This is a genomic window from Halomonas maura (genome assembly GCF_030409305.1).
Lineage (GTDB): Bacteria > Pseudomonadota > Gammaproteobacteria > Pseudomonadales > Halomonadaceae > Halomonas > Halomonas maura.
In genome coordinates this window covers 57672-114747 of record NZ_JAUFPQ010000009.1, presented here as the reverse complement: position 1 = coordinate 114747, position 57076 = coordinate 57672, and the positions used below count along the sequence as shown (strand labels likewise).

Below are 57076 nucleotides of genomic sequence, written 5' to 3'. Positions count from 1 at the left end.
CCCAGTGCAACACTATGAAAAGTGTCCGGATTTATGACCAATGTCATAAGTACCTCGACGTAGACTTCCCTCGCATCAGTACTAGAAAAACCATTAGCTACCAAGCTCACAGCAAGTAACATTTTTCATCACATCTGTTACCATTAGTTATGATGTTCGTCATGAAGAATTGAAGGCTTCAATTCGGCGCGGAGTCATCTCACATGCTGTGAGGGAGTTATATATGGAACCTCTGGTCAAGCAAATATCTCCCTATCCGTTGCTACCCAGTATAAAACGACTTTACCGGCTGCTGACAGCCGAACAACGCAAGCGACTTTTCCGCTTGCAACTATTGGTCGGCGCGATGTCCATCGCAGAACTCTCCAGCATCGCCGCCATCGGCGGATTCATGGCGGTAGTGGGGAATATGAGCATCCTTGAAGGGCAGGGAATCCTAGCTGACTTCTATCGCCTGCACGGCAATGGAGAACCCACCACTTTCCTATTCTGGCTAGGACTGGGTGTGCTGGGCGTATTGACCGTTGCCGCCATTTTTTCCATCCTCACCACCTGGAAACTATCACTCTATTCTCAGCAAGTGGGGGCCGAGCTGAGTACGCGCCTATACAAGCATTACATGCAGCAGGACTGGCTGTTCCATTCCGCTGGCAGCAGCAGCGACCTTACCAACAAGCTCGCCCAGGAGTGCAGGCGAATCAGCGACAATGTCCTGTCGCCACTAATGCAAATAAACGCCAAAATCGCCTTGGCCTTGTTTATTTCGACAGCCATCTTCCTGTTCAATCCCTGGGTAGCATTAAGCGGGCTAGCATTATTCAGCTTTATCTACTGGGTGCTTTATCGCACTGTCCGTCGCAAGTTGATCAACAATGGCATCGCGGTGAGCAAGACCAACCGCCTGCGCTTTAAATTAATGAACGAAGGATTCGGCGGCATCAAGGACACATTACTGCTGGGCCGCCAATCCGAATTCAATCGTCGATTCGAAAAGTCGAGCCGACAACTGGGGTATGCCAAGGGCACCACCATGGCGTTGAGCCATTCACCCCGTTATCTTATGGAGCTGGTTGCCTTTGGTGCAGTCATATCGCTGGTTCTTTATTTGCTGATCGCTCATCAGGGCAACCTGAGCACCATCCTGCCCATTCTCTCCGTGTATGCCATGGCAGGGTTCAAGCTGATGCCGGCCTTCCAGCAAATCTACCGCGGGCTGGCGACGGTGCGTGGCAACATCGCGTCTTTCACCAACCTGCAGGATGACCTGGAGGCCAGTCAGGCCGAGAGCGACCAGGACGCGTCAACGCTCAGGGACGAGAAATGGGTGCCCGTCCATTCCATCGACCTGGAAAACATCACGTTCCGCTATCCCGGCAAGAGGGAGGCCACGCTGGAAGACATCAATCTGACCATTCCCGTCAATGGCGTCATCGGTCTGGTCGGTGCATCAGGGTGTGGCAAGAGTACGATCATCGACCTGCTTCTCGGATTGATTGTGCCTGACCAAGGGCAGATTCTGCTGGATGGCCAACCCCTGACCCCTGACCGGCGCCGTGCTTGGCAGAACAGCCTTGGCTTCGTTCCCCAAAGCATCTTCCTGGCCGATTCCAGCATTCGGGAAAACATTGCCTTTGGCCTGCCCAGGGCACGAATTGACGATGCCAAGGTCCGGCATGCCGCCAAGATGGCTCACCTCGAAGAACTTGTGGAGCGTCTGCCCGACGGCCTGGACACTCGGGTCGGTGAACGCGGCATTCAACTCTCGGGGGGGCAACGCCAACGGATCGGCATCGCGCGGGCCCTGTATGATGACGCAGAGGTCCTGGTCATGGACGAAGCTACCAGCGCTCTGGATGGCATTACCGAACGTCTGGTCATCGATGCCATTCATGACTTTTCGGGAAGGAAGACCATTGTCATGGTTGCCCATCGCCTGGCGACAGTCAGGTCGTGCGGCTGTATCTACCTCCTGGAGGCCGGGCGCGTCATTGACAGCGGCACTTTTGACGAGCTGGTCGAGCGTAATGCAACTTTCCAGCGGATGGCCGAGAATGCATGAACTATAAATATATCGATCGCTTTCGAAAAGCACTCATCGGCCCTTTTCTCTTTTCCACCGAGAGATGAGATGATGTTGACACGGTCCGCGAAAGATATCATAAAGTCTTCCCTGCATTCAGCCGGCATCGAAATCAGAAAAAACAAGGAAAACACAGTCTTCGACCTTACCACGACAGGCTGCCTGCATCCCATCGAGGCCGCCTATGCAGCTCGCGGCAAACCCTTGCTGATCACAGCTCCACTGAGCAGGATGGTAACATTCAACTACAGCGCCTTCTCACTTGATCCGGATGACGGGCACCCTTTTCTCGCGACATTACTTCAGTACGAAAATGACAGAAGCATTCCTTTAGAGCTCTCTCCCTTGTGTCGTTACTATGCGCTCTATCAGCCAAAAAGCGCAAGCGAACTCATGGATATCGACAATCCCAGCCATGCAGACTTCAACAGACTTCCGGCTCTCGCCGCCATACCTCTCTGGGCATCCAGACCCCCAGCAGATCAAGCTGCCTTCTTGAAAGACATTTATCGAAAAGAAGATGAAGCACAAGGCATTCACACCGGAGAATTCATCGGAGGGAGTGAATACGGCCCGATTGAGAGAAGAAAACTTGCCATGGAATACGGCAGGCTAACCGCATTGTACGATTCGATAAAAGAACATGGGTACTCACCTGAAAAGTGCGACCGTATAACAGGCACAGTCTGGGCGAATGATGATGACTGGACAATTTCCATTTCGACAGGCCAACACCGCATCGCGTGCCTGGCAGCATTAGGCTACGAATCCGCAACAGTATATCTACAGGAAACAAAAGCGCCTGGCGGGATACTCTTGAGATCCTGTGCCCGTCATTTCCCCAGCGTCGCCAGAGGGTTTCACACAGAAGAAGAAGCGATTCGCATATTCGATCGAATATCAAGAAAGAGACCGCCCAGGGTGGCCAGCGAATGGCTCTCTTACTGCCAGCGCAATCGGTGACGTCAATGACGCAGCCCCGCCTGGCATGGCGTTGCCATGACTCCTTGCTGCCGCTGGATCAAGTATGGCACTCAGATTCTGCGGCCAGGCATCTCCGAGGCAGCGACGACCTTCCATGATCAGCCCAGGTGTCCTGTCAGCTAGCCTCGTGGAGCTGGTAAGAGTAGCCGATGCGCTGCGCAGGAACGGGCTACTCGGCTCTACTCAGGATCTCTCCGAGCAGGTCATGCTTGATTCCCAATAACTCTGAGCCTTCCACGGAGAGGTGCCCCAGGTCCCGATACACCGCCTTGCCTTCCACCACGGTGCGGCAGATGCTGTCACCGCAGATATAGGGCTCCAGGTAGACGACCGGGAAGCGGATGCCGCTGGAGTTGAGCAGTTCTCGGGCCTGAATGTAGTAGGACGAGAACTGCTCGGTCCGAAAGCTGCACGCATGGGAATTACCCGCATCATAGATCAACGAGGCCATGACGCACTTGGCGAGATCTTCGTCGGCATGCGGAGGCGGTGAAACGAAGACGGGAATCTTGCCGGCCTGGCGAATCTGATCGGCGGTGCGGTTGAGGTGCTCGATCACCAGGTCGTTGCCGTGGGGATACACATGCAACTCGCCATTCGCCAGATAGGCATCGTGGTAGATCACCCCCAGCGGCGAGGACATGATGACGTACTTCACGCTCGCCGCCTGCTGCATCCACGCCTTGACCGCCTCGTTGAAGGCGATGCACTCCCGGGACCAGGCGACCGGATACCTATGGCTGGTCAGCGCAAGCCCGTAGATCGGCGCGCATACGGGCTTGGTGAACTGCACCACCTCCCTGCCTCTCAGACTCGGACTGGCGGTGATGGCCGAGGCCAGGTGCATGGCATAGCTATCGCCCCACAGTATGATCTCGGGGCTGTCGCCGGTGCGACACGCCTCGGGATGGAACCCATTCTCACAGGCCTCGCTCAGCCCGGGATTAAAGCGAAATCGGTGATCGACGTCGATGGCCAGGAAGGTGCTGCCCGACGGGGCTATCCGGCTCGGCAGGCCCTCCGCGACATGGCCGTACAACCCGAGTGAAAGCAGCATGGCGCCGGCCATGGCGGAAGCGCTGAACACGGCCCTTCTGGAGACCAGCAGCGGTACGGGCTTGCGCCGGCAGGGCTGCTCCACATAGCGCCAGGTCAGGTAGGCAAGCCCGAGGGCAACCAGAGAAAGCAGCCCCATGAGCTCCCAGGACGGCGTGGCGGCGCTTCTGAGGCGGGCAAACGCGAACAACGGCTGATGCCAGAGATAGGCGCTGAAGCTGATCAGGCCGATGCCAACCAGCCACTTCATCGACAGCAGCCGACCGGTCGGCGTCGAGGGGGCGGCGAAGAGCGTGACCAGCACGGTGCCCACGACCGGAACGAGGGCATGGAGCGACGGAAAAGGAACGCTCTCATCGAAGCACAGGACGGCATACAGGATCAGGCCGAGCCCCAGGGCCGACAATGATGCATTACCGGTAGCGGGCCGTCTGTAGAGGAGAAAGGCGCAGCTGGCACCGGCGCCAAGCTCCCAGGCGCGGGTCGGCAGCAGGAAGAAGTTGGCCGACGGTGCTTGCCGCCATCCCCACTCGGCGGCCATGAGGCTAGTGATGGATATCACGATAATGACGGCGAACATGTGCCGATTGGCATGACGCCACAGGAACAGCAGCAGCAGCGGAAAGACGATATAGAACTGTTCCTCGACCGCCAGGCTCCAGGTGTGGAGCAAGGGGTTCTCTTCAGAAGACGGTGAGAAATAGCTGGTCTTGATCCAGAACAGGATGTTGGAGGCAAACAGGCTGATGGCGACCAGGCCCTGGGAGAAATCCTGCAGCTGGGCGGGCGTCATCCATTTCCAGGCCAACGGCAGGCAGGCCAGCAGCACGACCACCAGTGCGGGCAGGATGCGCCGCGCGCGCCGCTCGTAGAACCGTGCGATGGAGAATGAGCCGTTCTCGAGGTCGTGCAGGAGCAGAGACGTGATCAGATAGCCGCTGATGACGAAGAAGACGTCGACGCCGACGAACCCGCCGGAAAACAACGAGAATCCGGCATGGAAGAGAATGACGGGAATCACCGCTATCGCCCGCAGGCCATCCATCTCCCTCCGATATCGCATGGCCTGCTCCCTGCCGCCCGGGCTGACTGTTTCATCAGGTCAAGAACAGTGACATTAGGTATAGCAGCTCGGATGCGACCCCAAGACTGAAATGTCGTCATACGCCCCGAGGGTTGATTGGTACTCGGAACGCACCTGCCCCACCAGATGGGGACATTCACCGGGTTGCTCACGGAAAGTCCCAGTCAGCTGACCGGTGGGCTAGTCCAGACTGGCATGAGCTCGAGGCCAGCTGTATCGATAGAGCCAGGCCGATGCGCACCGCCGCACCGCACTGCTCTGATCTGTCATGGGACCAGTCATGGGTCCACTCGGAAAGGTCTGGCGTCGTCGGCGACGATCGATGAACCGCTCGCGGACCCACTCGTCTAGCGTCCCCGCACTGATGCCTTGGGCCTCGGCGACCGCCCTGGCCTGGGCCCTTCGCAGAGAATGACGGCGCGTCCGGCGCCTTCGCGTTCACAGGGGGTCTGGGGCAGGTTACCAGCGAGTCGCCACTCGGTCCCGGCCTTCGTGCTTGGCTTGATAGCTGGCGGCATCGGCCCGCCTGGTGAGTGCGTCGAGGCTCGCGTCGGAGGCCTTGAATGAAGTCAAACCGATACTCACCGGGAAATGAAAGGGCACTTGCTCGGCGGCGATCGCTCTCTCGGCGATCTCCACCCGTAGCCGCTGGGCCACGGCCTCAGTCGCCAGGGGTGACATGCTCGGCATGATGACCATGAAGTCCTCTCCGCCCGTGCGACAGGGCAGGTCGCTGTCGCGGAGCTGGCGTCTCGAAGTGTCGGCCAGCAGGCACAGTGCCTTGTCGCCTTCGGCATGCCCGAAGGTGTCGTCGATGGCCTTGAAGCGGTCGATATCGATCATCAGCACGGCGGCAGGATACTGACCTGCCTTCACCGAGGCTTCGACTTTCCGAGCGTTTTCATCGAAGTCAAGATTTGCCCACACACAGCGAGCTCTGGGGAGACGAACACCTATCCCTGTCAGGCATTTTCAAAGGAGCTACTGACCTCGACGATGGGCTCCTGCAAGTCGCTAGAGCAACGATAGGCGAAGATGCCTCGGGGAAGCGTGCTGGAGACATCAACATTCTTTTCCAACGCAGACAGGTCTTCGCAGCTGACGAGCTCAGGCAGTGAGCTGATCGGGTTAGCCTGGGTAATGAGCCTGCCCTCCCATGCCCAGCAACGCTGGGGCACCTTGGATATATTCCACGATCGACCCTGCCAGTTAGCGCGAAAACACCGATCGAGATGCAGGTCCTCTTCCGGCACCAAGGCCGCAAAGAGATTGCTGTTGAGCACTATGCCTGTATCCACGATGCGCACTCCACCATGGTACTCCCCAGATCGGAGCTGATCCTTGGCTTGTCGATGCTTTAACTCCGTATGAAGGACTCCATTTCCACACAGGTGAAGCAGACCCTCGTCGACTTGCTTGATCACCCAGCAATAGAGTGGCTTTCTACCAAAGAGGCGCCTTAACATCCTGTTATCCTTTTCTCCTGATGCTACTTCTTAGGGGCACAGACATCCGTGCACGGATGAAAGACCACCTACGCCATGCCTCAGCGGCATGGCCAAAACGGATGGACAACAAATTAGCAAATACCGAAATTGATAGACATGGTCTCCAGGTTGTAAGAGATTGCCGCCAATCGTCACGAGTGGCTGTCGAGTCACGGGCGCCGGACTAGAACGTCGAAAGCCCGGTGGCCTCCATGAGCCGATAGCGCCACCGGGTCACCGCGCTGACGGCGTCCTGCTGCTCGTAGGAACGGCTGGTCAGGTGCTCCGGCGTGGACTGCCAGCGACGACGGAAGAAGGCCGCCGCCTCGGCCAGCGATGGGTGCTGTGGCGGGCCGGTGAGCCGCACACTGGTCTCGAGGTTCAGGTCATCCAGGTTGCGTCGGGTGAAGTTGGCCGAGCCGAGGATCAGTTCCGCCTCTCCGCCATCCGCCGGGTGGCGAAACAGCAGCTTGCTGTGACACTGCTCCCCGCGGGTGGCGCACCAGCGTACCGTGATGCCGGCCGTCGCCAGTTCATCGGCCACCGGCCGATTGGGGATGCCCCCCTTGTCGATGCCGAAGGCCTCCTGGTTGGGATCGAGGAGCACGCGGACCTCGACCCCACGCCGTCGAGCGGCGATCAACGCCTCGATGAGGTCGCGATGCGCCAGGTAGAAGACCGCGACATCCAGCCGGTCTCCTTCCTGGGTGCGCTCCACGGCGGTCAGCAGGGCATCGAGGATGGCCCCCTCGGTGAGCAGTTGCAGGCGCAGGCCCGGGACGACATCGTCGCCCGCCGGGGACATCGGCCCCGGCACCTCGACGCCCGACCAGCTCGCCACCGCACGCTCCGAGGCCAGCAGGTCCAGCGCCGCGGCGCCCTCGAAGCGCAACGCCACGTTGCCGTGCAGGCTGCTGGCATCATGGGGGTTCGCCGAGGTCACGAGTCCTGCCCAGTCCTCGCCGTGATCCACCACCAGGGTCTTGCGATGGTTGGCATTGAAGTTGGCCATGGCCAGGTAGCTGCGCAGGGTCACGCGTCCCGGACCCAGCACATTGGGCAACCAGCCGGCCTGGGCGCTGTTGCCGAGCCAGCGCGGCCCGAGATGCCAGAGCCCTGACCACAGCGGGTTGGAGGCGCGCAGCCGCGTCAGGTCGGTCATGACCACCGAGACGCCTGCCTGGCGCAGGCGTTGCAGGTGATCGAGTTCGAGGCCGCCATAGAGGGTATTGAGCGGATCGGTGATGAGCACCGCCTGGAGGTCGGGATGCCGCTGACGCTGACGCACCAGCGCCCGGGTGAGTTGTGCCGATAGGGGACGGAACTCGTGACCACGGGCCTCGCCGGCGAAGTCGTTGAACAGGAACATGTCGACCACCACCAGGCGTTGCGCCTGGCCGATCAGGTCAAGCACCTCGTCGAAGATGACCCGCCGACGATGCCGGTCTCCCCCGGCGTCATACCAGGTCTCGTCGGCGAGGAAGCGCACCGCGTCGACGCCGCGCACCGGATAGGCCTCGCCGATGCCCTCCGGCAGTGGCTTGTAGCGCTGCCACAGGCCCATTCCCGCCCACGCGAGTAGCCCGATGGCCAGTATCCACGCTCCCATGGGCATCCTCCCCCCGCGTGATCCGCGTCGCCTACGCATCCCTGACTCTCCTTGCCGGCCCGGCCGGCCGTCCTGGACGCCGGCCGACGACGATCAACAGCAGCATAACGCGCCCGCCGCCGGTATGCAGGCGGCGGGACACGGGGGGGGGCGCATGCCGCCGCCGTCTCAGTGCGGGGCGCGCGCCCGGCGACGCCTCGACAGGGCCCGCCCCAGCAGGCTGATGGCAACGCTCGCGAGGGCGGCAACGCCGAGCAGGACCAGGGGCGAGGGTTCGGCAGCATGCTGGTGCAGCGATGGGGCGCCGTGTCCGGGATGGCCGAGGGCGGGGGCGCTCGCCAGCAGGCCGGCGAGCACGGCGGGGGGGAGAAGACGAAGCATCGGAGAGTCTCCTTGGTGGGGAATGAGGGTCAGGCGGATACGTCGTCCGAAGCGGTCCGGCCCAGGGTCGGCCGGCGCTCGGGCAGCATGCCGCGATCGAGGATGAAGGCGATGATCTCCTCCACACCGATGCCGTCATGCAGGTTGGCGAAGACGAACGGGCGCTCGCCGCGCATGCGTCGCGAGTCGCGCTCCATTACCGCCAGGGAGGCGTGCACCTGCTCGGCGATATCGATCTTGTTGATGATCAGCAGGTCCGACTTGGTGATCCCGGGGCCGCCCTTGCGGGGAATCTTGTCGCCGGCGGAGACATCGATGACGTAGAGCGTCAGGTCGGAGAGCTCCGGGCTGAAGGTCGCCGAGAGGTTGTCGCCGCCGGACTCCACCAGCACCAGCTCGAGCCCCGGATGGCGCGCCTGCAGGTCGTCGATGGCGGCGAGGTTCATGGAGGCATCCTCGCGGATGGCGGTATGCGGGCAACCGCCGGTCTCCACGCCGAGGATGCGATCCTCGGGCAGCGCCTCGTGACGGGTCAGGAAGTCGGCATCTTCCCGGGTGTAGATATCATTGGTGACCACCGCGATGTCGTAGTGGTCGCGCAGTGCCAGGCACAGCTGCTTGAGCAGCGCGGTCTTGCCGGAGCCGACCGGGCCGCCGACGCCGATACGCAGACAATGGGTCATCAAGGGATCTCCTAGCTTCTGAACAGTCGTGAATACTGGGTTTCGTGCTTGGCGCTGGCCAGCGCCAGCCCCGGCAGCACTGGGCCGAGTGCCTCATCGTCCCGCGACAGGGCCGCGTCCACGGCCGCCACCAGGGACGGCCGCAGGCGCTCGACCAGGCGCTGGGCCGCGGTGTGACCGAGCGGCAGGGCCTTGCAGGCCACCGCGAGCTGGTTCTCCAGCCAGGCCCAGGCGAACCCCAGCAGCGCCTGACGGGGGGCGATGCCGCGGGCATGGGCCAGCCAGGCGAAGACGGTGACGTAGCCGGCCGGCTGGGGCAGCGGCGTCTCGCCCGGCAGCAGCTCGAGACTCGCCAGCAGGCGAACCAGGGCGGCGCCGAGGCGGGCGTCCTCGGCGGCCAGCTCGGCGGTCTCGCGATTGGCGGCGAGCCAGTCGTTCCAGCGAACGACCGCCGCGCCGTCCCGTTCCGCCCAGGCCGACATGAGTCGGGCCAGCACCGGCAGCTCGCAGCGCGCCAGGCCGTCGTCGAGCACGCCCTCCAGCCAGCGGCCGAGACTCGTCTCGTCCTCGACCCAGCCCAGCTCGAAGGCGCTCTCGAGCCCCTGGGACCAGGCGAAGGCGCCGATCGGCAGCGCCGGGCTGACCAGCTGCAGCAGGCCCAGCAGCGCCAGGTCATCGTCCCCGGCCGCTGTCTCCGGCTGCTCAGTGGGCATGGCCATGCGCCTGGCCGTGGTGATGATGATGGTGCCCCTCCCCGGCCTGGGCATAGGCTCCCGGCTCGGGATCGAAGGGCGCCTCATGGCGCTCGAGCCGGGCCCCCAGGCGCTCGGCCAGGGCCTCCAGCACATGGTCCGGCGGGAAGCGTACCCAGCCGGTCCCGGCATCGCCGCCGCCCAGGGCCAGCTGCACATGACGATTGCCCAGGTGGTAGCACAGCCGCGCCAAGGCGAGGCCGGCCTCGATGCGGGCCGTGATCACCGGCTCCACGGCGGCTCGGACGCGCAGTACCTCGCCGCCCTCGGCCCGCAGCCCCTCGCCGTCGCGCAGTACCGGGCCACGATCGAGGAAGACGCCGACCTCGCGCCCCGCGTCGGTGGTCGCCTTGAAACGCCCGCGAGTGCGCATCTCGAAGGACAGGGTCAGGCTGTCGGCGGACTGGTCGGCGCCGATCGGCCCCAGGCGTTCGGTCAGTTTCAGCATTGGCATCGTCTCGTTGAAATTATCCGCGGCTGATCCGGGAATAGGCCTGCGCGAGGGCGCGGTAAATACATCCCTGTACGCTACTTTTGCCCTGCGGCGCTAAAGCATCCTGCGCCGCTTGCAGGACCGGTGCTGGCCATCCTTGGCCAACCCGCTCGGCGGGAAGAACATTCACTGGATGTTCTCCATGTTCCGCCTCGCCCATGGCAAAAGACCCTCGCTACGGCCTACCCCCGGCACCGCTTGCCTTGGTGGTCATAGCCCATAGCTCAGAATAAGTGATAGCGCTGTGCCAGGGGCAGCTCGGCCAGCGGCTCGCAGGTCAGCAGCTCGCCGTCGCACCGCACCTCGTAGGTCTGGGGATCCACGCTGAGGTCGGGACAGGCATCGTTAAGCTTCATATCGCCCTTCCTCACCTGCCTGACGTCGCGGCAGGCGGCAAGGTCACTGTCCAGGCCGAGCCGCTCCTTGATGCCGGCCTCCAGGGAGGCCTGGCTGACGAAGGTCAACCGCGAGCGGCTCGCCGCCCGGCCGAAGGCGCCGAACATGGGCCGGTAGTGCACCGGCTGGGGCGTGGGAATCGAGGCATTGGGGTCGCCCATGGGAGCGGCGGCGATCATGCCGCCCTTGAGGATCAGCGCCGGCTTGACGCCGAAGAAGGCCGGGTCCCACAGCACCAGGTCGGCGAGCTTGCCCACCTCCACCGAGCCCACCTCATGACTGAGCCCATGGGTGAGCGCCGGGTTGATGGTGTACTTGGCGATATAGCGTCGGGCACGGAAGTTATCGGCGCCCATCGCTTCGTCCTCGGGCAGCAGCCCACGCTGCAGTTTCATCTTGTGGGCGGTCTGCCAGGTCCGGCAGATCACTTCTCCCACACGCCCCATGGCCTGGGAGTCCGAGGCGATCATCGAGATCACGCCCAGGTCGTGGAGGATGTCCTCGGCGGCGATGGTCTCGCGGCGGATGCGCGAGTCGGCGAAGGCCACGTCCTCGGGTATCGCCGGATCCAGGTGGTGGCAGACCATCAGCATATCGAGATGCTCGTCGATGGTGTTCACCGTGTAGGGCCGGGTGGGGTTGGTCGACGACGGCAGCACATAGGGCTTGGCACAGGCGGTGAGGATATCGGGGGCATGGCCGCCCCCCGCGCCCTCGGTATGGTAGGTGTGGATGCCGCGTTCCTTGAAGGCGGCCAGGGTGTCCTCGACGAAGCCCGACTCGTTGAGCGTGTCGGTATGAATGGCCACCTGGATGTCGTAGCGCTCGGCCACGCTCAGGCAGTTGTCGATGGAGGCCGGCGTGGTGCCCCAGTCCTCGTGCAGCTTGAGGCCCATGGCCCCCGCCTCGATCTGGGCTTCCAGGGCTTCCGGCAGGCTGGCGTTGCCCTTGCCGAGCAAGCCGATGTTCATCGGCAGGCCGTCCACGGCCTGGAGCATCCGGCCGATATGCCAGGCCCCCGGGGTGCAGGTGGTGGCATTCGAGCCGGTGGCCGGGCCGGTCCCGCCCCCCAGCATGGTGGTGACGCCACTCATCAGCGCCTCATCCACCTGCTGGGGGCAGATGAAGTGGATATGGGCGTCGATGGCACCGGCAGTGAGAATCTTGCCCTCTCCGGCGATGACTTCGGTGCCCGGGCCGATGACCAGCTGGACGTCGGGCTGAGTGTCGGGATTGCCGGCCTTGCCGATGGCCTTGACGCGCCCCGCCTTGAGGCCCACGTCGGCCTTGACGATGCCCCACCAGTCGAGGATCAGGGCGTTGGTGATGACGGTGTCCATGACCGCGTCGTCGAGGCGCTGGCCCTGGCCCATGCCATCGCGGATCACCTTGCCGCCGCCGAACTTGACCTCGTCGCCGTAGTGGGTGGCATCGCTCTCGACCTCGATCCACAGCTCGGTGTCACCGAGGCGCACCCGGTCGCCGGTGGTCGGTCCGTACATGTCGGCATAGGCCCGGCGGCTGATCCTGTTCCCGGTCATGAGCGGCCTCCCTGCTGGTCGTCGAGCGCGCCCATCACCTCGCCGCGAAAGCCGAAGATGTGCCGGCTCCCCGCGTAGGGAATCAGCGTCACCTCCCGGGCCTGGCCGGGCTCGAAGCGGATCGCCGTGCCGGCGGCGACATCCAGCCGGCAGCCCCGGGCTCGGCCCCGATCGAAGACCAGGGCCGGGTTGGCCTCGGCGAAGTGGTAGTGGGAGCCGATCTGTACCGGCCGGTCGCCGGTGTTGGCGACCTCGAGGGTGATCCGTTCGCGCCCCTCGCAGAGCGCGATCTCGCCGTCCTGGAGTTGGTATTCACCGGGAATCATGTCGTCGCTCCTTGCAGTCGCCGTGAGGGGTGAGGGGTGAGGGGTGAGGGGTGAGGGGTGAGGGGTGAGGGGTGAGGAGCGAGGAGACCTGGCCCCTTACCCCTCACGCCTCACACTTCACACTTCACACTTCACACAATGGGGTTATGAATGGTGACCAGCTTGGTACCATCCGGGAAGGTCGCCTCGACCTGCACCTCGTCGACCATCTCGGCCACGCCTTCCATCACGTCGTCGCGGCCGAGGATCTCGCGGCCCGCGCTCATCAGCTCGGCGACGCTCTTGCCGTCGCGCGCGCCCTCCATGACCTCGCAGCTGATCAGCGCGACCGCCTCGGGGTAGTTCAGCTTGAGGCCACGAGTCCGGCGCCGCTCGGCCAGCAGGCCGGCGGTGAAGAGCAGCAGCTTGTCCTTGTCTCTCGGGGTCAGTTCCATCGCAGTAGCTCCCAAACCATGTCGATTGCATTCGCTGTCCAGGCCGTCGCCTGCAAGCTGGAAGAGCGGCGCTCCGCGCCTGGAAGCCTGACGCAGGAAGACACTGCATTGCCTGGAGAGCGGAGACTTCCCGCTTCTGGCTTCACGCTTCCAGCGACCATCATGTTCGCCAGATCCGCGGTGCACAGGCCTCGCGGCCGATCAACCTCGGTCTCAAGACCTTCCAGGCCGCCTCGCACAGCCGCCAGGCCTCGTTTCGTTCATCGCCCAGGTAGCGCAGCAGCAGCACGCCGTGACGCACCGTCACCGCCCAGCGGGGGCTCTCGGGAAGCCGACCGCGGAGCGCCTCGATGGCCTCGCCCTCCTCGCTCAGGCCCACCGCCCAGAGGGTCGCCTGGACGCTCGCGCCGCCCTGCCCCCAGTGCCCTCGGAAGCGTGGATGGGCCGGGTCGAGGGGTTGGCGTTCCAGCCATAGCGGCCGCCCGTCGCGGAGCAGGCGAAAGCGCTGCTCGATGCATCCGCTGACATAGGGGAGCCGGCTGGCCGGGCGACCCAGGACGAGCACCTCCCAGCCCAGGCAGCGGGCCTCGCCGGCAAGCTCGATGGTCGTGCTCTGTCCCCCCCGGGAACCGTCGAAGGCGATGGTCTCCTGGGGCAGCCACTCGAGACGGCTGCCGTCCGCCGCCCGCAGTCGGGTGTGCTGTTCCCAGGCCACGCCGTGATGATCGGCCCGGTAGAGCTTGTTGGCGGCCGGCGTGGTCAAAAGCGCATGCGCACCCGTCTCCACCTCCGCCGACACGCTCAGCGAATCGCCGCTGACCAGGCCACCGGGAGGGTGCAACAGGTAGAGGTGGCAGGCGCCATCGCGGCCTTCCGGGTAGAAGGGCCGCTGCACCCGCAACGGGCCCAGGTGGCGGGCGCGAGCCAGCCGCGTGGCGCCCTGCCGTGACGAGAAGCCGAGCTCCAGCGATGCCGCCCAGCGGCGTCGGGCATCGAAGCGATGACCGGAGTCCTCGGGTCGGGTCGAGGCGGCGGGCACGGCGGGGGAATAGGCCGTCATCGGCAACTGCCTTCTGATCGGGGACGTGAGGCACGTCGGGTGGCAACGACCTGTTCGAGGCAATGGCCGTACCAGAGTGGTGAAAATCAGGAAATATCTTTTATTTTCAGAATCTTATTTAGTATACAAGAAATAAGCGCCTTCCTCGGATGTCTGCCAATGCACCCATAGGGTGCAAAATCCACCCGGTCATGCACCACTGGGGAGAGAAAGGGACGAGCGTCGTTCACCTCTGGTGCACCCACCCTCCCCTCAGCCCTCCGGCACCTTTGCCCGTCGCAACCCCGCCAGGTAGCAGGTGATCTGGCTCGGCTCATGGAGATAGAACAGCTTCTCGATGGCAAAGGCACAGCTGAAGGCGGGCTGCATGGCGAGGAGTCGCTCCTTCTCCTCACTGGCCTGCTCCCGCCGGCCCAGATGGGCCAGGGCCACCAGGCGGTGAGCGGCGGTCCAGTACTGGCAGTTGGGCAGGTTGCTGGCCTGCTCCGTCCACTCCAGGGAGCGTTCGTAGTCGCCCTTGAAGATGAGCGCCAGCGCGCCATAGGTATAGAAGGCCCATAGTTGCGGGTCGTTGGGGCTCAGCGCGATGGAACGCTCGAACTGGGCCATGGCCTCCTCGTAACGGCATTCATAGGCGAGCGAATCGCCCATCCCGCAATAGGCCGCCGCGAAGGTGGGATTGAGGTCGATGGCGATCCGGTTCTCGGCGAGGGCCCGACGGTACTCCCGCCGGGCCAGCAACACCCGGCCGCGCAGCATGTGAAAGGTGGCATTCTGGTGATCGATTTCCAGTGCCCTGTCGCAGGCGGCGAGCGCCTCGTCCAGCAGTTCCCGGTCCGCCGGCGTATCCCAGTAGACCATGCCCAACACGACGGCATACGCCCACCACGCATGCGCCTCGCCGAACATGGGGTCCTGGATCAGGCTCTGACGCAACAGCCGCTGGGCTTCCTGGTTGTCCCGCCCGGTGAACCGAAACAGGTGGTAGCATCCCAGGTGAAAGCAGTCCCAGGCTTGCAGGGTCGCCGGGCGCGAGACCCTGACCTTGTGCCGTTCGGCGAAGCCAATCTCCGGCTCCAGCCGGGCGGCGATGGTTTCCGTGATCTCGTCCTGCAGGGCGAAAATTTCTGATCGCTCACGGTCGTAGCGTTCCGTCCATTTCGTCAGGCGGGTGGCGGCGTCGACGAGGTGCACGGCGATCCGCACCTGATTCCCGGTACCCTGGATGCTGCCTTCCACCACGTAGTCGACGGCCAGCATCCGGCCCAGCTCGAGCGGATCCGGGGCCTGCCCCTTGAAGCCGAAGGCGGTATTGCGCGCCACCACGTTGAGCCAGCGGTGCTTGCTGAGCTGGGCGATGATGTCGCTGGTGACGCCGTCGGCGAAATACTCGTGGTCGCTCTCCCGAGACAGATTGATCAGCGGCAACACGACCACGGCCGGCTTGTGCAGGGCATCGGGTGCGACCGCGCCCGGGGAGGCCGACACTGCCGGCGCGGGATCATCGAATTGCACCGTCCCCACGAAGCGAAATCCCTTGCGGTGAATCGTGCGGATGTAGATCTGGCGGCGTCCGTCATCGCCCAGCAGTTGGCGAGCCATCTTGATGCGGCTGCTCAAGGCCGCCTCGGAGACGATGCGGCCCTTCCATACCACCTCGTTGATCTCGTCCTTGCCGACCATGCGCTCGCGGTTCTCCACCAGCAGCACCAGCAGCTCGATGACCTGTGGCTCGCAGCGAAGTGGTTGGCCATCGCGACTCAGTTCGAAGCGGTCGGTGTCCAGGATGAAGTCGTCGAATCGGTAGCGCATGGCGTGTCACGGCATCGGGCAATACGACCGGGGCAGAAAGGAGGGCATGAAATGAGAGTAGGTCATCTCCACGACTTCTCCAGAATACCACCAGATCGCCGTCAAGCCGCGCCGGGGGACAGTCACTAGGCTGGTGATGTGTTCCACACATCCCACCCCCACAGGAGAACACGACCATGTGCGATCTCGACCTCTCGACCCAGAAGTTTCTGCTCAACTGCCAGTACGGGACCGACAACCTGGAGCGCGCCACCATCGCCTTCATCCTGGCCAGCACGGCCTCCAAGACCTGCGAAACCGCCGTCTTCATCAGCTCCAACGCCACGGCGCTGTGCGTGCGGGGCGCCGTCGATGGCCTGGTGGCCGAAGGCTATGAGCCCCTCGCCGACCTGATCGCCCAGTACCAGGGCAACGGCGGGCAGATCTGGGTGTGCCCGGTGTGCGTCAAGGCGAAGGGCCTGACGCAGGATGACCTGCTCCCCGGAATCGAGGTTGCCGGCGCCCCCCGCACCATGGCGTACCTCGCCAGCGGCGCGCGTCTGCTGGCCTGATGTCTCGCGCGACCGCCACCATGGGTGGCGGTCGCGCGACTTCCCGGCTGCGGATCCCTGGAGGAGCCGATCATGACGACCGAACCGGCCGAGTGCGGCAAGCTGGCGCACTACCTGACGGTCCTGGGCAATGCGCTCGACCGCTTCCTGACCTTCCGGCACCCCGACGCCATGCAGCAGCCGGCGCGTTGGCGCTCGGTCCTGGAGCGCCCCTTGCCGAGCAGCGGTATCGGCATCGACGCGGTCATGGAGGAGCTGACCCACACCCTGATCCCCAACGGCTCGGCCATCCCGAACCCCGGCAGCACGGCCTTCATCACGACGGGGGCGACCACCATCGGCGCCCTGGCGACGCTGGCCGGTGCGGTGGCGTCACCTCAGCGCCTCACGCTCAACGCCTTCACTTTCCTGGAGGAGCAATCACTGGACTGGCTCGTCGAGCTGTTCCGGCTTCCACCCGCCATGAAGGGGCTCTACAGCAGCGGCGGCTCGGTCGCCAACCTGGTGGCCCTGGGCGCGGCTCGCCAGCAGGCCTTCGAGTCGTTAGGCATCGACCCCGCCCGGCAGGGCATACCCGGTCCGGGGTGTCTCTACGCCAGCAGTGCCAGCCATCATTCCATTCACCGGGCGGCCGCCGTGCTCGGCCTCGGCCGCGAGGCGGTGATCACCATCGCCACGGACCCGCAGGGGCGAATGATCCCTGCGGCCCTGGAGCGACAGCTCGAGGAGGACCGGGCGCGGGACCGGGTTCCCGTGGCGGTGGTGGCCAACGCCGGGACGACGTCCACCGGCGCCATCGATCCGCTGCATGCCATCGGCACCCTCGCCCACCGCTATGACACCTGGTTCCATGTCGACGGCGCCTATGGCCTGCCGGGCATCCTGGACCCGCGGGTTCGCCACCGGTACGCGGGCCTGGAGCTGGCCGACTCGGTGATCGTGGACCCCCACAAGTGGCTGGGCGCACCGGTCGGCATCGGCGCGACCTTCGTGCGCGACCGTGCCCTGCTGCAGCGGGCCTTCACCCAGGGGGCCTCCGACTACCTGGAGCGGTCCTGCACCCAGGCAACGGCTCACCATTCCCTGGACAACCTGGGCATCCCGTACAGCGATTTCGGCGTGGAGCTGTCGGCGCCGGCACGCGGCGCCGTGGTCTGGGCGCTGCTGCGGGAGATCGGCGCGGACGGGTTGCGCGCGCGGGTCTGCCGGCACAACGCCATGGCACGCCAGGTGGCCGAGCGAGCCGACGCCCACCCCCACCTCGAGGTCCTGCAGCGGCCGACCCTGTCGATCTGCTGCTTCCGCTACGTGGCGGCCGGCTGCCCCGACCTCGATGCCCTCAACGCCCGTATCCATCGGGCCCTGGTGCGCCATGGGCGCAATATGCCGAGCACCGCCCTGGTCAATGGCCAGCTGGCGATCCGGCCCTGTTTCGTGGGCGCGCGCACCGGCGAAAGCCAGGCCAGCGCCCTGGTGGACGAGGTGCTGACCCTGGGCGAGCGGCTTGCCCAGGGGGCCAGCCCCGACACTGACATGGACGCCTCCAACAGCGGCAGCATGCCCCCCATCACGAGGTAGACGATCATGACGAAGCGTTACGACAGCATCCTGGCGACCATCGGCAACACCCCGGTGGTGCGTATCAACAACCTCGGCCCGGCACACGTCAACCTGTACGCGAAGGTCGAGGCCTTCAACCCCATGGGCTCGGTGAAGGATCGCCTGGCACTGGGCGTGATCGAGGACGCCGAGCGTCGCGGCGAACTCATGCCGGGGCAGACCATCGTCGAGGCCACCAGCGGCAATACCGGCATCGGCCTGGCCATGGTGTGCGCCCAGAAGGGCTACCCGCTGGTGGTCACCATGGCCGAGAACTTCAGCGTGGAGCGGCGCAAGCTGTTGCGCTTCCTGGGCGCCCGCGTGGTCCTCACCCCCGCCTCGGAGAAGGGCTCGGGGATGGTGGCCAAGGCCGACGAGCTCGCCCGGCAGCACGGCTGGTGGCGATCACGGCAGTTCGAGAACCCCGCCAATGCGGAGGTTCATGCGCGCACCACGGCGGTCGAGATCCTCGATGCCTTCGCGGATATCGGGCTGGACTACTGGGTCACCGGCTTCGGCACCGGCGGCACCCTCAGCGGCGTCTCTCGCGTGCTTCGCTCCCGGAGCCCGCAAACCCGGGTCGTGGTCTGCGAGCCTGACAATTCGGCCATCCTGGCCAGCGGCATTGCCCAGCCCCGCCGGGCGGACGGCAGCCACAGCGAGAGCCACCCGGCCTTTCGGCCGCACCTGATGCAGGGCTGGACGCCGGACTTCGTGCCCCAGCTGGCCGAACCGGTCCTCGCCGAGGGCCGCTGTGATGCCTTCCTCGGCATCAACGGCCAGGAGGCCCTGCGCTGTGCCCGCGACCTGGCCCGCCGCGAGGGCATCTTCGCGGGGATCTCCGCCGGTGCGACCCTGGCCGGGGCACTGCAGGTGGCGGCCGAGGCCCCTGCCGGCAGCAACATCCTGTGCATGCTGCCGGATACGGGAGAACGTTACCTCTCCACGCCGCTGTTCGAGGATGTGGCGGTGAACATGACCGAGGAGGAAATGGCCCTGTCGCGCTCCACGCCCGGCTACCGCTTCGATGGCGGCAGCCGCCCCCCACCCAGCGTGGCCGCCCAGCCACTGGATCCCGAGGCACGGCGCCAGGTAGACGCCACCCTGGCGGATCCGCGGGCTCCGGTGATCATGTTCGCGCTAGAGTGGTGCGAGTTCTGCTGGTCGGTGCGCAAGGTCTTCGATCGCTACCGGATTCCCTATCGCACCCTCAGCCTGGATGCGGTGACCTACCAGGCCGACGGTCGGGGCGGCAAGATGCGGGCGGTCCTCAAGGACAAGACCGGCTGGAACACCCTGCCCCTGATCTTCATCGGCGGCGAGTTCATCGGCGGCTGTACCGATCTGTTCGACGAGATCAACAGCGGCCAGCTGTTCGCGCGCCTCGATGGCCATGGTGTCGGCTACGATGCCGGCGTCGACACGGACCCCTACACGCTGTTGCCGACCTGGCTCCACCCTCGCTGACCCCGAACCGGCGCGCGCCCGCCTCTGGGATGACCAGAGGCGGGCGCGGCAACACCAGGGGCGTGCCTAGACCGTCAGATGTCGCCGGATCAGGTCATCGGAGAGCTCGGCGATCGCCCCACCGGCGACCCGGCGGCCCCGATCCATGATCGCGAAGCGGTCGGCATACTTGCGGGCGAAGGGCAGCTTCTGCTCCACCAGCAGCACCGTCAGGCCGTCCTCGCGGATCAGCCGACGGATCACCTCGCCGATCTGGGTGACGATATTCGGCTGGATGCCCTCCCCCGGCTCGTCGAGGATCAATAGCCGGGGCTCGAGCACCAGGGCCCGACCGATGGCCAGCTGCTGCTGCTGGCCGCCCGAGAGGTCGCCGCCGCGACGGTGCTTCATCTCCGCCAGCACCGGGAACAGCTCGTAGATGCGCTCGGGGATCGACCTGCGACCGTCGCCGCGGGCCGCCAGGCCGGTACGCAGGTTTTCCTCCACGGTGAGCAGCGGGAAGATCTGGCGCCCCTGGGGCACATAGCCGATGCCCAGCCGCGACCGGTCCTCGGCGCGCTTCTTGGTCAGCTCCACATCATCGGCATAGCGGATGCTGCCCGAGGTCACCGCGACCTCGCCCATCACCGCCTTCACCAGGGTGGTCTTGCCCACCCCGTTGCGGCCCATCACGCAGGTGCACGCCCCCGCCGGCACCTCGAGGTCGAGGGACCACAGGGTGTGGCTCTCGCCGTAGTACTGGTCGAGCTTGTCGATCGCGAGCATCAGGCGACCTCCTCGTCGGCCTCGGCGCCGAGATAGACCTCGACGACGCGGGGATCCATGGACACCTGGTTCATGCTGCCCTCGGCCAGCACGCTGCCCTGGTGGAGCACGGTGACCGTCCGGGCGATGGAGCGCACGAAGCCCATGTCGTGCTCCACCACCACCACGGACTGCTTGCCCGCGAGCCCGGTGAGCAGCTCGGCCGTGCGTTCCATCTCCTGCTCGGTCATGCCGGCCACCGGCTCGTCCACCAGCAGCAGCCGCGGACGCTGCATCAGCAGCATGCCGATCTCCAGCCACTGCTTCTGGCCATGGGACAGGATCCCGGCCGGCCGGTGACGCAACTCGACCAGGCCGATGGTGGTCAGGACCTCCTCGATCCGCTCACGGATCTCGCCGCTCGTCCGCGCCGTGAGGGTGGGCAGGATGCGCTTGTCGGCGGCCATGGCCAGTTCCAGGTTCTCGAAGACCGAGAGGGCCTCGAAGGTGGTGGGCTTCTGGAACTTGCGGCCGATGCCGAGGCTGGCGATCTGCGGCTCGTTCATGGTCAGCAGGTCATGGCGGCTGCCGAACCAGACCCGGCCGGTATCCGGCCGGGTCTTGCCGGTGATGATGTCCATCATGGTGGTCTTGCCCGCCCCGTTGGGGCCGATGATGCAACGCAGCTCGCCGTCGTCGATGGTCAGGTTCAGGCGGTCGATGGCGCGGAAGCCGTCGAAGCTGACCGTCACGTCCTCGAGATAGAGGATCGGGCCATGGCGCACGTCGACCGGGGAGTCGACGGGCACCAGGAAGTCGAAGACACGGTCGCGATCGGCCAGCGATGTCAGGAAGTTCATGCCGAGGCCTCCCGAGGGGTGGTGGATGGATCCGGGGCGGCGCGGCGCGGCCGGCGATAGGCCAGCAGGCCGGCGATGCCCCTGGGCAGCAGCACCGTGACCAGCACGAAGAGCCCGCCCAGGGCGAACAGCCAGGCATCCGGCATCACGCCGGTGAACACCGTCTTGGCGTAGTTGACGAGCAGCGCCCCGATCACCGCGCCGTAGAGGGTGCCGCGGCCACCCAGCGCCACCCACAGCACGATCTCGATGGAGAAGATCGGCGAGAACTCCCCCGGGTTGATGATGCCCACCTGGGGCACGTAGAGCGCGCCGGCGACACCGGCCAGCATCGCCGAGACCACGAAGACGAAGAGCTGGAAGCGCTCCACCCGGTAGCCCAGGAAGCGCGTGCGGGCCTCGGCGTCGCGGGTGGCCACGCAGACCCGTCCGAGCTTGCTGGCGACGATCGCGCGACACAGCAGATACCCCAGGGCCAGCGCCACGCCGGTGGCCAGGAAGAGCCCCAGGCGGGTCGCATCGTCGGTCAGGTCGACGCCCAGCAGTTCCTTGAAGTCGGTCAGGCCGTTGTTGCCGCCGAAGCCCATCTCGTTGCGGAAGAAGGCCAGCATCAGGGCGAAGGTCAGCGCCTGGGTGATGATCGACAGATACACCCCGGTGACCCGGGAGCGGAAGGCCAGGAAGCCGAACACCAGGGCCAGCAGTCCCGGCGCCAGCAGCACCATCAGGAAGGCGAACCAGGCCATGTCGAAGCCGTGCCAGTACCAGGGCAGGCTCTGCCAGTCGAGGAAGACCATAAAGTCCGGCAAGACAGGATGTCCGTACACACCACGATCACCGATCTGGCGCATCAGGTACATGCCCATGGCATAGCCGCCCAGGGCGAAGAAGGCGCCATGCCCGAGGCTCAAGATGCCGAGATAGCCCCACACCAGGTCCACCGCCACGGCCAGCAGCGCATAGCACAGGTACTTGCCGAGCAGCGTCACGGTATAGGTGGAGACATGCAGCGTATGCCCCGCCGGCAGCGCCAGGTTGAGCAGGGTGACCACGGCCAGGGACGCGAGCAGCACGCCGAGGAAGAGCCGTGTCGAGCGCTCGTGCAGGGGTCGGGACAGCCAGGATCTTGAAGCCAGCATGAATCAGCCCTCCGCCGCCCGGCCCTTCTGCGGGAAGAGTCCGCGGGGGCGTTTCTGGATGAACAGGATGATGAAGACGAGCACCAGGATCTTGGCCAGCACGGCACCGGCCCAGGGCTCGAGGACCTGGTTGATGACGCCCAGCGACAGGCCCGCCACAAGGGTGCCCCAGAGGTTCCCCACCCCGCCGAACACCACCACCATGAAGGAGTCGATGATGTAGTTCTGGCCGAGGTTGGGCCCCACGTTGGTGAGCTGGGAGAGCGCCACGCCGGCCAGGCCGGCCACCCCGGCCCCCAGGGCGAAGGTCAGGATATCGACGCGGGTGGCACGGATGCCCATGGAACGGGCCATGGCGCGATTCTGGGTCACGGCGCGCACCTCCAGACCCAGCCGGGTGCGGCGCATCACCAGCATCAGGCCGGCGAAGACCAGCAGCGCGAAGCCCAGCACGAACAGACGATTGAGGGTCAGCGACAGCCCCTCGTTGATCATCAGCGAGCCACTCATCCACTCGGGCGAGACCACGCTGCGGTTGAGCGGCGAGATCAGGGTGCGCACCAGCTGCTGGAGGATCAGGCTGACGCCGAAGGTGGCCAGCAGGGTCTCCAGCGGACGCCCCTTGAGGAACTGGATGACGCTGCGCTCGATGGCGACCCCCGCCAGGGCCGCTACCAGGAAGCCGGCGGGGATCGACAGGATCAGCGCCAGCCCCGGCTGGCCGGGCAGCAGCTGCTGCATCCCCCAGGTGGTGTAGGCACCGAGCATCATCAGCTCGCCATGGGCCATGTTGATCACGCCCATCACGCCGAAGGTGATCGCCAGGCCGATGGCCGCCAGCACCAGCACCGAGCCCAGCGACAGGCCGAAGTAGAGCGTCTCGACGCCGCGGTTGAGTTTCTGCTTCTGCTCGATGCCGGCCAGCGCCCCGCTCGCGGCCTCGGCCAGGGCGGCGTCGTCGCTGCGCGCGGCGGCACTGAGCGCCGCCCGGGCCTCGGGATTGAGGCTGCCGGCCAGGCCCTCGACGGCCGCGGCATCGCCCTGCGCCAGGCGATGGATGGCGATGGCCTGCTCGAGCAGGCGCTTCACCTCGTCATCGGCCTCGTCGGCCACCAGCGCCTGCAGTGGCGCCAGCATGGCGGCCTCGACATTGCCGAGCAGCTCCCGGGCCGCCTCGCGGCGCGCCCGCACGTCGTCGACGCGCAGGTCGAGCACCGCCAGGGTGCTCTGCAGCCGCCCGCGCAGCGCGTTGTTGATGCCGATGCGGTCGAGTTCGCGCCGCGACATCTCGCCGGCCGCCGCGAAGGTCAGGGCGTCGATGACCGGCCATTGGCGACCGCGGTTCTCGAGCACCACGACGAAGCGACCGGTGTCCTCGTGACGCTGCAGCTTGCCGTCGAGCAGGGCCTCGAGCCAGCGCCGGGTGCGCTCGTCGCCGCTGGCGACGAGCGCCTCGATGGCCTGGCCCTTGTCGGCGTAGGAGCGGGTATCGAGGGCCTCGAGCAGGGCCTGGCCGTCGTCGTCGGGCGCGGCCACGGCGGCCGGTGCGGCGAGCGCCACGACGACGAGGCACAGCAGCCCCTGCACGAGGGAGCGGATCATCCTCATGGGCATGTCCTGTAGGAAGTGGAGAGATGGCGTATCTCGGATCAACCACGCCAGCGGGCGCCTAAGGGCAATCGCAGTTAGCGGTATCGCTCGGGGCTGTTCCGTCGACAAGCCTGCGAGGAGGCGCTGTGAACCCATCCTTGGGCGCTACCGACGCCCTGCGGCGCTCTCGCATCCTGCTTCGCTTGCAGGGCCAGTGCTGGCCATCCATGGCCAGCCCGTTCGGAGCAGTGCTCCTCACCCATGGCGTAGGACCTCCTCTTCGGCTTGTCCCCGGCGCCCCTCGCGGAAGGCGATAGCACTTGTCCTGGCACACACCGGCCCGAGGACGGGATCATTCCGCCGTCGCGACGTCCTCGCTGGCGCCACCGCCACAGCGACCCTCGACGACGTTGTAGTTGCCGCAGCCCAGGGGCTGACGCCAGTCGCTGATCAGGTCCCGGGAGCCTTCCAGGTAGTCGGACCAGGCATCCCCGGCCACGGTGGACGGGGTCTCCCAGACGATGGAGAACTGGCCGTTGTCCTGGATCTCGCCGATCAGCACCGGCTTGGTGATGTGGTGGTTGGGCATCATGGCCGCATGGCCCCCGGACAGGTTGGGAACGCTGACCCCGATGATGGCCTGCTTCACCGCATCGACCTCGGTGGTGCCGGCCTTGCGCACGGCCTCCTTCCACATGTTGAAGCCGATGTAGTGGGCTTCCATGGGATCGTTGGTCACCGCCATCTCGTCGCCGGTGTACTCGATCCAGCCGTCGATGAAGTCGTAGTTGGCGTCGGTGTCGACGCTCATGAAGTAGTTCCAGGCGGCCAGGTGCCCCACCAGCGGCGCGGTATCGATGCCGGAGAGCTCCTGCTCGCCCACCGAGAAGGCCACCACCGGGATGTCGGCGGCATCGATGCCCTGGTTGCCCAGCTCGCGATAGAACGGCACGTTGGCATCGCCGTTGATGGTGGAGACCACCGCGGTCTTCTTGCCCTGGCTGCCGAAGCGCTTGATGTCGGCGACGATGTTCTGCCAGTCGGAATGACCGAAGGGCGTGTAGTTGACCATGATGTCCTCGTCGGCCACGCCGTGGGCCTTGAGGTAGGCCTCGAGGATCTTGTTGGTGGTCCGCGGGTAGACGTAATCGGTACCGGCCAGCACCCAGCGCTCGGCCCCCACCTCGTTCATCAGGTAGTCGACGGCGGGAATCGCCTGCTGGTTCGGCGCCGCCCCGGTGTAGAAGACGTTCGCGGAGGACTCCTCCCCCTCGTACTGCACCGGGTAGAACAGCAGGCCGTTGAGCTCCTCGACCACCGGCAGCACCGACTTGCGCGACACCGAGGTCCAGTTGCCGAAGATCACGTCGACCTCCTCCTGGGCCAGCAGCTCGCGGGCCTTCTCGGCGAACAGCGGCCAGTCGGAGGCCGGGTCGACGACCACCGGCTCGAGCTCGCGACCCAGCAGGCCTCCCTCGGCATTCTGCTGCTCGATCAGCATCAGCAGGGTGTCCTTGAGGGTCGACTCGCTGATCGCCATGGTGCCGGACAACGAGTGCAGGATGCCGACCTTGATCGGGTCCTCCTGAGCAACCGCCGGCGAGCAGAGACCCAGGCCGATCAGCGAGGCGGCCAGCCAGCGTGTGGGATGCACGGTCGGGAGCGGGATCATGGAGACTCCTTGCGATGTGGTTGGTATCGATGGGCAGCGGTGCGATGGCGACGGCACCCTGCCCACTTACCAGCGCAAGGGGCGTGCCAGAACGCGAAGCTCCCTTACGATCCCTTTTGATTCAATGCATTGGAAAACTCCCGCTCGAGCCAACAGGGGGCGAGCGGGGTGGTCTGGTGCAGGCTGACGCACGATATCGAGCCAGCAGCGTGCCGATACCCGGCCCACTGCACCCGCATGAGGCAGGCTCGCTTCGGCCGCCCAGACGGCACGAGGGGCGCCGGCCTGGCCGGCGCCCCTCGTGGCGCTGCGGGAGATCCCGGGCGATCAGTCGCCCTCCGGCCCCCCCGTGCCGGTCTGGACCTGCATGCGGCGACGCAGCAGCGGGCCGACGATGTAGGGCAGGATCAGCCCCAGGCCGGCGAACACCCACAGGCCGATGGCCAGGCCGCTGTCCCACAGGATGGTCCAGTCGCCGTCGGAGATATCCATGGCATGGCGCAGGTTCTTCTCCATCTCCGGCCCCAGCAGCAGGCCGAGGATGATCGGCACCAGCGGGATCTCCAGCTTGCGGAAGAGATACCCGGCAACGCCGAAGGCCACCATGAAGTAGAGGTCGAAGGTGGTGTTGCTGATCGAGTAGATGCCGACGAAGGCGATCATGGTCACCACCGGCAGCAGGAACATCGGCGGCACCGAGAGCAGCTTGACGAAGATGCCCACCAGCGGGATGTTCAGCACCAGCAGCAGGAAGTTGCCGATCAGCAGTGCGGCGATCACGCCCCAGACGATGTCGGCGTTCTGGGTGAACATCAGCGGCCCGGGGGTGATGTTCAGCGAGATCAGCAGGGCCAGCAGCACCGCGGTGGTGCCGCTGCCCGGCACGCCGAGGGTCAGCATGGGCACCAGCGCCCCGCTGGAGGCGCCGTTGTTGCCGGCCTCGGGGCCGGCCACGCCGCGCGGGTCGCCCTTGCCGAAGTAGCCCTTGCTGCCGACGACCTTCTTCTCGAGGGTGTAGCCGATGAAGCTGCCCAGCGACGCCCCCGCGCCCGGCAGCACGCCGGCGATGAAGCCCAGCACGCCGCCGCGCAAACTGGACGGCAGGATGTTGCGGATGTCCTTCCAGCTGAGCGAAAGCTTGTTGACGGCCATCTTCGCCTTGCCGCCCCCGGCCTTCTCCTCGATGAAGAACAGCAGCTCGGAGATGGCGAACAGCCCGACGATGGCGATGATGAAGTCCACGCCCTCGTAGAGTTCGAGCACGCCGAAGGTGTAGCGCTGCACGCCGGTGTTGTCGATGCCCACCGTGGCGATCATCAGGCCGATGGCAGCGGCCACCACGGTCTTCATGGGGTTCTTGCCGGTGATGCCGCCGAGGGTGGCGAAGGCCAGCAGGAACAGCGCAAAGTACTCCGCCGGACCGAAGGTCAGGGCGAAGTCGGCGAGCAACGGCGCCAGCAGGATCAACCCGATGGTGGCGATCAGGCTGCCGATGAAGGAGGCCACGGCGGAGATCGCCAGGGCCTCGGAGGCCTTGCCCTGCTGCGCCATCGGGTAACCGTCGAGGCAGGTCATCATCGCCGGCTCGTCACCGGGAATATTGAGCAGGATCGACGAGATGCGCCCGCCGTACATGGCACCGGCATAGACCGAGGTGAGCATGATCATCGCGGTCTCCGGCGCCAGCCCCAGCGTGAAGGCCAGCGGGATCAGGATCGCCACGCCGTTGGCCGGCCCCAGCCCCGGCAGGGCGCCGATCAGGGTGCCGAGGAAGGCCCCCAGCAGCGCGAACATCAGGTTGTGCGGCGCCAGGGCGACGCCGAAGCCGTCGATCAGGAAGCCAAGGGTCTCCATCAGCTCACCTCCAGGAACGAAAGCAGGCCCAGCGGCAGCGCCAGGTCGAGGGCGAAATTGAACAGCAGGAAGACCACCACACCCGACGCCGCGCCGGTGACGAAGGCTCGCACCGGGGCGGAGCCCATGCGCCAGCACAGGGTGCCTACCGCCAGGGTCGTGCTGATGATGAAGCCCAGCGGCTGCAGCAGCATGGCGTAGAGGATCAGCACCACCACGGCGATGATCAGCTCGACGCCGGTACGGCTCCACGGCCAGGCGTTATCCGGATCCGGCCGCACGACCATGTAGAGGCTGGAGAGTGCCAGGACGACGGCCAGCAGGCGTGGAAAGGTCTCGGGACCGACGGCTTCGGTCCCGCCGAACGGCTCGGGGAACTGGGTGGTGCCCCAGCCGTACGCGACGGCCAGGACGATCATCAGGACCCCGAAGATGCGGTCGTTGAAGGTCATTGCTGGATCAGCCCGATGTCCTTGGAGAGGGTTTCGATCTCGGCGATCTGGTCCTTGACGAAGGCGTCGAACTCACCGGCGCTCATATGGAAGGGCATCAGGCCGTTCTGGGTCATGACGCTCTGCCACTCCTCGCTTTCATAGATGGTGTCCATGGCGTCGACCCAGTACTGCTTGGCCTCGTCGGAGATGTCGGCCGGCATGTAGAAGCCGCGCCAGTTGGGGCCGACCGCGTCGATGCCCTGCTCCATGGCGGTCGGGATCTCTGAGAACTCGCCCGGCAGGCGCTCCTCGGACAGCACGGCGAGCACCTTGAGGTCACCGGACTCCATGAAGCCCTGGGCCTCGGTGATGTCACCGGTGAAGGCGTCCACGTGCCCCCCGATCACCTGCGTCAGTGCCTCACCACCGTTGTTGTACGACAGGTAGGGGATCCGCGGCAGATTCTCGACATCGGCGGCCTGGGCGGCGATCAGTACCTTGAGGTGATCCCAGCCCCCCTTGGCGCTGCCGCCAGCAAACTTGACGCTGCGCGGGTCTGCCTTGAGGGCCTCCATCAGCGCCGGCAGGTCCTGATACTCGGAGTCCTCGGACACGGCGATGATGCCGTAGTCGGCCCCGAGGGCACCGATCCAGTTGACCATGTCGGCGTTCATGCCCGGAAACTGGCCCTGGGCCAGACGAGTGGTGGTCGCGGTGGAGGCCGCCACCAGCAGCTGGTCGTCGCCGGCACGCTTGCTGACGGTATGCCCGAAGGCCACGCCACCACCGGCACCGGCCATGTTGATGGTCTGGACACTGCGCGGAACGATATCCAGGTCTTCCATCACCTTGCCGACACTGCGGCAGGTGAAGTCCCAGCCGCCGCCGGGATCGGCGGGCGCGAGGCACTCGACCTTGCCTTCGGGCTCGAAGGCCATGACGGAACCGGCGCTGACGGTGAAGGCGGCGACGGCGAAGAGCTTGAGCGGCGTTCTCATGGACATTGTTGTGGTCCCCTGATGTCGGTGGATCGATGTGGGTCTTGTGGGACGCTGACGCCTGGCTTACAATTCTGTAAGGCAGAACTTCATTCCTCAGGATAGAAAGCTAGGCGGTCCGCCCGGGTCGGGTCAACGCCTGGCAGGGCAATTGCGACCAAAGTTGCATCGGCAACGCGTCCGCGGCATGACGGGAGGACAGACATGGCACAGGATCGCGTCGAGGCCGTGGAACGGGCCCTGACGGTACTCGAGGCCTTCGACTCGCCCCAGGAGGCCTTCACCCTGGCCGAGCTGGCCGAGGCCACCGGGTTCTACAAGAGCACCCTGCTCCGACTGCTGGGCTCGCTGTCGCGCTACGACTATGTCCAGCGGGGCGGCGACGGGCGCTGGCGGCTCGGCCACAGCCCGGTGCGTCTGGCCCGCCGCCATGCCCCGACCCGGCACCTGGCGGCGCGGGTCCAGCCGCTGCTGGACCGCCTGGCGACCGATACCGGCGAGACCGCGGCCCTGCTCGAGGCGCATCCCGGCGACGTGGAGTGCCGCCTGGTGGCGCTGCCCGGCGCGGCGCTGCGCCACGACCTGCACCCCGGCAGCCGCTGGTCGACCACCACGGACGACGATCCGCGTCCGGTCCTGCCCGGCGGCTACATGGAGTGCCTGGCGCTGACGACCGGCCCCGACGAACCGCGGCTCTGGCTGTCGCTGTCGGGCCCCATGGGGCGCCTGGCCCCCGACGCGGCACGACGGGCTCTCGAGGCGGCGCACGGCGCCCTGGAGACACCGCAGGCCGAGGAGGAGACGAGCCCATGACGCTGCTGCTGGTGGAGGATGATCGCCTGCTGGCCGAGACGCTGATCGATGCCCTGCGCCTCGAGGGGCACGCCGTCGACCACCTGGCCGACGGCGACGCGGCCCGGGATCGCCTGGCCGGGTCGGAGCACGGCCTGTCGCTGGTGCTGCTGGACCTCAACCTGCCCGGCTGCGGGGGGCTGGAGGTGCTGGCGACGCTGCGCGCCCACGACCGCGACACCCCGGTGCTGATCCTCACCGCCCGCGGCGCCATCGAGGACCGGGTACGCGGGCTGGACCTGGGCGCCGACGACTACCTGGCGAAGCCCTTCGCCCTGGACGAGCTCGAGGCGCGGGTGCGGGCGCTGCTGCGCCGCCGCGAGCGCGGCCAGCTGTTGCAGGTCGGCCCGCTGAGCTTCGATGGCCTGGCCCAGCGCTTCGCCCTCGGCGACACGCCCCTGGCGCTGCCGCCCCGGGAGCAGCGCCTGCTGGCCTGCCTGATGCGTCACGCCGGCGAGCCGGTGGACAAGGCGCGACTCGCCGAGGAGGCCTTCCAGGACCAGCCCATGGGCGACAATGCCATCGAGGTCTACATCCATCGCCTGCGCAAGCGCCTGGGCGATAACGGTGTGGCCCTGCGCACGGTCCGCGGCCTGGGCTACCTGCTGGAGGCCACGTGATCCGCCGGGACAGCCTCTACCGGCGGCTGCTGACCTGGTTGCTGCTGCCGTTGCTGGCCCTCGGAGGACTGATGGTACTGCAGGCCTGGATGGATGCCCGACGCACGGCCGATCGTGCCTATGACCGCCTGCTCGAGGCCGCCACCCTGGCGATCGCCGAGCAGGTGCAGTGGCAGGAACAGCGCCTGTGGCTCGACCTGCCCCCCGCGGCCCTGGAGATGCTCGCCACCGACGCCGAGGAGCGGGTCTTCTATGCCCTCCACGATGCCCAGGGCCGCTACGTCACCGGCAACGCCGAGCTACCCGGCGACCCCCGAGAGGTCGGCGAGCGCGCCGATGGCCTGCTCTACCGCGATATCGTCTGGCACGGCCTGGCCTTGCGACAGGGCGTGCGCCGGGGGCGACTGGAGGACTGGCGACAGCGCGAGCGCTTCGAGGTACGGGTCGCCCATACCCGCGAGGGGCGCGAGCGCCTGGCCGCCGAGCTACTGCGGGGCAACCTGGCCTATATCCTGACCATGGCGGCCCTGGCGGTGGTGATCCTGCTGCTGGCGATTCGCGCCGCCCTGGCCCCGCTCACCCGCTTGCGCCGCGCCATCCGTGCCCGCGACCCGCGCACCCTGTCCCCCCTGGCGCTGAGCCTGCCCAGGGAGCTCGCGGAACTGCGCGAGACCCTGAACGACCTGCTGGCCCGCATGCGCCGGGTCCGCGCCAACCAGGAGCGCTTCATCGGCGATGCCTCCCACCAGTTGCGTACCCCCCTGGCGGGCCTGTCGGCGCGAGCCGAGCTGGCCCTGCGCCAGGACGACCCTGCCCGCTGGCGGGAGGCCCTCGAGGCCATGCACACCACCAGCGTGCGCACCTCGCGGCTGGCCATCCAGCTGCTGTCGCTGACGCGTCTCGACAATCCCGAGTACCGCCCCGAGCTGGCCTCTCTGGACCTCAACGCGCTGGCCCGCCAGGCCGTCAGGACCCACTGGAACGCCTGCCACCGGGACGCGGTCGACCTGGGCGTGGAGGCCTCTCCGGCGCCGGTGACGATCATGGGGCTCGACTGGCAGCTGGAAGAGGCGCTGGGCAACCTGATCGACAACGCCAGGCGCTATGGCGCCCGGCACATCACCGTGCGCACCCACGCCTCGCCGCCGACCCTGGAAGTGGAGGATGACGGGCCCGGGATCCCCGCCGAGCGCCGCCTGCTGATGCTGCGCCCCTTCCATCGCGGCAGCGATGACCACGAGGGTTCGGGCCTGGGGTTGGCCATCGTCGATGGCATCGCCCGCACCCATGGGGCCCGCCTGATCCTCGGGGAGGGCAGCGGCGCCCGCGGACTGAGGGTCACCCTGCGCTTCCCGGGAGACACGCCATGAGGACTCGTGCCGCCCTGCTGCTGCTATGGCTGTGTAGCGCCCCCCTCGCCGCGGCGCAGGAGCGTCTCCACTACCCGGCGCGCCCCGAGCCCGGTCAGGCCACGACGGGCCAACTGGTGATCCATGGGGCCCTCGACCTGGGGCATATCCGCCCCCTGCTGGCGAGCTTCCACCGGCAGCATCCCGACATCGCGCTGACCTACCGCAACCTCGACACCCTGCCACTGTACGAGCGCTTCCTGGCCGCACCGGACGAGGTCGATGTGCTGATCTCCTCGGCCATGCCCTGGCAGTACCGCCTGGCCAACGACGGCCATGCCCAGCCCCTCGACTCCGCCGCCGCCGCGGCCTGGCCGGACTGGGCCCGCTGGCGACAGGAGCTGTTCGCCTTCACCTTCGAGCCGGTGGTGATGGTGGTCCGCCGCGAGCTGATCGAGCGCTTCGGTCGCCCGGAGAGTCATGCCGACCTGCTCGCCCTGCTCCAGGCGCATGGCGACGCGCTGGCGGGACGAGTGGTGACCTATGACCCGTCGCGCAGCGGCGCCGGTTACACCTATGCCATCGAGGAATCGCGGCTATCGCCGCGTTACTGGGACCTGGTGGCCGCCTTCGGCCAGGCCCGGGCGCACCTGGTGGATACCACCGGCGAGATGCTGACGGGGCTGGCGGAGGGACGCTACTGGCTGGGCTACAACCTGCTGGGCAGCTATGCCCGCCAGGTGGTGGAACGGGACCCGGCGCTCGAAATGGTGATTCCCGACGACTATGCGCTGGTCACCCAGCGACTGGCGCTGATTCCGCGCCAGGCCCCTCACCCGAGGAGCGCGCGACGCTTCCTGGACTACCTGATCGGCCTGGCGGGCCAGCGGGTGATCGCCGAGCAGACCGCGCTGGGCGCGGTCCACCCGGGGCTGGACGGCCCGGGGACGGCGGACCATCTGCGCGCGACCCACGGCGAGGCCCTGCGTCCCCTGGCGCTGGGCCCGGGACTGCTGGCCACCCTGGATGATCTCAAGCGACAGGCCCTGCTGGCCCGCTGGCGACGGGAATTCTCGCGGGGCGGCGCGGCAGGCGACTGACGCGCCAGTCTCCGGCTGCCAGGCCGGACCGCGAATCAGCGCACGTAGCTGAGCTGGACGGGGGCGGTCCCGCGGCCGAGCATGCCGAGGGCACGGGCGGCCCGCTTGGAGAGGTCGATCACGCGACCCTTGATGTACGGGCCCCGGTCGGTGATCTCCACCTCGACCTGGCGGCCGGTATCGCGCCGCGTCACCAGCACCTTGGTGCCGAAGGGCAGGGTGCGATGGGCGGCGGTGAGGGCCTGCTGGTCGAAGGGCTCTCCGCTGGCCGTGGGGCGGCCCTGGAAGCGGTCGCTGTAGAAGGAGGCGATGCCCTTCTGGATCGTGACATCGTCGCGGGACTGGTGGGCCAGCGAATCCCCGGCACAGCCGCTCAACAGCAGCAGGAACAGGCCGAGACACAGCAGACGCCACCCATGAGGACGAGCCAGGCTCGCCTTGCGGGAATACACCATTCGTCACCTCACAACGACTTGTACGCCGATGTCGATCTCCCCGCGACGTCAGGCGCCTTGAGACGTGTCAGACGGCGTCGGGTGCTTTCCCTGCAACCAACCCCTGCTGCCGGCACGATCGTTGTCGAACCAGGCCAGCGCGTCATGCAACGTCACCACTGTGCCGACGATGATGAGTGTCGGCGGTCGAATGGTACCCTGCTCGATGGCCGGCGGCAAGTTCGCCAGGCTCCCCAGATGCACGCGCTGGCGAGCGGTGGTGCCCTGCTCGATCAAGGCGAGGGGGGTGTCGGCGGCCAGGCCATGGGCCTTGAGCTGCTCGGCGATGATCGCCAGGCTGCCGAGCCCCATGTAGAACACCAGGGTCTGCCCGGGGCTGGCCAGGGCCGCCCAGTCGAGGTCGCAGCCGCCATCACGCAGATGGCCGGTGATGAAACGCACCGACTGGGCATGATCCCGATGGGTCAGGGGAATGCCGGCATAGGCCGCACATCCCGAGGCCGCGGTGATGCCGGGGACGACCTCGACCTCGACTCCCGCGGCCACCAGCGTCTCGAGCTCTTCCCCGCCACGCCCGAAGATGAAGGGGTCGCCGCCCTTGAGGCGTACCACCCGCTTGCCGGCGCTCGCCCAGTCGAGCAGCGCCTGGTTGATGCCCTCCTGGGGCACGCTGTGGTCCGAGCGGGCCTTGCCCACGTAGAGCTTCCTGGCCGCGGGGTTGGCCAGGGCCAGGATCTCGTCGCTGACCAGGCGGTCGTGGAGGATCACCTCGGCGGCCTGGAGACGCCGCAGGGCCTTCACGGTCAGCAGTTCCGGATCCCCGGGCCCCGCCCCGACCAGGCTGACCCGGCCCGGCGCCAGATCGGAGACGGCCGCTGGCAGCCGCAGGGTGACGGGCGCCCGGGAATCGCTTGCGGCACTCATATTCCATGCATCCATGTTCGACGGGATTTAATATGCGATAAAGTAATTAATTTGTCGCCTGATTGCCACTAACGACTCTGCGCAAGCATATAACCACCGAGCCGCTCCCGGGCGACAGCCGCAACCCTCCCCCCGACCAACGACATCGCCCCCGCGGGAGCGGGGGCGATGGTATGGGACGATGGCGATGTCGGTCAGGCGTCGAAGGCGCGCTTGAGCCGCGGACTGGCCAGTTCGCCGACCACCGTGATCACGCCCAGCACCAGCAGCAACCAGGGCCAGTGGCTGCCGAACTGCAGCTTGGCGATGCCCAGGGCGTCGACGAAGATCATCAGGATTCCCAGCGGGCTGACGTAGCGCACCATGAACAGCCACAGGGCATGCCAGGCCGGCGACAGGCCCAGTTCCTCGCGGAAGGCCTGGTTCTTCAGCACGAAGCCGGCCAGCAGCACCATGCCCAGGCCGCCGAGCGGCATCATCCAGCGCGAGGTGAGGTAGTCCAGCCAATCGAAGAAGTGCTTGCCGGCGAGGGTCCACTCGGCCCCGAGGTTGAACGAGAGCATGGCCAGGGTGCTGATCAGCCACAGCACGATGCCGGTGCCCCAGGAGGCGGTGCGCCGCGAGATGCCCTTGTTGTCGGTCAACCAGGACACGGTGGCCTCGACCATGGAGATCGACGAGGTCAGTGCGGCCATGGACAGCATCACGAAGAACAGGATGCCGAACAGCGTGCCCAGCGGCATCGCCTGGAAGGCCAGCGGCAGGCTCATGAAGATCAGGCCCGGGCCGCTGGCCGGCTCCATGCCATTGGCGAAGATCACCGGGAAGATCGCCAGACCCGCCATCAGGGCCACCACGGTATCGGCCACGGCCACGCTCAGGGTGGTGCGGGCGATGGAGGCCCGGCCCGGCAGGTAGCTGCCGTAGGTGAGGATGGCCCCGGAAGCCAGGGACAGGGTGAAGAAGGCGTGGCCCAGGGCGGCCAGCATGCCCTCGCTGGACAGGCTGCCCGCGTCGAAGGTGAACAGGAAACGCAGCGCCTCGCCGAAGCCGCCGGAGAAGGCGCCATAGCCGATCAGGATGGCCAGCATCACGACCATGCCGGGCATCATCCAGCTGACGCTCTTCTCGATGCCGGCCTGCACGCCCTTGCCGACGATGGCCATGGTGGCGACGGTCACCAGGGTGCTCCAGAAGCCCAGGTTCAGTGGGCTCTCGTTGTTGGCGCCGAAGATCGCCGCCATCTCGTCGACGCTGGAGCCGGCCAGGCCGCCGCTGAGCATCTTCCACAGGTAGGCGAAGGACCAGCCGGCCACCACCACGTAGAAGGACAGGATCATGAAGCCGCAGAGCATGGCCATCCAGCCCAGCAGCGACCACACCGGGGAGGCCCCGGCCTCGCCGGCCACCCGGCGGATGGCATCGATGGGGCTGCCGCGGCCACGGCGTCCGAAGGCGATCTCGGTCATCATCACCGGTACGCCGACCGCCAGGATGCAGGCCAGGTAGACCAGCACGAAGGCGCCACCGCCATACTCGCCGGTGATGTAGGGGAACTTCCAGATGTTGCCGAGGCCGACGGCGGAGCCGGTCGCGGCCAGGACGAAGCCCCAGCGGCCGAGCCACTGGGTACGGGGTTGAGCGTCGTTTGTCATGTCACACCAGGGATCACGGAACTGTTGTTGTCACCCGCCACAAGGCTGCCCATTGTGACGGATTTTATCGTGAATGGGCAGGGAGACGGGGATTTGTTCTGGCTATCATCGCCCTGCCCGTCGATCCCGGCGGCAATTGCCGGGATCGGCGACGAGTGGATCAGTCGTCGGCCTCGAGCACGCCGCGCCGGATCTGGTCTTCCTCGATGGATTCGAACAGGGCCTTGAAGTTGCCCTCGCCGAAGCCGTCGTTGCCCTTGCGCTGGATGATCTCGAAGAAGATCGGCCCGATCACCGTCTCGGTGAAGATCTGCAGCAGCACCCCCTGGTCGGGACCGCCGTCCACCAGCAGGTTCAGCTCGCGCAGGTCCTCGAGGTTCTCCTCGTGGTTGGGCACCCGCGCATCGACCCTCTCGTAGTAGGTGTCCGGGGTGGTCAGGAAGGTCACGCCGTTGGCCTTCAGGGCCCGCACCGTGGCATAGATGTCGTCGGTGGCCATGGCCAGGTGCTGGATGCCCTCGCCGTTGTACTCGCGCAGGAACTCGGCGATCTGCGAGTTGTCGTCGGCGGACTCGTTGATCGGGATGTGCATCTTGCCGCACGGCGCGGTCATGGCCCGGGAGTGCAGCCCGGTCTTCTTGCCGGCGATGTCGAAGTAGCGGATCTCGCGGAAGTTGGCCACGCGGGTGTAGAAGTCCGCCCAGACATCCATCTGGCCGCGGTCGACGTTGTGGGTCAGGTGGTCGAGCACCGCGAGGCCCACGCTGTGGTCCTGAGGCGTGCGCCCGGGGATCGGCGCGAAGTCGATGTCATAGATGGTCCGGCCGTCGCCGTCGACCTTGTGGTCGACGAAGTACAGCAGCGAGCCCCCGATCCCCTCGACGGCGGGAATGCCCACCTCGCCTTCACCCACCGGGGTCTCCACCGGCCTGGCACCGCAGGCCACGGCATGCTCGAAGGCCTGCCTGGCGTCGGCCACCCTCCAGGCCATGGCGCAGGCACTGGGGCCGTGGACACGGGCGAACTCGGCGGCGTGACTGTCCGGCTCGGCATTCAACACGAAGTTGATATGCTCCTGCTGGAACAGCGTGACGGCCTTGGAGCGATGCTGGCGCGTCTCGGTGAAGCCCAGCTGGAGAAACAGCTGGCGCAGCGCCTCGATCCCCTCGGCGGTGGGGGCGGTGTACTCGACGAACTCGAAACCATCGGTGCCGATGGGGTTGGCGGTATTGACGGTCTGGCTCGTCTGGGCAGGGGCGTTCATGAAGACCTCCGGGTCGCGGGTGGTTGTCGTCGCTGGGATGCCCCCAGACTAGAGCGCCCCCGCCGCCACCGGAACGCCCCGCGGCCACGCCTTCCCCGCCTCGGGTGGCCGCCCTGGCCACCTCGACGTCAAGCATTCGTTACATCTCCGGCGAGCCCATGACTGGCCTCGCCGGGTCGGCAAGCCTGGCTGACAGGGCGTAAGGGATTCCTTACACCTCACCGCCGCCGGGTCGACGCAACAGGGTCTCGACACTCGCTACCTTGTCGTCCATGTGCTGCTCACGGTCGATTCGCGTGCCGAGCTTCAGGGTGGTGGTGATGCGCGGCGCCCCCATCGCGTGGACCGCCTCGTGGCAACGCTTGACCACCGCCATCACCTCGTCCCAGGGACCCTCGATATTGGTGCCATAGGCGTGCATGCGGTGCTCCAGGCCGGAGGCCTCGATGACCCGCTGACAGGCGGCCACATGGGACGAGACGGACACTCCCACACCCAGCGGGACCACGCAGAGATCGATGATGACGTGCATGAGGTTTTCTCCTCGTTGAAGCGGACATCGGCATGAAGATGCGCAACTGAATCAGTGGTCTATGATGAAGGGGAATGCGGTTACGCCGCCAGTATCCGGCATCCAGCCACTGCGGGACCAGGAGGACTCCATGACCAGTGACTCACGCCTCGGCCCTGTTGCCCTGCCCGATACCCGGGCCCGTCACGTTGTCGAGAAGTTGCTGGATGGCTCCGGCGTGAGGCTCAATGGCGACGCCCCCCAGGACATCCGCGTCTACCATCCCGACTTCTTTGCGCGCATTCTCCACCAGGGCACCCTGGGGCTCGGCGAGTCCTACATGGATGGCTGGTGGGACTGCGAGCGCATCGACCGGATGGCGAACCTGATGTTGTGCCATGGCCTCGGCGGGCACTCCCAGAGCCCTTCCGAGCGACTCATGTATCGGCTGCAGTCCGGGTTCTTCAACCTGCAGAGCCGTGCCAGGGCCTACATCGTCGGCGAGGCCCACTATGACCTGGGCAATGATCTCTTCCGGCGCATGCTGGATGACACCATGTGCTATTCCTGCGGCTACTGGAAGGACGCGAACAACCTCCACGAGGCCCAGAAGGCCAAGCTCGAGCTGGCCTGTCGCAAGCTCGACCTGGAGCCGGGCATGCATGTCCTGGATATCGGCTGTGGCTGGGGAAGCCTGGCCGAGCACGCCGCACGGCATCACGGGGTTCATGTCACCGGCATCACCATCTCACGGGAGCAGGCCGAGCTTGCCCGGGAGCGCTGCAAGGGCCTGCCCGTGGAGATCCTGCTCGAGGACTATCGCGACCTGGAGGGACGCTTCGACCGCATCGTCTCCATCGGCATGTTCGAGCATGTCGGCCACCGCAACTACGAGACCTACTTCGAAACGGTCAGGCGTCTGCTGCCGCCGGAGGGGCTCTTCCTGCTGCACACCATCGGCTCCAACAACTCCGAGATCAGCGCCGACCCCTGGATCAATCGCTATATCTTCCCCAACGGCGTGCTGCCCTCGGCCATGCATATCGCCAAGGCCAGCGAAAAGCACCTGCTGATGGAGGACTGGCAGAACTTCGGCGCCGACTATGACCGCACCCTGATGGCCTGGCTCGCGAATTTCGATGCCCACTGGCACGAGATCGCCGATCGCTACAACGAGCGCACCCGGCGCATGTTCCGCTACTACCTGTCCATGTGTGCCGGCGCCTTCCGCGCCCGCAACCTGCAACTCTGGCAGGTCGTCTTCTCGCTGGGCCGCCCGGGCCGTTACGACGCGCCGCGCTGACCGGGACACGCCAGGCGCCGGCGCCTGTTCCGGCTCACCACTCGGCCTGTCCATGTGTGCCGGTGCCTTCCGCGCCCGCAACCTGCCACTCCGGCAGGTCGTCTTCTCGCTGGGCCGCCCGGGCCGATACGACGCGCCGCGCTGACCGGGACACGCCAGGCGCCGGCGGCGCCTGTTCCGGCTCACCACTCGGCCTGTCCATGTGTGCCGGTGCCTTCCGCGCCCGCAACCTGCCACTCTGGCAGGTCGTCTTCTCGCTGGGCCGCCCGGGCCGTTACGACGCCCCGCGCTGAGCGGGACACGCCAGGCGCCGGCGGCGCCTGTTCCGGCTCACCACTCGGCCTGTCCATGTGTGCCGGTGCCTTCCGCGCCCGCAACCTGCCACTCCGGCAGGTCGTCTTCTCGCTGGGCCGCCCGGGCCGTTACGACGCCCCGCGCTGACCGGGACACGCCAGGCGCCGGCGGCGCCTGTTCCGGCTCACTACTCGGCCTGTCCATGTGTGCCGGCGCCTTCCGCGCCCGCAACCTGCCACTCTGGCAGGTCGTCTTCTCGCTGGGCCGCCCGGGCCGTTACGACGCCCCGCGCTGAGCGGGACACGCCAGGCGCCGGCGGCGCCTGTTCCGGCTCACTACTCGGCCTGTCCATGTGTGCCGGCGCCTTCCGCGCCCGCAACCTGCCACTCCGGCAGGTCGTCTTCTCGCTGGGCCGCCCGGGCCGTTACGACGCCCCGCGCTGACCGGGACACGCCATGCGCCGGCGCCTGTTCCGGCTCACCGCTCGGCCTGTCCGTGTGTGCCGGCGCCTTCCGCGCCCGCAACCTGCCACTCCGGCAGGTCGTCTTCTCGCTGGGCCGCCCGGGCCGATACGACGCCCCGCGCTGACCGGGACACGCCAGGCGCCGGCGCCTGTTCCGGCTCACCGCTCGGCCTGTCCGTGTGTGCCGGCGCCTTCCGCGCCCGCAACCTGCCACTCTGGCAGGTCGTCTTCTCGCTGGGCCGCCCGGGCCGATACGACGCCCCGCGCTGAATGACGCCTCGCGAGGGACAGGCGCTTCCGCAGGGCGGGGGAAGATACCTCGGGCGCCTGGCGACGCCATCACGCTCCGACGAGCGCTCCCACAGCATCGTGCTCTCCACCGGGGCATCGGGCCGGCGTTCCCGTAGGGTCGCATCGCCAGGAGCTGATTAGCGCGACAACAAATGCACCAAAGGGAGGGTAAAGAGCGCCAATACCGGTAAATTGTCGGCGATCTCCTACAACGGATGGTTAGTGTCAGCCTCCTGCCCCCCCTGTATCATGTTGGCCTTGTTAAGCTGATAAAGAATGACATTGTCCTTCCGGCTGTCTGAAAAGCGGCAGGAAATAATGTTGCATCTTCCTGTACGCAGCAGGAACGACAAGGACTACGCATGCCTTCGATCGATGTCATGCCGTGTAGGGGACGACCGGAGCCGCAGCGGGTTCTCGAACTGGCGGAACAGCTGCCCGGGGTGATCTTCCAGCTCCACCGCGGCGAGGACGGGCACCTGCACTTCCCCTACCTGGAGGGGAGTGGCACGCGATTCCTCGACCTGGACCCTGGCGTGCTGGCCGGTGACGCCCGTCCGGCCCTGGAGCGCGTCCACGACGACGACTATCCCCGGCTGATGGCGGCCATCGAGCGCTCGGTGCGCTGGTGCACCCCCATCGCCACCAAGTTCCGCCTGATCGTCCCGGGCGGGCACTGTCGCTGGATCGCCGTGCGCGCCCAACCCCAGCAGATCGAGAGCGGTGTGCTCTGGCACGGCATGATGCTCGACATCAGCGAGCAGGTGGTCGAGGAGCAGCGCCTTCGGGCGCTATCCGACACCGACGCCCTCACCGGGCTGGCCAATCGCCGCAAGCTGCTCCAGCGCCTGGACGAGGAGATCTCCCTGAGCAACCGGCATGCCACGCCGCTGTCGCTGATGATGCTCGACCTGGATCATTTCAAGGCCATCAACGACACCTGGGGGCACCTGCAGGGGGACGAGGTGCTGGCCTCGCTGGCGGGTCACTGCCAGGGGCTGCTGCGCGAGGAAGACCTGCTGGCGCGACTCGGCGGCGAGGAGTTCGCGCTGCTGCTGCCGCTGACCCCGCGAAGCCACGCCGAGCGACTGGCCGAGCGGTTACGCGAACACATCGCCACGCAGGACTACGGCATGGGGAGCGGCCGCGTCACCGTGAGCATCGGCATCGCCGAGCATCGCGTCGGCGATACCCGGGATATCCTGATGAAACGCGCCGACGACAGCCTCTACCGGGCCAAGCACCAGGGCCGCAACCGGGTGGTGAGCAGCCACTGAGCCCCCGGCAGCCCACTACGCCTTGTCTGACAACTGCCTGTGCTCGCCCATCCGGCGTTGACAATCGGCTCGTGCGCGAGCCCGGTCAAAGTACTCATTTACACCGCGCAAACTCGCACGCGAGCCCGGTCCGTCTTTTGACTCGCGACCTCCATGTCGCTCGCTCTGCGAGCAGCGGAGCTGCCCAAATCGACTGTCCTTGCCGATTTGTCACCGATGTTTGCCTTGTGACCCACATGGATGTGGGAACTGCGTTGGCCCGCCGGGAGCGGGCCTAGCCCTGGCCATCGCTCGTCGACTCTTCAGACGAGGCCTAGTCCGTCAGGGCCGCCATCCAGGCGGTCTCGAGGGACGAAGACAGCGGCTGCCCGCCCAGTCCGGCCACCGTCGCATCCTCCAGCCATTCCTGATCGACTCCGCGCGTCCAGTCACCGGCCGGGCGCTGCCCCTCCTTGCCGGTCAGGCGATGCAGCGGATGGCCGCCCTCCCCCGCCAGCGCCGAGGCCATGGGGTCGAGCAACGCGGACAATCGCAAGGCGGGCAGCTGCGCCTTCAGGCGCCGATAGATCCGCAGCCCCTCGGGGTCGAGATCCCCCCAGTAGGTCGGCGACGGCAGGCTGAGCAATGCCGTCAGCGCGTGGGACAGCCCCTGCTCGCCGACCAGGCGCACGGCCGCCGGGTCGAGCATCGACTCGCCAAGCGAGAGACCGTAGCCGAAGCTGCACACCAGGGCGAGGCGGCGATCCAGTCCGACCCGGCAGGCCTGGGCATAGCTCTGCGGGTTCTCGATCAGCAGCAGGCCCTCGGGCGCCTCGGGCATGGCGGCCAGCAGCCACACCGGCGCGGCACGGAAGTCACGCGGCTCGATGCCGAAGCTGCGCACCAGTTCGCCCGGCAGGGCCTCGAGCAGCTTGCTGCTGCCCAGCAGGTAGCGGGCACTGGCGACCTTGGCGCTCAGGCCATAGGCGTCGGGCAGGTCGGCGGCGAGGCGGCGCAGGCCCTGGGCCAGGCGGCGCTGGTCCGCCAGCGACCAGTCATCGAGGCGGCGCTCCAGGGCCAGGCCCCACGGGAGGGTCTGGTCGGCCGTCAGCCCCAGGGAGGCATCGGGATGGACCATCCCCTCGCGCAGCCGGTGGCACTCGCCCTCCGACAGGCCGAGCCGAACCGGGACACGGTGCCGCAGGGCCTCGGGGGCATCGAGGATGCCGAAGCGGGCCAACTCGGCCAGGGCCTGCCACCCCGCCAGCTGCGAGTCGCAGATGCCTTCCCGGCACAGGCGACGCACCAGGGTATCGCTACGCCAGCGTCTCGCTCCCCGGCGCCGGTACTGCCGGCACCAGTCCGCCTCCAGCCAGGCCTGGACGGCCCGGGCCGCCTCGCCGGTCGTGCTCATGTCGCTGCCTCCGTGACATGGATGCCGAACAGGCTCGCCTCCCCCTCACCTCTCCCCAGGGACTCGGGGGCGGCCACTCGCCCGTCGCGGACCATCACGTGTCCGCCCTGCCCCTGCACGCCACCGATGACGCTGCCCACCAGATAGGTCGGGAAGATCTCGGCATCGTTCTCGTAGTTGGGATTATGGATCAGCCCGATCATCTGGAAGCGCCCGCGGGTATTGCGCAGCGACTCCAGGGAATCCTGGATCAGGCGGCGATGGGAGAGCTTGGAGAACAGGCCATCGAGCAGGATCACGCTCTCGCGGCTGGCCCGGGCGCGGCGCTTGTGATGCCCGGGCAACTCGCGCAGCTCGCGCTCGATGGCGAACTCGGAGAGCTTGACCAGCCACATCAGCGACACCGCCTCGCGCTGGCCCTCCGACATCGCCTCGTTGAGCGAGAACAGTCGTCCATGGGGGCGGATGGCATCGTGCTTGAGGCGGATCGCCACGTCGTGGAAGAGGCCGCGATAGATACGCCGGCGAATCTGCCCCAGCAGCTCGTCGTCGCGCCGCAGCGCCTCGCCCTCGGCCAGGCCGCCGTCGCGCTCGGCACGCCGGCGCAGGGCCGCCTGGTGCTCGTCGATATCGGCCAGCAGGGTGACGATCAGCTCGCGGAGCTGTTCACCGCCGATCAGCCCGGCCCTGACCTCGAAATAGGCGCCGGCATCGCCATCGCGACGCTCGCTGCCACGCCGGGCCACGCGCTTGAGGATGTCCAGGTTGCCGGCGGCATCGCCGATGATCGAACTGAGCCGCTCGACCAGGGTGCCCTCGATCTGGTCGCGGGAGCCCTGCAGGCGTGCGACCCGGCCGCGATGCTCCGCCAGCTGCTCGTCGAGCTGGGCATGCAGGCCGGCCAGATCGGCCAGGGCCGCCTCGGTCACCCCCTGCAGGGACGCCAGCCGGGCCCGCTCGGTCTCGTTGAACAGGCGGCTGTGGGCACTCTCCTCCAGGGCCGCGGTCAGGGCCCGCTCGACCTCGGCCACCTGGCGGGCCTGGCGCTCGCGTTCGCGCGCCCGCTCGCCGAGGTTCATCTCGCCGAGGGCGTCGAGCAGCGACTGCTGGCAGCCTTCCAGATCGACGAGCTCCATCGCCTCCGCGCCGCCGGCGAGGGCTCGCCAGCGGGCCAGCGCCGACTCGCGCGCCTCGGCCTGCGGGGCGTCCGCGGGCCAGCTGGACTCGCTCGGTGACAGCGGGTCCCCGAGCCGCCGCGCCCAGCCCTCCGGCAACTGGCGAACCGCCTCCAGCCAGGCGATGCCCAGCTGGTCCACCCAGCCCAGGGCGGCCTGCTGCTCGGTCAGGCGCGCCTGGACGTCGCGGCGTTCGCGGTCCTTGGCCTTGCGCGCCTCCCGGGCCTCCTTCAGTCGGCGCTTGAGGTGGGCAAGATCGCGCTCCAGGGCCTGGCTGCCGCCGCTGGCATCGCGCACCGCCAGGTAGGCGCGGATTCGTTCGAAGTCGAAATCGGCACGCCGGCTGGCCCGCGCCTGGGCCGCCTCGAGGGTCGCCTGGCGCGCCTCGGCCCCGGCCATGAAGGCCGGCCCCTCCTGGCGCTCGTACTCCGCCAGGGCCTGGAGCCGGTCCCGCTCGCCATCGGCGAACAGGCCCTGCAACTGGCCCTCGAGATCGTCGAGTCGTCGACGCGCCGCCTCCAGGGCGTCGGCCGCGGCCGCCCGTCGCGTCTCGGCCTGCTGCCACTGCTCATCGAGACCGGCCAGGCGCTCCTCCAGCTCGGCCAGGCGCTGTGCGCCCCCGGCATCGGCGAATCGCTCGGCGGCCAGCCAGGTGTCGCCGTGGGCCTGGAGCTCCCGGGCGGCACGCTCGCGGGCCGGCTCGGCCTCGGCCAGGCGCGTCTCGGCGGCGAGCGTCTCCTCGGCGGCTTCCTCGAGGGCGATCTGGCCACCCTCCTGGAGAAACCGCTGGTAATCATCGATGCAGCTCAGGGCATCCTCGGTCAGCCGCGGGGCCAGCGCCTGGCGACGTGCCTCGAGGGCCTCGCGCTGGTCCCCCAGCCGCGGCAGCGCCGTTTCGACGTCCGCCTCGTCGGCCGCCAGTGCCTGGTGGGCCAGTGCATGGCGCTCGCCGTGGGGGTCGAGGCGATGACACTCGGCCGCGAGCGCCTCACGACGCTGACGATCCGCGTCCAGGCGCCGCTGGGTGGCCGCGCGCAGGGCCTCCAGGTGGCGCGGGTCCAGGGCGGCCTTCACCGCCAGGGTCTCGATCCCCTGGATCGCCCCCAGCGGCGACGCCTCTGCCACCAGACACTCGGCGAGACGGTCGCGCTCGACTACCGGTACCGCCAGCCCCGCCTCGACCAGGGCCTCGGCCGCGGCAATGGCGGCCTCGGCGCCCTGGACGACCGGTGCGAACAGCAGGCCGGCGGCCTGGGCCAGCCAGTCCCGGCGCCGTTCCTCGGGGTGCGCCGGATCGTTGAGCACCCCATGCAGCGGTTGCCAGGCGATCCCGGCGGCGTCCAGGCAGGCATGGGCCTCGGCTTCCACGGCACGGCGCTCCAGCGGGTCGCGATTCAGCTGTTCCAGGTAGGCCTCGCGCCGGGCCAGCTCGACCTCGAGCTGCTCCGCCTCGGCGAGCAGCCGCGGATAGCGTCGCCGCGCGTCCCGCAGCCAGTCCGTGGGAGCCAGCTCGCTGAGCTCGGCGAAGGCCAGGCGTGCCGCCTGCAACTCCCGCAGCCGCGCCTCCTCGGCCTCGAGCCGGTGGGCCTCGTCGGCGAGGGTACGCGACTCGGCGTGCAGGCGGTCACGCAGGTGGACGGGCTCGTCCTCGCCGTGGAGGCGGCGATAGTGCCCCGCGGCCTCGGCCAGCGGCGTCAGCCGCGCCCGACGCCGCTCGGCCTCCTCGCGTTGCCGCCGCGCCTCGCGACAGGCCTCGTCGAGCTCGGCCAGCGCCGCCTTGCGACCGGCCCAGAAGCCGGACACCGCCTCGTCGGGCCAGCCGCGACGGAAGGCCTCCCAGGGTGCCCGTCCCTGCTCGAGGGGGGCACGCTCCCCGGCGAGCCGTTGACGCTCCCCGTCGAGGCGGCCAAGCGCTTCACGCGCGGTCTCGACGGCGTCGGCGGCGCTATCGCGTTCGACCGTCGCGGCGTGGCGCGCCGCCTCGAGGGTCGCCTGGCGCTCCCGCTTCTCCTCCAGCAGCGCCTCCGGGTCGAGCCCGGGGTGCTCGCGGCGGAAGGCGTCGTGCCACTCGGCGATCCGCGAGAGCTCGCCCACCCGGGTGGTGTGGTCCAGCAGCGCCTGCCGGGCCGAGGCCGCCTCGGCCCGGCAGGCCTCGGCAGTGGCCATGGGCGCTTCCAGCTCGGCCTCGTCGAAGAGCCCCTCGGACAGGGCCTGGGTGAAGAAGCTCTGGTTGTCGACGAACTCGCGCTGGCGGGACGCTAACCCCTCGCGCTGCTGGTCGAGCCGCTCGGCCTCGTCGTCGAGCCGCGCCAGGTCGCGGTCCAGTTCGGCCAGGTAGTGCCGGTCGGCGATCACCTCGTCCCGGAAGCGGTTGCCATCCAGGGCCTCGAAGGCCTCGGCCCCCTCCTCGAGGGCCGAAACGGCACGATGCCGGGCGCCGTCGTCATCGAAGGCCAGGCTGCCCGCCAGCCAGTCCCGGGCGGCCTCGAAGCCCAGATGGGCGACGTCCCGGCCGGCGACCCAGGGCGCCTCGGGCAGATGGATCAGCCGGCGATGATTGTCCACCCTCAGCCCCTGGTCGGCGAGCAGCTGGCGCAAGCGGCGCTCGCCGAGGCCGCTGAGCCGCGACAGCAGCCACACCGAGACCCGGGGGCGGCCGGTGTCACCGGCGCCCCAGGCAAACCCCGCCAGCCGCTCGGCCTCGTCACCGTCACTCGGCCGCTGCGGCACCCCCGGCAGGCCGCTCAGCGCCTGGCCGCCGAGCAGTCGCTCGCTGGCGGCCAGCCCCCGGTCCAGCGCGGTGAGCCGACCACGCGCCTCGACCAGTGCCTCGCCCCGGGCGGTCAGGCCGGCGAGGCAGTCCACCTTGTCCCCGGTACGCCGCTGGTCGCGTTCCGCCTCCTCGAGGCGGTGGCGCAGCTCGGTGATATTGGTCCCGGAGTTGAGGATGACCTCCTCGATCAACTCCTCACCCTCGTCGGTCTCGCCGCGGGTGGCGCCGGAGAGAATTTCCGGGGCCAGCACCTCGAAGAAGAAGGCCTGGTCGGCCTTCTCGCCGGCTCGCGGGCGGATGGCGTTGAAGATCTGGCTCTTGTCGGCGCCACCATCCTTCTGGAAGGCGGCGAGCTGCACCAGTTCCCGGCGCGAGACATGCCCCCCCACCGCCTCGAGCCACTCCTCGCGGTTGAGCGTGAGGCGCACGCCCTGGCGGCCCATGGCCGTCTTGACGTCGCTGTTGGCGTAGAGCGCCAGCTTGCCGTCGGCGGTCTGGTGGTGCACCGGGACGTCTTCCAGCCGGCCGGTGTAGTGATAGAAGGACAGGCCGCTGCCGTCGCTGTAGCCGTAGAAACCGAAGACGAAGGTCTCGCCGGCGACCTCCTCGCCCGCCGCCGCCAGCATGTCCTCCTGGCCGCCCTGGCCGCTGCGCGAGCGAAACTCCACCCGCAGGTGGCTCCAGCTGCGTCCCTGGCCGGCCACCTGGGTCGGCGAGCACTTGCGGCGGGTTCGCGTCAGCAGGGTCTTGTCACGGGACAGCAGCCCGATCAGGGCTTCGGCCAGGGTGGTCTTGCCGAACCCATTCTCCATGCTGATGGCACTCGACTGACCGCGCAGGTCGAGCAGCAGGTGGCGCATCTTGGCCTCCCAGGGGGACGCCACGTCGCCATGCTTGTTGAGCAGGTTGGCCACCTCGATGCGGTTGATCACGCTCATGGCTTGCCCTCCTCGGCACGCGCCTCGGCCAGGGTCCTGTCCTGGCCGAAACCATTCTCCCTACTGATGGCACTCGACTGACCGCGCAGGTCGAGCAGCCGGTGGCGCCTCCTGGCCTCCCAGGGGGACGCCACGTCGCCATGCTTGTTGAGCAGGTTGGCCACCTCGATGCGGTTGATCACGCTCATGGCTGGCCCTCCTCGGCACCCTGTTCCGACCCGACCTCGTCCTGGGCAGTGCCCGGCTCCTCGAGCCGTCCCTCGGCCAGGGCCTGCAGGTGCCCCAGTTGGTGAATGCCGACCTGCTCGCTCTCCAGGGCGCCGAGCAGGGTCTGCTGCCAGACCTCGCCGCCCTCCTCGGCGGCCTCGCGCAGGGGTTCCAGCAAGCCGGCGCGGACCTGCAGGTCGATGAAGGCCCGCACCCGCCGGCTGATGTCCTCGCCGCGCTCGTCGAGCAGTGACAGGTTGGCCTCCGGCACCGTCTCGCCCAGGCCGCGCAGGGCCTCGAGCTGGTCGCGCATCAGCTCCACCAGCTCGGGCGCCGAGAAGGTCGCCTCCTGGTAGCGGCTGACGTCGGACAGCGCCCGGTTGTAGCGGGTGTAGAGCAGAGTGTGCATCAGCAGCCACAGCTGCAGGTACCACTGGGCCAGCTCAGCGCGGCTCTCCTGTCGCAGGCGCAGGGCATCAAACACCGGCTCCCGGGTATAGAGCGGTGGCTGCTCGAGCTCGGGGTCGGGCAACAGCGCATAGTAGCGTGACCCCGGGGTGATGCCCGGGTAGTCGCCGGCCTCCAGGACCCGCAGCCGCAGGCCCTGCCCGGCCAGGAAATCGCGCAGGGCCTCGCGCTCGGCATCGCTGGCATCGTCGATCAGGGCGCAGACATCGCGCTCGGAGAGCTGGCCTTCCCGGGCCGCACGGCGCTTGCGGCCGCTGCCCGGCTGGCGTTCGGCGCTGCGGTAGCGCAGCAGGTAGGCGACCACCTCGCCCATCTCGGTCATGTTCATTGCGGAGCTTCCGGTTGCGTGGCAAGGGGCGACCCGTCGGCCGCGGTGGCGAGCCTCAGGCTGGGCGTCACGTGGCCCTCGATGCATCGGCCGTCGGGCAGGTCCAGCCGGAAGGGCCGGGCCTCGATACCCACCGCCAGGGCCTCGTCGAGTTGCTGGGTATCGACGAAGACGTTGAGCAGCTGAGGCAGGCAATCGGCCTCCTCGAAGCGGTGCCAGCCCTCGGCCAGCGCCTCGGGCAGCGACAGCGGTTCGCGCGCCACCCGGCGCCGCAATGCTGGCCCCCGGGCCTCGAGGAAGCGCGCCAGCAGCGGGTCCTGCGGGCGGGCGTCGTCGGTCTCGTCGAACACCAGGGCGGCATGGCTGGTCTCGGCCCGGCGCGTCTCGAGCAGCGGCAGCAGCGGCGCCAGGCGCGGCACCGCCACCGCCTGGTGGAAGGGCATCATGCGCTTGACCAGCGCCGCCTGCAGCCTCGGTTGCGGCGAGGCGGTCAACAGGGCCCGGGCCAGGCCGGCAAAGTCGACCACGCCCATCGACTGGACGCGCCCCTCGGCGATATCGGCGAGCAGCTCCGAGAGGCGCCGCGACAGGTTCTCGATGGCGGTGAGCACCCGACCGATGGCGCCGGACAGCATGCGCAGGTCCCAGTCCTCGGCCTGGGCCTCGCGCCAGGCCTCGAAGCGTTCCATCAGCCGCGGCGTGCCGAGCTGTGCCCGGGCATCGAGCAGCGTCTGCTGAATGCTCGACAGGGCATTGTGATAGTGCCGCTCGTTATCCAGCAGCGCCGAGAGCTTGCCCTCCCGGGTGGGGTTCTCGCGGACCCGGCGCAGTTCCTGGGTCAAGGCGCGAATGGCCAGCAGGATCTGGTTGGTGATATCGGGTATCCGCGCGAAGTCGCCCCGCGCCAGCGCCGCCAGCACCTTGGCCGCGTCGTACTCGGAATACAGCAGGTCCTCGACCTGGCCGGCCAGGGTCACGGCCTGGCGGCCGCTGGGCGTCAGGCGCACCTGGCCGGTCTGGCCCTGCTTCTCGATCAACGCCGTGCGCTTGGTGCTGCGTGCGCCGCGCGACGCCTGCTCGGCTGCCGGGGGGGCCTGTCGCACGTCCGGTGTTGGGGACGACTGGCGAAAGTGCAGTTCGCTGGGCGTGGCCAGCAGGTTGATGACGAACGCCAGGTCGTCGTGTACCAGATCGGGATAATAGCTCTTCAGCCAAGCCAGGCAGCGGGCCTGGGAAACGAAGGCGCTGTTGGTGGCAAAATCGACATCGAGCAGGTGTTCCAGCAGCAGGCAACCGAGATCCAGCCAATAGCCGTCACGCCAGCCCCGTCGACTCTCCTGGCTGACCTGCACGAAGGGCGAACCCGGCTCGTGGGCGCTGTCATGCAGGTCGATCAGCCGCGTGGTGGCGACGAGCAGCTTGCTCCATGCGGTCATGTGACATCCTTGGGGCCCGTAAACGGCCCATTATGCCAAGGGGAGGCGGTGCGGGTCATCGCTCCTGCCAAGGTGTATCCTGTGGCCCCCCCTTGTGACGGCCCAGGAGCGCGCATGACCGCCATCGACCAGACCCTCGAGCGGGTCTTCGGCTATCCCGACTTCCGCCCCGGACAGCGCCCGGTGATCGAGGCCGTGGTGGCCGGTCGCTCGGCGGCGGCGATCTTCCCCACGGGCTCCGGCAAGTCGCTGTGCTACCAGCTGCCTGCCCTGCACCTGCCCCACCTGACGCTGGTGATCTCGCCGCTGCTGGCGCTGATGCAGGACCAGCTGGACTTCCTGCAGCGCCACCATGTCCCGGCCGCCAGCCTGGCCTCCGGCCAGAGCCGGGAGGAGGTCCAGGCGGTGATGGAGGGGGTGACCCAGGGACGGATCCGCGTGCTGATGGTCTCGGTCGAGCGCCTCAAGAACGAGCGCTTCCGGGCCTTCATCCGCCGCGTACCGCTGTCGCTGATGGTCGTCGACGAGGCCCACTGCATCTCCGAGTGGGGGCACAACTTCCGCCCGGACTATCTCAAGCTGCCCGAGGTGCGCCACGAGCTGGGCATCCCCCAGGTGCTGCTGCTGACGGCCACGGCCACTCCCAGGGTCATCGACGACATGTGCGCGCGCTTCGCCATCGCGGCCTCCGACGTCACCGCCACCGGCTTCTATCGCCCCAACCTGGACCTCCAGGTGGCGCCGGTACCCGCCGACCAGCGTCCCCGGCGACTGGTCGACTGGCTGCGCCCCCGCCTCACCCAGGCCACACCGCGACCCAGCATCGTCTACGTGACCCTGCAGCAGACCGCCGAGCGCATCGCCGCCTACCTGCAGGCCGCCGGCCTGCCGGCGGTGGCCTATCATGCCGGGCTCGACGCCGAGACGCGCACCCGGCTGCAGGACGATTTCATGGCCGGCCGGGCGTCCTGCATCGTCGCCACCATCGCCTTCGGCATGGGCATCGACAAGGCCGACATCCGTGCGGTGGTGCACTACGACCTGCCCAAGTCGGTGGAGAACTACAGCCAGGAGATCGGCCGGGCCGGCCGCGACGGCGCCCCCGCCGAGTGCCTGATGCTGGCCGGCGGGGATCACCTCAACGTGCTGGAGAACTTCGCCTACGGCGACACGCCGGAGCGCGGCGCCATCGCCCGGGTCATCGAGACGCTGCCGCCCGCGGGCCAGGCCTGGGAGTTCACCCTCAACGCCCTGTCCGGGGACAGCGATATCCGCCCCCTGCCGCTCAAGACCCTGCTGGTGCAGCTCGAGCTGCGCGGGGTGATCCGGCCGCGCTACAGCTATTTCGCCGAGTACCGTTTCCGGCTGCTGGAGGACGCCGAGACGCTGGTCGGTCGCTTCCAGGGCGAGCGTCGCGCCTTCGTGGAGACGATCCTGGCGGCCTCCTCCCGGGCCCGGACCTGGTACAGCCTGGACTTCGCGGCGCTGCAGCGGCTGGGCGGCGAGCGCGGCCTGGACACCTCGCGGCGGCGGGTGATCACGGCCCTGGATTACTTCGTCGACAAGGGCTGGCTGGTGCTGGAGACCCGCCAGATGACCGAGGTCTTCGAGGTGGTCGAGCGCGGCGATGCCGCGGCCCTCGTCGCTGCCCTGCATGACTACTTCGTCGACAAGGAACGCGCCGAGATCGAGCGCCTGCACGCCATGCTCGCGCTGTTCGAGACCGAGGGCTGCCTGACCCGGCGCCTGGCGGACTGGTTCGGTGACACCCGCGCGCCCGAGCGCTGCGGCCACTGCTCGGCCTGTCGCGGCGAGGCCGCCCGCTTGCCGACACCGCCCCTGCCTGCCACCCTCGACGCGCTCGACCCCCAGCGCCTGTGCGCGCCGCTGCGGCATCGCCTGGTCGAGGCCGGCGAGGGGGACGCCGCCACGCCGGCCCTGCTGGCCCGCTTCCTGTGCGGGCTGACCTCGCCGCGCCTGACCCGCCACAAGGCCCGGCGCCTCGACGGCTTCGCGGCGCTGGAGGCCTTTCCCTTCGCCGAGGTACGCGACTGGCTGGGGGGCCGCCTGGCGGGATGACGCCTCAAGGACGGCGACGCAGGGCCAGGGTCGCCAGGTGCACCGGCAGATAGAGCACCAGGGGCCAGGCCAGCATCAGGCCGACGAGATACACCAGCGGATCGAGGGTCGCTTGTGGCTGTCCGAAGGGTCCCTGCACCCAGTTGATGTTGCGCTCGGCGTCGGTGACGACGTAGCTCAGCGGAATCACCAGCCAGGTCAGGGCGACCTGCCACCCCAGGCCGCGGCGATCATAGCCCAGCCGCCACACGCCGTAGCCCGCCACCAGCGGCAGCAGCAGATGGAACAGCGAGAGCAGCCGAAAGGCCAGCGGGCGGGCGGCGTTGAACATGTACTCGGTCCCCCCGATGGGGTGCACCCCGGTGGCGAGTGCCACCCCCACATCCAGTGCCCACAGCGCGCCCACCACCGTCACCGCCAGCCACTGGGCGGAGATCAGCAGCCGGCTCTCGGTCCACAGGGCGATCAGGATCAAAAAGCTCGCCAGATCGCACAGCCACAGGAAGTTCTGCCAGCCCAGCACCCGGGCGTAGGTCGGCGCCCAGATGAGGACCCACAGCGTGAAGGCGAGCTTGAGCCATAGCGGCAGGCGGCCGCGCCTCGGGACTCCGCCGCTCATGCCTCCTCCGTGCCGATGCCGTGGCGCTTGAGCTTGTTGGCGATGGTGGTGTGGGAGACCCCCAGCCGTTTGCCGAGCTGGCGGCTGGAGGGGTGCTGGGGATAGAGGGTCGCCAGGACGCGGCGCTCCACCTCGCCGAGGATGTCGGCCAGCGAGCCGTCCAGATCGATGCCGGCCAGTCCCGGCGCCTGGCCCACGTCGGGCAGGCGCAGGTGGACCGGCTCGATGGTCCCGCCCTCGCACAGCGAGACCGCCTGGAAGAGCACGTTCTCGAGCTGGCGCACGTTGCCCGGCCAGTGATAGCCGGTGAGGCGCGCCACGGCGGCCGGCGACAGGGTGGGCAGCGCGCAGCCGATCTGCCGGGCGGCGCGGTCGATGAAGTGCGCCGCGAGCTCCTCGATGCCGTCCAGGCAGTCGCGCAGGGGCGGCACCGCCAGGGTCAGGACGTTGAGCCGGTGGTAGAGGTCATGGCGGAAGCGACCCTCGGCACACAGCGTCGGCAGGTCCTGCTGGGTGGCGCAGATCACCCGCACGTCCAGGTAGGTCTCCTCGTCGCTGCCGACCCGACGGAAGCCGCCGTCCTGGAGGAAGCGCAGCAGCTTGACCTGCATGCGCGGGCTGGTCTCGCCCACCTCGTCGAGGAAGATGGTGCCGCCGGCGGTGAGCTCGAGCAGCCCCAGCTTGCCCTCGGGGCGGGCGCCCTCGAAGGCCCCGGGGGCATAGCCGAACAGCTCGGTCTCGGCCATCGATTCCGGCAGGCCGGCACAGTTCAGCGCCATGAAGGGTGCCTGGCCGCGGGGGCTCGCCAGGTGGCAGGCCCGGGCCAGCAGCTCCTTGCCGGTGCCGGTCTCGCCCTGGATCAGCAGGGGGGCATCCAGCGGCGCCATGCGCCGGGCCTCGCGGATCAGCGCGGCGAGGCGCGGGCTGGACTGGAACAGCGACTCGAAGCCGCGCAGCTCCTGGCGCTGCACCTGATAGATGCGCTCGCCGATGCGATCGGCCCGGTGCAGGGTGACCACGGCCCCGGCCAGGGAGGCGACGTCCTCGAGGTTCTCGCGATGCAGGGGCGCGATGTCGGCCAGGTAGGTGGCATCGCGCAGGCGGATGCGCAGGCCGTTGACCCGGGCGTTGTTGCGCCGGATCAGCGCCGGCAGGTCGAGGTCGGGCAGGTAGCGATCCAGGGACAGGCCCGGCACCTCGTCGACCCGGACCCCGAGCAGCTGGCCGGCGGCCCGGTTGGCGGCCACCAGGTGGCCCTCCATGTCGATCGACATCACCGGCTCGGAGAGCGACGAGAGCAGGGCATCGAGCTCCAGATGGCGACGCTCGCTGGGCATCAGGCTGACCCGGCGCACGCCGAAGACCCCGGGCACCCGCTCGAGCTCGGGCTTGAGGGTGGTCAGCTGGGCGTTGAGCAGGTTGGGCACATGCAGGTAGATGGCATTGCCGTGTTCGCCACCGACCTCGCCATGGGCCACGTTGAGGCCGTAATCGGCGAAGTGGGCAACGATGTCGCGAAGGATGCCGATCCGATTCTGGCAGTGGAATCTCAGACGCATGGGGCACTCGAAAAGAGAAGGAAGCCGTCGGCGGCAAAAGGGCGTCAGGCGGGCGTGACTCCACTGTCAAGATAACGTGACACGAGAGCCGCGACAACGGCCGGCCTCCCTGTCCTGGCACACGGACGAGGCATCGGGGCGTCGATCGTCAAGATTTCGTTACAACGGATCACCGGTTCCCGTCGCCGGTCCCTCCGCCCCGGCGCCCCCTCCCCTCGCCGGCGAGCCTAGACTACGGCTATTCCCTCCAAGGCCCTCACAACCCCAACCGCCACGGGAGACATCATGAAGGCTCAAACAGGCAAGAAGACCGCTTACCAGGCCAGGATGCCCGATGCCCAGGGCCATATCGCCTGGACCGATCAGGAGAATGCCACCTGGCAGACCCTGATGGAGCGCCAGGTCGAGTTGCTGCCGGGCCGCGTCTGCCAGGAGTACCTGGACGGCATGCAGCGCCTGGCGCTGCCGAGGGAGCGTATTCCCCAGCTCGCCGAGGTGGACGCGGTGCTGCGCGAGGCCACCGGCTGGGAGACCGCCCAGGTGCCCGCGCTGATCCCCTTCGATACCTTCTTCGAGCTGCTGGCCAATCGCCGCTTCCCGGTGGCCACCTTCATCCGCACGCCGGAGGAGCTGGACTACCTGCAGGAGCCGGACATCTTCCACGAGATCTTCGGCCACTGCCCGATGCTGACCAACCCGGCCTTCGCCGAGTTCACCGCCACCTACGGCCGCCTGGGGCTGACCGCCTCGCCCAAGGAGCGCGTCTACCTGGCGCGGCTCTACTGGATGACCGTGGAATTCGGCCTGGTGGACACCCCGGAGGGGCGGCGCCTCTATGGCGGCGGCATCATCTCCTCGCCCAAGGAGACCCTGCACGCGCTGTCCGAGGTGCCGGTGCATGCGCCCTTCGACCCCCTCGATGCGCTGCGCACGCCCTATCGCATCGATATCCTCCAGCCCCTCTACTATGTTCTGGATGGCCTGGAGACCCTGCACGACCTGGCCAACCGCGACATCATGAGCATGGTCCACCAGGCGATGGAGCTTGGCCTGTTCGCGCCGCGCTTCCCGCCCAAGCCCAAGCCGGCCGAGGCCGCCAGCGCCTGAGTCCCTTCACCCCGACGACCAACGATAACCAGGAGTCATCATGAGCGAGCTTTCCGAACAGCAGTGCGAAGCCTGCAGCTGGGATGCCCCCCATGTCACCGAGAGCGAGATCGAGCAGTACCGCCGCGACATCCCCGAGTGGCAGATCGTCGAGCGCGATGGCATCATGCAGCTGGAGCGGAGCTTCACGTTCCGCAATTTCCGTCAGGCCCTCGAGTTCACCAATCGCGTCGGCGAGATCGCCGAGGACGCGGGTCACCATCCTGCCCTGCTGACCGAATGGGGCAAGGTCACCGTGACCTGGTGGTCCCACGAGATGAAGGGCCTGCACAAGAACGATTTCATCCTAGCCGCCAGAACCGACGAGGTAGCGAAGTAAATGTTCGAGCAAATTGAGCGGGTTCCCGGGGACGCCATCCTCGGGCTCATCGAGGCCTTCAAGAAGGACACCAACCCCCAGAAGGTCGATCTCGGCGTCGGCGTCTACCGTGACGCCCAGGGCAACACCCCGGTGATGCGCGCGGTCAAGGAAGCCGAGGCCCTGCTGCTCAAGAACGAGACCACCAAGACCTACATCGGCTCTCACGGCGACCCGCGCTATGGCCAGGCCATCCTGCCGCTGGTGCTGGGCGCGTCGTCACCGGTCCTCGAGGCCGGTCGTGCCAGCGCCACCCAGTCACCGGGCGGCACCGGTGCCCTGCGCCTGGCCGCGGACTTCATCGCCACCCAGTTGCCCGGCAAGGACGTCTGGGTCAGCGACCCCACCTGGCCGAACCACCTGGGCATCTTTCCGGCGGCGGGCCTCACGCTGCACAAGTATCCCTACGTGGATGCCGAGAATCGCCTCGACTTCGGCGGCATGCTCGCGGCCCTGAAGCAGATTCCCGAAGGGGATGTGGTGCTGCTGCACGCCTGCTGCCACAACCCGACCGGCTTCGACCTGTCACGGGAGCAGTGGCAACAGGTACTGGAGGTGGTCAAGGAGCGTGACCTGCTGCCGCTGGTCGACTTCGCCTACCAGGGCTTCGGCGAGGGCCTCGACGAGGACGCCTACGGCGTGCGCCTGCTCGCCGAGAACCTCGACGAGATGATCGTCACCAGCTCCTGCTCCAAGAACTTCGGCATCTACTGCGAGCGGACCGGTTGCCTGATCATGGTGGCGAAGAACGCCGAGCAGATGGAGAACGTGCGCTCCCAGGTCGCCATCGTGGCGCGGGAAAACTACTCCAACCCGCCCGCCCATGGTGGCTCCATCGTCTCCGAGATCATGAATTCCGCCGAGCTCGCCGCCATCTGGCGCGAGGAGCTCACCGAGATGCGCGATCGCATCAACGGGCTGCGGCGCCAGTTCGTCGAGGCCCTCAAGCCCTACGGGCTCGACGAGAAATATGCCTGCGTCGCCGAGCAGCGCGGCATGTTCTCCTACACCGGCCTGACGCCGGAACAGGTGGACCGCCTGCGTGACGAGTACGGCATCTACATGGTGCGCTCCGGCCGCGCCAACGTGGCCGGCTTCTCCGACGAGAACCTGCCCTACCTGGCCAAGGCCA

48 protein-coding genes (1 of these 48 running past the window's edge) are annotated in these 57076 nt (G+C 67.6%); 15 read left to right on the top strand and 33 right to left on the bottom strand.

Annotation, left to right across the window (positions count from 1 at the left end; genetic code table 11):
- The first annotated feature begins 223 nt into the window (after positions 1-223).
- Together QWY76_RS02555 and QWY76_RS02550 are read left to right on the top strand one after the other, a co-directional pair.
- Complete coding sequence (locus QWY76_RS02555) at positions 224-2059, top strand: ABC transporter ATP-binding protein (protein WP_290309541.1); 1836 nt, start codon at positions 224-226, stop codon at positions 2057-2059.
- Positions 2060-2128: 69 nt separating this feature from the next.
- A complete protein-coding gene (locus QWY76_RS02550) occupies positions 2129-3043 on the top strand; it encodes a hypothetical protein (protein ID WP_290309540.1) in 915 nt (304 codons plus the stop codon).
- 190 nt (positions 3044-3233) lie between these two features.
- On the opposite strand, the gene QWY76_RS02545 is transcribed toward QWY76_RS02550, so the two are convergent.
- From QWY76_RS02545 to QWY76_RS02485, 13 genes are all read right to left on the bottom strand, one after another.
- The gene (locus QWY76_RS02545; protein ID WP_290309539.1) at positions 3234-5165 is read right to left on the bottom strand and encodes an acyltransferase family protein; all 1932 of its coding nucleotides are present in this window, start codon (positions 5163-5165) and stop codon (positions 3234-3236) included.
- Positions 5166-5663: 498 nt separating this feature from the next.
- Positions 5664-6131, bottom strand: a complete 468-nt coding sequence (locus tag QWY76_RS02540) for a GGDEF domain-containing protein (RefSeq protein ID WP_290309538.1) — start codon at positions 6129-6131, stop codon at positions 5664-5666.
- 35 nt (positions 6132-6166) lie between these two features.
- Positions 6167-6670: a hypothetical protein gene (locus tag QWY76_RS02535; protein ID WP_290309537.1), complete on the bottom strand. Its 504-nt coding sequence runs from the start codon at positions 6668-6670 to the stop codon at positions 6167-6169.
- A gap of 205 nt (positions 6671-6875) precedes the next feature.
- Complete coding sequence (locus QWY76_RS02530; RefSeq protein ID WP_290309536.1) at positions 6876-8300, bottom strand: phospholipase D family protein; 1425 nt, start codon at positions 8298-8300, stop codon at positions 6876-6878.
- Between the two features lie 168 nt (positions 8301-8468).
- A complete protein-coding gene (locus QWY76_RS02525; RefSeq protein WP_290309535.1) occupies positions 8469-8681 on the bottom strand; it encodes a hypothetical protein in 213 nt (70 codons plus the stop codon).
- 29 nt (positions 8682-8710) lie between these two features.
- Positions 8711-9364 carry an urease accessory protein UreG gene (gene ureG, locus QWY76_RS02520; RefSeq protein ID WP_290309534.1) on the bottom strand — a complete coding sequence of 218 codons (654 nt, stop codon included), beginning with the start codon at positions 9362-9364 and terminating at the stop codon, positions 8711-8713.
- A gap of 11 nt (positions 9365-9375) precedes the next feature.
- Positions 9376-10077: an urease accessory protein UreF gene (locus QWY76_RS02515; RefSeq protein WP_290309533.1), complete on the bottom strand. Its 702-nt coding sequence runs from the start codon at positions 10075-10077 to the stop codon at positions 9376-9378.
- On the bottom strand, positions 10067-10564 hold the full coding sequence (gene ureE, locus QWY76_RS02510) for an urease accessory protein UreE (protein ID WP_290309532.1): 498 nt from the start codon (positions 10562-10564) through the stop codon (positions 10067-10069). The genes QWY76_RS02515 and ureE overlap by 11 nt, the downstream gene beginning before the upstream one ends.
- A 269-nt stretch (positions 10565-10833) precedes the next feature.
- Positions 10834-12546 carry an urease subunit alpha gene (gene ureC, locus QWY76_RS02505; protein WP_290309531.1) on the bottom strand — a complete coding sequence of 571 codons (1713 nt, stop codon included), beginning with the start codon at positions 12544-12546 and terminating at the stop codon, positions 10834-10836.
- A complete protein-coding gene (locus QWY76_RS02500; RefSeq protein ID WP_290309530.1) occupies positions 12543-12872 on the bottom strand; it encodes an urease subunit beta in 330 nt (109 codons plus the stop codon). Before QWY76_RS02500 ends, ureC begins: the two co-directional genes overlap by 4 nt.
- Positions 12873-13003: 131 nt before the next feature.
- Entirely contained in the window at positions 13004-13306 is a 303-nt protein-coding gene (gene ureA, locus QWY76_RS02495; protein WP_290309529.1) for an urease subunit gamma, read from the bottom strand.
- 160 nt (positions 13307-13466) lie between these two features.
- Positions 13467-14366, bottom strand: a complete 900-nt coding sequence (locus QWY76_RS02490) for an urease accessory protein UreD (protein WP_290309528.1) — start codon at positions 14364-14366, stop codon at positions 13467-13469.
- Between the two features lie 252 nt (positions 14367-14618).
- Complete coding sequence (locus QWY76_RS02485) at positions 14619-16178, bottom strand: winged helix-turn-helix domain-containing tetratricopeptide repeat protein (RefSeq protein ID WP_290309527.1); 1560 nt, start codon at positions 16176-16178, stop codon at positions 14619-14621.
- A 176-nt stretch (positions 16179-16354) separates the two neighbouring features.
- Between QWY76_RS02485 and QWY76_RS02480 the strand changes: the two genes are divergently transcribed.
- The 3 genes from QWY76_RS02480 (at position 16355) to QWY76_RS02470 (ending at position 19795) form a co-directional block, all read left to right on the top strand.
- Positions 16355-16729, top strand: coding sequence for a DsrE family protein (locus QWY76_RS02480; RefSeq protein WP_290309526.1), 375 nt, complete (start codon positions 16355-16357; stop codon positions 16727-16729).
- A gap of 72 nt (positions 16730-16801) precedes the next feature.
- Positions 16802-18307 (top strand): pyridoxal phosphate-dependent decarboxylase family protein, encoded by a 1506-nt coding sequence (locus tag QWY76_RS02475; RefSeq protein ID WP_290309525.1) that lies wholly within the window; start codon positions 16802-16804, stop codon positions 18305-18307.
- Between the two features lie 6 nt (positions 18308-18313).
- Entirely contained in the window at positions 18314-19795 is a 1482-nt protein-coding gene (locus QWY76_RS02470) for a pyridoxal-phosphate dependent enzyme (protein ID WP_290309524.1), read from the top strand.
- A gap of 66 nt (positions 19796-19861) precedes the next feature.
- On the opposite strand, the gene urtE is transcribed toward QWY76_RS02470, so the two are convergent.
- The 8 genes from urtE to QWY76_RS02430 form a co-directional block, all read right to left on the bottom strand.
- A complete protein-coding gene (gene urtE, locus QWY76_RS02465; RefSeq protein WP_290309523.1) occupies positions 19862-20560 on the bottom strand; it encodes an urea ABC transporter ATP-binding subunit UrtE in 699 nt (232 codons plus the stop codon).
- Positions 20560-21399: an urea ABC transporter ATP-binding protein UrtD gene (urtD, locus tag QWY76_RS02460; RefSeq protein ID WP_290309522.1), complete on the bottom strand. Its 840-nt coding sequence runs from the start codon at positions 21397-21399 to the stop codon at positions 20560-20562. Before urtD ends, urtE begins: the two co-directional genes overlap by 1 nt.
- Entirely contained in the window at positions 21396-22538 is a 1143-nt protein-coding gene (gene urtC / locus QWY76_RS02455) for an urea ABC transporter permease subunit UrtC (RefSeq protein WP_290309521.1), read from the bottom strand. Before urtC ends, urtD begins: the two co-directional genes overlap by 4 nt.
- Positions 22539-22541: 3 nt before the next feature.
- Complete coding sequence (gene urtB / locus QWY76_RS02450; RefSeq protein WP_290309894.1) at positions 22542-24140, bottom strand: urea ABC transporter permease subunit UrtB; 1599 nt, start codon at positions 24138-24140, stop codon at positions 22542-22544.
- Between the two features lie 340 nt (positions 24141-24480).
- Positions 24481-25800 carry an urea ABC transporter substrate-binding protein gene (gene urtA / locus QWY76_RS02445; RefSeq protein WP_290309520.1) on the bottom strand — a complete coding sequence of 440 codons (1320 nt, stop codon included), beginning with the start codon at positions 25798-25800 and terminating at the stop codon, positions 24481-24483.
- Positions 25801-26127: 327 nt separating this feature from the next.
- Positions 26128-27654 carry a tripartite tricarboxylate transporter permease gene (locus QWY76_RS02440; protein ID WP_290309519.1) on the bottom strand — a complete coding sequence of 509 codons (1527 nt, stop codon included), beginning with the start codon at positions 27652-27654 and terminating at the stop codon, positions 26128-26130.
- Positions 27654-28106, bottom strand: a complete 453-nt coding sequence (locus QWY76_RS02435; RefSeq protein WP_290309518.1) for a tripartite tricarboxylate transporter TctB family protein — start codon at positions 28104-28106, stop codon at positions 27654-27656. Before QWY76_RS02435 ends, QWY76_RS02440 begins: the two co-directional genes overlap by 1 nt.
- On the bottom strand, positions 28103-29092 hold the full coding sequence (locus QWY76_RS02430) for a Bug family tripartite tricarboxylate transporter substrate binding protein (protein ID WP_290309517.1): 990 nt from the start codon (positions 29090-29092) through the stop codon (positions 28103-28105). The genes QWY76_RS02435 and QWY76_RS02430 overlap by 4 nt, the downstream gene beginning before the upstream one ends.
- A 198-nt stretch (positions 29093-29290) precedes the next feature.
- Between QWY76_RS02430 and QWY76_RS02425 the strand changes: the two genes are divergently transcribed.
- The 4 genes from QWY76_RS02425 to QWY76_RS02410 are packed head-to-tail and all read left to right on the top strand — an operon-like array spanning position 29291 to position 33007.
- Entirely contained in the window at positions 29291-29899 is a 609-nt protein-coding gene (locus QWY76_RS02425) for a helix-turn-helix domain-containing protein (protein ID WP_290309516.1), read from the top strand.
- Positions 29896-30558, top strand: a complete 663-nt coding sequence (locus tag QWY76_RS02420; RefSeq protein ID WP_290309515.1) for a response regulator — start codon at positions 29896-29898, stop codon at positions 30556-30558. The genes QWY76_RS02425 and QWY76_RS02420 overlap by 4 nt, the downstream gene beginning before the upstream one ends.
- On the top strand, positions 30555-31928 hold the full coding sequence (locus QWY76_RS02415; RefSeq protein ID WP_290309514.1) for a sensor histidine kinase: 1374 nt from the start codon (positions 30555-30557) through the stop codon (positions 31926-31928). Before QWY76_RS02420 ends, QWY76_RS02415 begins: the two co-directional genes overlap by 4 nt.
- On the top strand, positions 31925-33007 hold the full coding sequence (locus tag QWY76_RS02410) for an ABC transporter substrate-binding protein (RefSeq protein WP_290309513.1): 1083 nt from the start codon (positions 31925-31927) through the stop codon (positions 33005-33007). The genes QWY76_RS02415 and QWY76_RS02410 overlap by 4 nt, the downstream gene beginning before the upstream one ends.
- 35 nt (positions 33008-33042) lie before the next feature.
- On the opposite strand, the gene QWY76_RS02405 is transcribed toward QWY76_RS02410, so the two are convergent.
- The 5 genes from QWY76_RS02405 to QWY76_RS02385 all read right to left on the bottom strand — a co-directional run bounded on the left by QWY76_RS02405 (position 33043) and on the right by QWY76_RS02385 (position 37837).
- Positions 33043-33462, bottom strand: coding sequence for a septal ring lytic transglycosylase RlpA family protein (locus QWY76_RS02405; protein ID WP_290309512.1), 420 nt, complete (start codon positions 33460-33462; stop codon positions 33043-33045).
- Positions 33463-33510: 48 nt separating this feature from the next.
- A complete protein-coding gene (gene cobA / locus QWY76_RS02400; protein WP_290309511.1) occupies positions 33511-34386 on the bottom strand; it encodes a uroporphyrinogen-III C-methyltransferase in 876 nt (291 codons plus the stop codon).
- A gap of 194 nt (positions 34387-34580) precedes the next feature.
- Positions 34581-36041, bottom strand: a complete 1461-nt coding sequence (locus QWY76_RS02395; protein WP_290309510.1) for a sodium-dependent transporter — start codon at positions 36039-36041, stop codon at positions 34581-34583.
- 160 nt (positions 36042-36201) lie between these two features.
- A complete protein-coding gene (hppD, locus tag QWY76_RS02390; RefSeq protein WP_290309509.1) occupies positions 36202-37305 on the bottom strand; it encodes a 4-hydroxyphenylpyruvate dioxygenase in 1104 nt (367 codons plus the stop codon).
- Between the two features lie 211 nt (positions 37306-37516).
- Positions 37517-37837, bottom strand: coding sequence for an MTH1187 family thiamine-binding protein (locus QWY76_RS02385; RefSeq protein ID WP_290309508.1), 321 nt, complete (start codon positions 37835-37837; stop codon positions 37517-37519).
- Between the two features lie 130 nt (positions 37838-37967).
- Here QWY76_RS02385 and cfa point away from each other — a divergent pair, with 130 nt between their 5' ends.
- Together cfa and QWY76_RS02375 are read left to right on the top strand one after the other, a co-directional pair.
- On the top strand, positions 37968-39119 hold the full coding sequence (cfa, locus tag QWY76_RS02380) for a cyclopropane fatty acyl phospholipid synthase (RefSeq protein WP_290309507.1): 1152 nt from the start codon (positions 37968-37970) through the stop codon (positions 39117-39119).
- A gap of 1410 nt (positions 39120-40529) precedes the next feature.
- On the top strand, positions 40530-41444 hold the full coding sequence (locus QWY76_RS02375) for a GGDEF domain-containing protein (protein ID WP_290309506.1): 915 nt from the start codon (positions 40530-40532) through the stop codon (positions 41442-41444).
- Between the two features lie 313 nt (positions 41445-41757).
- On the opposite strand, the gene QWY76_RS02370 is transcribed toward QWY76_RS02375, so the two are convergent.
- The 5 genes from QWY76_RS02370 to QWY76_RS02350 are packed head-to-tail and all read right to left on the bottom strand — an operon-like array spanning position 41758 to position 50162.
- Positions 41758-42837, bottom strand: coding sequence for a Wadjet anti-phage system protein JetD domain-containing protein (locus tag QWY76_RS02370; protein ID WP_290309505.1), 1080 nt, complete (start codon positions 42835-42837; stop codon positions 41758-41760).
- Positions 42834-47723: a hypothetical protein gene (locus tag QWY76_RS02365; RefSeq protein WP_290309504.1), complete on the bottom strand. Its 4890-nt coding sequence runs from the start codon at positions 47721-47723 to the stop codon at positions 42834-42836. The genes QWY76_RS02370 and QWY76_RS02365 overlap by 4 nt, the downstream gene beginning before the upstream one ends.
- Entirely contained in the window at positions 47720-47911 is a 192-nt protein-coding gene (locus tag QWY76_RS02360) for a hypothetical protein (RefSeq protein ID WP_290309503.1), read from the bottom strand. The genes QWY76_RS02365 and QWY76_RS02360 overlap by 4 nt, the downstream gene beginning before the upstream one ends.
- Complete coding sequence (locus tag QWY76_RS02355) at positions 47908-48726, bottom strand: hypothetical protein (protein WP_290309502.1); 819 nt, start codon at positions 48724-48726, stop codon at positions 47908-47910. The genes QWY76_RS02360 and QWY76_RS02355 overlap by 4 nt, the downstream gene beginning before the upstream one ends.
- Positions 48723-50162: a hypothetical protein gene (locus tag QWY76_RS02350; protein ID WP_290309501.1), complete on the bottom strand. Its 1440-nt coding sequence runs from the start codon at positions 50160-50162 to the stop codon at positions 48723-48725. The genes QWY76_RS02355 and QWY76_RS02350 overlap by 4 nt, the downstream gene beginning before the upstream one ends.
- 114 nt (positions 50163-50276) lie before the next feature.
- Here QWY76_RS02350 and QWY76_RS02345 point away from each other — a divergent pair, with 114 nt between their 5' ends.
- Complete coding sequence (locus QWY76_RS02345) at positions 50277-52241, top strand: RecQ family ATP-dependent DNA helicase (RefSeq protein ID WP_290309500.1); 1965 nt, start codon at positions 50277-50279, stop codon at positions 52239-52241.
- A 4-nt stretch (positions 52242-52245) separates the two neighbouring features.
- Here QWY76_RS02345 and QWY76_RS02340 read toward each other — a convergent pair whose 3' ends face one another.
- A complete protein-coding gene (locus QWY76_RS02340) occupies positions 52246-52860 on the bottom strand; it encodes a hypothetical protein (protein WP_290309499.1) in 615 nt (204 codons plus the stop codon).
- A complete protein-coding gene (locus QWY76_RS02335; RefSeq protein ID WP_290309498.1) occupies positions 52857-54419 on the bottom strand; it encodes a sigma-54-dependent transcriptional regulator in 1563 nt (520 codons plus the stop codon). The genes QWY76_RS02340 and QWY76_RS02335 overlap by 4 nt, the downstream gene beginning before the upstream one ends.
- 285 nt (positions 54420-54704) lie before the next feature.
- On the opposite strand from QWY76_RS02335, the gene phhA reads away from it, so the two are divergent.
- The 3 genes in view from phhA to QWY76_RS02320 are tightly spaced (at most 40 nt apart) and all read left to right on the top strand, a layout consistent with a single transcriptional unit that may run on beyond the window.
- Positions 54705-55526: a phenylalanine 4-monooxygenase gene (gene phhA / locus QWY76_RS02330; RefSeq protein WP_290309497.1), complete on the top strand. Its 822-nt coding sequence runs from the start codon at positions 54705-54707 to the stop codon at positions 55524-55526.
- Between the two features lie 40 nt (positions 55527-55566).
- Positions 55567-55905 (top strand): 4a-hydroxytetrahydrobiopterin dehydratase, encoded by a 339-nt coding sequence (locus tag QWY76_RS02325; RefSeq protein ID WP_290309496.1) that lies wholly within the window; start codon positions 55567-55569, stop codon positions 55903-55905.
- Positions 55906-57076: the 5' portion of an amino acid aminotransferase gene (locus QWY76_RS02320; RefSeq protein ID WP_290309495.1), read on the top strand. The gene runs 17 nt beyond the window's last position; only the first 1171 of its 1188 coding nucleotides appear in the window; its start codon is at positions 55906-55908; its stop codon lies off the right edge, out of view. It begins immediately after the preceding gene.

Coding starts and splice junctions, on each gene's coding strand:
- QWY76_RS02480 (WP_290309526.1), top strand. CDS start 16,355: ATGTGCGATCTCGACCTCTCGACCCAGAAGTTTCTGCTCAACTGCCAG.
- QWY76_RS02355 (WP_290309502.1), bottom strand. CDS start 48,726: ATGAACATGACCGAGATGGGCGAGGTGGTCGCCTACCTGCTGCGCTAC.
- QWY76_RS02535 (WP_290309537.1), bottom strand. CDS start 6,670: ATGTTAAGGCGCCTCTTTGGTAGAAAGCCACTCTATTGCTGGGTGATC.
- QWY76_RS02515 (WP_290309533.1), bottom strand. CDS start 10,077: ATGCCCACTGAGCAGCCGGAGACAGCGGCCGGGGACGATGACCTGGCG.
- ureE (WP_290309532.1), bottom strand. CDS start 10,564: ATGCTGAAACTGACCGAACGCCTGGGGCCGATCGGCGCCGACCAGTCC.
- QWY76_RS02425 (WP_290309516.1), top strand. CDS start 29,291: ATGGCACAGGATCGCGTCGAGGCCGTGGAACGGGCCCTGACGGTACTC.
- QWY76_RS02430 (WP_290309517.1), bottom strand. CDS start 29,092: ATGTCCATGAGAACGCCGCTCAAGCTCTTCGCCGTCGCCGCCTTCACC.
- urtB (WP_290309894.1), bottom strand. CDS start 24,140: ATGATCCGCTCCCTCGTGCAGGGGCTGCTGTGCCTCGTCGTCGTGGCG.
- QWY76_RS02420 (WP_290309515.1), top strand. CDS start 29,896: ATGACGCTGCTGCTGGTGGAGGATGATCGCCTGCTGGCCGAGACGCTG.
- QWY76_RS02410 (WP_290309513.1), top strand. CDS start 31,925: ATGAGGACTCGTGCCGCCCTGCTGCTGCTATGGCTGTGTAGCGCCCCC.
- QWY76_RS02490 (WP_290309528.1), bottom strand. CDS start 14,366: ATGACGGCCTATTCCCCCGCCGTGCCCGCCGCCTCGACCCGACCCGAG.
- phhA (WP_290309497.1), top strand. CDS start 54,705: ATGAAGGCTCAAACAGGCAAGAAGACCGCTTACCAGGCCAGGATGCCC.
- QWY76_RS02405 (WP_290309512.1), bottom strand. CDS start 33,462: ATGGTGTATTCCCGCAAGGCGAGCCTGGCTCGTCCTCATGGGTGGCGT.
- cobA (WP_290309511.1), bottom strand. CDS start 34,386: ATGAGTGCCGCAAGCGATTCCCGGGCGCCCGTCACCCTGCGGCTGCCA.
- QWY76_RS02435 (WP_290309518.1), bottom strand. CDS start 28,106: ATGACCTTCAACGACCGCATCTTCGGGGTCCTGATGATCGTCCTGGCC.
- QWY76_RS02345 (WP_290309500.1), top strand. CDS start 50,277: ATGACCGCCATCGACCAGACCCTCGAGCGGGTCTTCGGCTATCCCGAC.
- QWY76_RS02325 (WP_290309496.1), top strand. CDS start 55,567: ATGAGCGAGCTTTCCGAACAGCAGTGCGAAGCCTGCAGCTGGGATGCC.
- QWY76_RS02555 (WP_290309541.1), top strand. CDS start 224: ATGGAACCTCTGGTCAAGCAAATATCTCCCTATCCGTTGCTACCCAGT.
- urtC (WP_290309521.1), bottom strand. CDS start 22,538: ATGCTGGCTTCAAGATCCTGGCTGTCCCGACCCCTGCACGAGCGCTCG.
- ureG (WP_290309534.1), bottom strand. CDS start 9,364: ATGACCCATTGTCTGCGTATCGGCGTCGGCGGCCCGGTCGGCTCCGGC.
- QWY76_RS02550 (WP_290309540.1), top strand. CDS start 2,129: ATGATGTTGACACGGTCCGCGAAAGATATCATAAAGTCTTCCCTGCAT.
- QWY76_RS02370 (WP_290309505.1), bottom strand. CDS start 42,837: ATGAGCACGACCGGCGAGGCGGCCCGGGCCGTCCAGGCCTGGCTGGAG.
- QWY76_RS02470 (WP_290309524.1), top strand. CDS start 18,314: ATGACGAAGCGTTACGACAGCATCCTGGCGACCATCGGCAACACCCCG.
- QWY76_RS02440 (WP_290309519.1), bottom strand. CDS start 27,654: ATGGAGACCCTTGGCTTCCTGATCGACGGCTTCGGCGTCGCCCTGGCG.
- ureA (WP_290309529.1), bottom strand. CDS start 13,306: ATGGAACTGACCCCGAGAGACAAGGACAAGCTGCTGCTCTTCACCGCC.
- urtA (WP_290309520.1), bottom strand. CDS start 25,800: ATGATCCCGCTCCCGACCGTGCATCCCACACGCTGGCTGGCCGCCTCG.
- QWY76_RS02360 (WP_290309503.1), bottom strand. CDS start 47,911: ATGAGCGTGATCAACCGCATCGAGGTGGCCAACCTGCTCAACAAGCAT.
- QWY76_RS02525 (WP_290309535.1), bottom strand. CDS start 8,681: ATGCTTCGTCTTCTCCCCCCCGCCGTGCTCGCCGGCCTGCTGGCGAGC.
- QWY76_RS02385 (WP_290309508.1), bottom strand. CDS start 37,837: ATGCACGTCATCATCGATCTCTGCGTGGTCCCGCTGGGTGTGGGAGTG.
- urtE (WP_290309523.1), bottom strand. CDS start 20,560: ATGCTCGCGATCGACAAGCTCGACCAGTACTACGGCGAGAGCCACACC.
- QWY76_RS02530 (WP_290309536.1), bottom strand. CDS start 8,300: ATGGGAGCGTGGATACTGGCCATCGGGCTACTCGCGTGGGCGGGAATG.
- QWY76_RS02485 (WP_290309527.1), bottom strand. CDS start 16,178: ATGCGCTACCGATTCGACGACTTCATCCTGGACACCGACCGCTTCGAA.
- QWY76_RS02475 (WP_290309525.1), top strand. CDS start 16,802: ATGACGACCGAACCGGCCGAGTGCGGCAAGCTGGCGCACTACCTGACG.
- QWY76_RS02350 (WP_290309501.1), bottom strand. CDS start 50,162: ATGACCGCATGGAGCAAGCTGCTCGTCGCCACCACGCGGCTGATCGAC.
- cfa (WP_290309507.1), top strand. CDS start 37,968: ATGACCAGTGACTCACGCCTCGGCCCTGTTGCCCTGCCCGATACCCGG.
- QWY76_RS02375 (WP_290309506.1), top strand. CDS start 40,530: ATGCCTTCGATCGATGTCATGCCGTGTAGGGGACGACCGGAGCCGCAG.
- QWY76_RS02365 (WP_290309504.1), bottom strand. CDS start 47,723: ATGAGCGTGATCAACCGCATCGAGGTGGCCAACCTGCTCAACAAGCAT.
- QWY76_RS02340 (WP_290309499.1), bottom strand. CDS start 52,860: ATGAGCGGCGGAGTCCCGAGGCGCGGCCGCCTGCCGCTATGGCTCAAG.
- hppD (WP_290309509.1), bottom strand. CDS start 37,305: ATGAACGCCCCTGCCCAGACGAGCCAGACCGTCAATACCGCCAACCCC.
- QWY76_RS02335 (WP_290309498.1), bottom strand. CDS start 54,419: ATGCGTCTGAGATTCCACTGCCAGAATCGGATCGGCATCCTTCGCGAC.
- QWY76_RS02500 (WP_290309530.1), bottom strand. CDS start 12,872: ATGATTCCCGGTGAATACCAACTCCAGGACGGCGAGATCGCGCTCTGC.
- QWY76_RS02545 (WP_290309539.1), bottom strand. CDS start 5,165: ATGGATGGCCTGCGGGCGATAGCGGTGATTCCCGTCATTCTCTTCCAT.
- QWY76_RS02395 (WP_290309510.1), bottom strand. CDS start 36,041: ATGACAAACGACGCTCAACCCCGTACCCAGTGGCTCGGCCGCTGGGGC.
- ureC (WP_290309531.1), bottom strand. CDS start 12,546: ATGACCGGGAACAGGATCAGCCGCCGGGCCTATGCCGACATGTACGGA.
- urtD (WP_290309522.1), bottom strand. CDS start 21,399: ATGAACTTCCTGACATCGCTGGCCGATCGCGACCGTGTCTTCGACTTC.